The organism is Pseudomonas sp. NCIMB 10586 (assembly GCF_023127895.1).
Classification (GTDB): Bacteria; Pseudomonadota; Gammaproteobacteria; order Pseudomonadales; family Pseudomonadaceae; genus Aquipseudomonas; species Aquipseudomonas synxantha_A.
Genome location: NZ_SPKQ01000050.1, coordinates 1 through 57671, shown reverse-complemented (window position 1 = coordinate 57671; position 57671 = coordinate 1). Strand labels below are relative to the sequence as shown.

Here is a 57671-nt window from a genome sequence, read left to right as displayed (position 1 = left end):
TCGATCACGCTGCGTCCCAGTTTGCGGCGCAGATGGTTGACATGGACCTCCAGTACATTGGAGTCACGCTCGGTCTCGCCGTCATATAAATGCTCGGCCAGATGGCTTTTGGACAGAATCTGTTCGGGGTGCAGCATGAAATAGCGCAGCAAGCGAAACTCAGCGGCCGTCAGTTGGATCTCGGCGCCATCGCGCAGTACACACTGGCGACCTTCATCCAGATGCAGGCCGGCGGCTTGCAGCGTTGGCTGGTTGGCTTGGCCGTGGGAGCGGCGTAACAGCGCCTGGATGCGCAAGTACAGTTCTTCGGGGTGAAAGGGTTTGCTCAGGTAATCATCGGCTCCGGCCTTGAGCCCTTCGATACGCTCGGCCCAGGAATCGCGGGCGGTGAGGATCAGTACCGGGATGGCCAGCGCGGCGGCGCGCCATTGCGCCAGCACCTCAAGCCCGGGCAAGCCAGGCAGGCCAAGGTCGAGGATGATCAGGTCATACGGCTCGCTGCGCCCTTGATACACCGCGTCGCGGCCATCGGCCAGCCAGTCGACCGCATAGCCCTGGCGCTGCAGGCCGGCCAGCAGTTCGTCGGCCAGGGGTACGTTGTCTTCCACCAGTAGCAGGCGCATCAGTCTTCCTCATCTTTGATCAACACACCATTGGTCGCGTCCAGCTTGATCTCGCGTACCACGCCTTCGGTAGTCACCAATTCCACTTCATAGGCGTATTGCCCGTGTTTCTTTTCCAGCTCGGCCTCCAGCAGCCGCGAGCCGGGATAACGCGCCATGGCTTGGTGCAGCAGCTGTTCCAGCGGCAGAATCACGCCCTGCTGGCGCAGGGCCAGGGCTTCATCCTGGTTGAGGTCGCGGGCCGCCAGGCTGGAGCAAAAAATCATGAGCACCAGCGCCACTCGACTGCCGACGCGTAAATTTACCTTCATTACGTATCCTGATGATTCTTGAGAACCTGCCCGGTGAGCGCGTTCAATTCAACGTCCCATTCAATGCCGTCGGCATCTTGCAGCTCCACTTCGTAGACGTACTTGCCGTATTCCTCATCCAGGTCGGTGTCCAGTAGCGTCGAACCGGGGTGAAGGGCCAGGGCCGTGGCTTCCAATTGATCGAAAGCGACAATAGTAACAGTGGCGGGCACGATCAGTGGCTTGTCAGGGTCCGCCGCGGCGGCCTGGGTCGCCGTAACGATGATGATAGCGGCGGCGCCCAGAACAGTGAGGCGCTTCATGATAAGTCTCCGTTACATGATGTTTTCCTACGCCGGTCACGGTACCTGTCGCAACTTAACTGAAACTGAATTGCCACCATGGCAATTTCCAAGCGGACCGTTTTCCCCACTGCCAGCGAGATTTTCTATAATGCCCCGCTTGCCTCAACAGAGACCGGTATGACTGCCATCCATATCAAGTTCCCTGCCTTGACCCTCAAGGCAGGCAAACGCGCGCTCAGCCGTATTCGCGAGCAGGGACTTGCGCCTGCCGACGTGGGCATCCTCCCCGGTGCGGCCGGTGGCCCCAAGGCCCTGGGTATCCAAGGGCTGGACTTGGCGCTGTTCGGTGACTGGTTGCCGCGCGCACCAAGGGAACGCGCGCTGATCGGCGCCTCCATTGGTTCGTGGCGGTTTGCCAGCGCCTGCCTGCCCGACCCGGTGCAGGGCTTGCTGGACCTGGGCCGCTTGTATAACGAGCAGCGCTTCGCCAAGGGCGTGACCATGGCCGAAGTCAGTCAGAGCTGCCAACGGATGCTCGATGACCTGCTGGCCGGCCGTGATGCGCGGGTGCTGGACAACCCCGACTACCGGCTGAACATCATGGTGGTCAAGAGCCACGGGCTGCTTGCCGATGACCACCGTGGGCGGCTGGGGCTGGGCTTGTCGTCGGTAATTGCCGATAACCTGCGGGGCCGCGCCCGGCTGTCGCGGCATTTCGAGCGGCTGATCATCCACGACCCGCGCCAGGCGCCGCCGGTACATCCGCTCAAGGACTTTGCCTCGCGCTTCATCGACCTGGAACTGGGCAACCTGCGCCAGGCGCTACTGGCATCCGGCTCAATCCCCATGGTCATGCAAGGCGTGCGCGACCTGCCCGGCGCCGGGGCCGGCACCTACCGCGACGGCGGCCTGCTGGACTACCACCTCGACCTGCCCTATCACGGCGATGACATCGTGCTGTACCCGCACTTCACCGACCGAGTCATCCCCGGCTGGTTTGACAAGGGCCTGCCGTGGCGACGCAGCAACCCGCAAGGCTTGCAGGATGTATTGTTGCTGGCGCCATCCAGGGACTACCTGGCCCGCCTGCCCCACGGCAAACTGCCAGACCGCAGTGACTTCAAGCGCTTTATGGGCGACGACCCGAGCCGCAACAAATATTGGCAAACCGCGATGAGCGAGAGCCAGCGGCTGGGGGATGAGTTCCTGGCATTGGCAGATAACGGTAAATTGGGCGAACACTTGCAAGCCCTTTGACCCCATGGGGCCTGCTGGCGAGGGGCGGTATGCGCAAGGGTTGATCAAACTGTTAAACTCGCCGCCTGCCAGACACCTGACCGAGCTGAAAACACTGTGGAAATCTTCAAGGAATTTACATTCGAATCCGCCCACCGCCTGCCCCACGTACCGGAAGGCCATAAATGCGGGCGCCTGCATGGGCATTCGTTCAAGGTGGCCATCCACCTGAGCGGCGACCTGGATCCCCATACCGGCTGGATTCGCGACTTCTCGGAGATCAAGGCGATTTTCAAGCCGCTCTATGAGCGCCTCGACCACAACTACCTCAATGACATCCCCGGCCTGGAAAACCCCACCAGCGAAGTGCTGGCCAAGTGGATCTGGAATGAATTGAAACCCCTGCTCCCGGAACTCAGTGCAATCCGCATCCATGAGACTTGCACCAGCGGCTGCATCTATCGCGGCGAGTAAGCGGTAGCGTGTTGGAAAAACCACCTGCGGGTGGTTTTTTTTGGAAATGCCTACAGGAGAACGTGATGGAAAACACCTGGCTGGCCCACGCCAAGCGCTTGCAGGCACTGGCCTCCACGGGGCTGCATTTCTGCACCGATGATTTCGAACGCGAACGTCTGGAAGAAATTGCCCTGATCGCCCACACCATGCTGGCGCAATTGGGCAACGTGCCGCTGGAGCGTATCAACGGCCTGGTCTCGGATTTTGCCCAGAGATATTCGACGCCAATGATCGATGTACGCGGTGCAGTGATCGAAGGTGAGCGGATTTTGCTGGTACGGGAGTCGACGGATGGCTGCTGGGCATTACCGGGTGGTTATGCCGACATCGGTTTGTCGGCGGCCGAGAACATTGTCAAGGAAATCCGCGAAGAAGCCGGGCTGACGGTCACCGCAAGGACGTTATACAGCGTGACGCACAAAGCCAAGGGCTTGTACCGGCCGGATGTGAGGGATTTCTACAAGTTGTACTTCCTGTGTGACCGGGTGGACCAACTCGCGCCCATGGCAGGTTTTGAAACCACCGAAGTCGGTTTTTTCACACTGGATGATCTGCCGCCCCTGTCTCGCGGGCGCACGATTGAAAGTGATCTTGAGGCGGCCTTTGCGTTTCATCGGGGTGAGACCACGCAGACGCTGTTCGACTGAGCCAGTTTGGCTCACCGCTGCACTGCTTCTGCACCGGATTGGGCTGGGGTAACTTGAAGGGGCTTGCTTGCGCTAGCTGATATCTACCCGCCTCTGCGTTGGCACGCACGATGCAAACGAGCTGCGTCACTACTCAGGGAGCAGCCCCCATGACGCAGCAACCACCTGGCAACGATTACCCCCTCAGCGAAGTCCCCCTGCATGCGCGCAAAGGCCTTGCGTCCACGGCCATGGTGTTGCTGGGTTTTACCTTTTTTACCGCAACCATGTTTGCCGGCGGCAAGCTGGGGGTGGCGTTCAGTTTCATCGACATGCTCGGCGTCGTGGCCCTGGGTAACCTGTTGTTGGGTATCTATGCCGCAGGCCTGGGTTACATCGCGTTCAAGAGCGGCCTGAATTCGGTGTTGATGGGGCGTTTCTGTTTTGGCGAAGTGGGCAGCAAGCTCAGCGACTTGATCCTCGGTTTTACCCAGATCGGCTGGTATGCCTGGGGCACTGCCACGGCGGCCGTAGTATTGGGCAAGTATTTCCAACTGAGCCCAGGCAGTGTGCTGGGGCTGATGATGGTGTTTGGCTTATTGTTCTGCGCCACTGCCTATGTGGGGTATCGCGGGCTGGAAATCCTGTCCTGGATCGCAGTGCCTGCAATGGGGTTATTGTTGATCCTGTCGATGTGGGTCGCCACGGTGAAGGTCGGCGGGCTACCGGGGCTGCTGGCGGTGGTGCCAACCGCAGAGTTGGACTTGTCCACGGCGATTACCCTGGTGTTCGGCACCTTCGTCAGCGGTGCGACCCAGGCCACCAACTGGACGCGGTTTTCGCGCTCGGCCAAGGTCGCGGTGCTGGCCAGCCTGATCGGCTTTTTTATCGGCAATGGCCTGATGGTGCTGATCGGCGCCTATGGCGCCATCGTCTATCAGCAACCGGATGTGGTAGAGGTTTTACTGTTGCAAGGTTTCGCCATGGCCGCGATGGCGATGTTGCTGCTCAATATCTGGAGCACCCAGGACAACACCATCTACAACTTCGCCGTCGCCGGTTGCAACCTGCTGCGCACCCAGCGCCGCAAAACGGTGACCCTGGCCGGTGCAGTAATCGGCACCCTGCTCGCCTTGCTTGGCATGTACGACCTGCTGGTGCCCTACCTGATCCTGCTGGGCACCGTGATCCCGCCCATTGGCGGGGTGATCATGGCGGACTTCTTCTATCGTTATGGGGGCCAATACCCGCGCCTGGCGGATGCTCGCCTGCCGGCATTCAACTGGCCGGGTCTGGTAGCGTATGGGGTGGGTACCGTACTGGCGTTCAATTCGCCATGGGTCGCGCCGCTGGTGGGAATTGTTGCCGCATCGCTGACCTACGTGTTGCTCAGCGCCATACTACGCATCATGACCGCCGGGGCATCGATATCGCCTTGAGGATCCGGCGGCTGCCTGCCTGATTGTTTTTAGCCAAGAGGAACTTGACCATGCACATCATCAATGCCCGCCTGCGCAACCGTGAAGGCTTGCATGATCTGCACCTGGAACACGGCCGGATCGCCAGTATTACTGCGCAAACCAGCGTTCCCACGCTCGCGGCCGGCGATCTGGACGCCGCCGGCAACCTGGTGATACCGCCTTTCGTCGAACCCCACATCCACCTTGATGCCACGCTCACTGCCGGCGAACCGCGCTGGAACATGAGCGGTACGCTGTTCGAGGGGATCGAGTGCTGGGGGGAACGCAAGGCCACCATTACCCAGGAAGACACCAAGGCCCGGGCCAAAAAAACCATCCAGGCCCTCGCCGCCCACGGTATCCAGCATGTGCGCACGCATGTCGACGTCACCGACCCGGACCTCACCGCGCTCAAAGCCATGCTGCAAGTGCGTGAAGAAAGCACGCACCTGATCGACCTGCAAATTGTTGCCTTCCCCCAGGAGGGCATCGAGTCGTTCCGCAATGGCCGCGAGTTGATGGAGGAAGCCATTCGCCTGGGCGCCGACGTAATCGGCGGCATCCCCCACTTCGAATACACCCGCGATCAAGGGGTCAGTTCGGTGAAGTTCCTCATGGACCTGGCCGAACGCACCGGTTGCCTGGTGGACGTGCATTGTGACGAAACCGATGACCCTCACTCACGCTTTCTCGAAGTACTTGCCGAAGAAGCCCGCAGCCGCGACATGGGCACCCGCGTCACCGCCAGCCACACCACGGCCATGGGCTCCTACGACAACGCGTACTGCGCCAAACTGTTTCGCCTGCTGGGGCATTCCGGCATCAGCTTTGTGTCTTGCCCCACCGAAAGCATCCACCTGCAAGGCCGCTTCGACAGCTTCCCGAAACGCCGCGGCGTCACCCGTGTCAACGAGTTGCTCGAAGCCGGCATGAACGTGTGTTTCGGCCAGGACTCCATCGTCGACCCCTGGTACCCGTTGGGTAATGGCAACATCCTGCGCGTGCTGGAAGCCGGCCTGCACATCTGCCATATGCTCGGCTACCGCAACCTGCAAAGCGCGCTGGACCTGGTCACCGACAACAGTGCCAAGGCCATGGCCCTGGGTGACCGCTACGGTCTGGAAGCCGGCCGCCCTGCCAACCTGCTGATCCTGTCGGCCGACAGCGACTACGAAGTCATTCGTAGCCAGGGCCTGCCGCTGTACTCGATCCGCAATGGCAAGGTGCTGATGAAGCGGCAACCGGCACAGGTGGAGTTTATGTAACCCGGTGGCTAGACGATGGAGTCGATATCCAGTGTTTGCGCCCTTGCCAGATCATCGTGGGAAGGCGGTGGGATGCTGGCAAATTGAGCAGGCTCGCGATTCTCACGGTGGCTGAACCAGCGTTTGAGGCTGGCGTGCAGGTGCGTAGCCTCCGCATGACTGCCGTAGACATCGCGGGCTTGAAGGCGACGCCAGCGCAGGCTGGCCAGACGCTCACGGCTGGTGTGCAAACGGTCGATCTCGGCGTTCAAGGCATCGTTGGTTTCATGGCTGCGATCATTGGCAGGGCGTAGACGGGCGAGGTCACGCCGTTTGGCCCGCAGTTGCGCGCGCATGTCCTCAAGAGCCTGGTCGAGCAGCTCAAACTCCCTTGGAGTCACCAAGGGGCCTTGGCTATCCAGGGTTTGTTGCCAGCGCCGCAATGTAGCCCAGGCCGCAGGGATGTAGCTGGTGGTCATGAAGTGTTGACCGGCCTGAAAAAGCTGCCTCAATAGATTGTCGCGGTCGGGCATGTCGCCCTGCAGTTGCAATGCGCGATTACAACCCGCCTCTTCGATGGACTCACAGCCCGGCTTCCATAACACCGAAGAATGGGTGCCATCCGGGAGCGTGATCGGCATGAAGTGATGTTGTTCACCATGATGTTGATAGGGGTTGCCCCCCATGCGCACCAACCCGGCGGCGAACAACAGGCCACCGGGTACAGGAGTACTGAATAAGGTGATGGCACCGGGTATCCAGAGTTTGGCGGTGGTGTTCATCCACGGGGCGGGGACACTAGGCACGGGGTCGTTGTGATTGACGATGCGGTGGTGGACCAGTGATGAAGCGCCGGCAGTGAATTCGGAGTCAGCGGCACGGGGCGCCCCATAGGTGTAAAGGAGGATGTTGTAGTGGGCGTCCGGCGTTCGGCGCAGTCCTTCGGCCAACAGCAATGCAATGGCGCCGCCGAGGCTGTGGCCGCAAATTACAATGCGTTGGCCGGTGTGAAACTGATCAAGGTATCGCAATACGAAATCACGCATAGCCCGGTAGGCTTGATAAAATCCGTCATGCACTTTTCCAACGCCTTCGGCAAACGCTACCTGATGGGCGTCTGCGTCACGTAGCACATCGGCACGGCTGACGGTTCCTCGCACAGCTATCAGGATTACCTCATCGTGGTGAGTGATGAAAGCCTGGGTGTCGGTGCCGAATTTTTCGTCATCGAAAAAGTGCAAGCGCGGAGGGTGCTCCTGTTCTTCCTTCAGTTCCGGTCGGTTTTGGGGATACAACTCAGGATCGAATGGCAGGATTTCGAAACGGCTGGAATAAGGGACCTCTTCATAGAGCGGATAAAAACGCTGCACTTGCTTCGGGTCAATTCGCCAGGCTTCGTGATACAACGAAAGCTGTTCAGCGAATAAATTTCCAACGCTTGGATCCAGCGGAAACCGGACTTCATGCAAAGGCCTTTCTGAGGGTTCCTGCCCAAAATCGCAATAACTCAACGCGGCAAACAATGCGAGCTGGTACAGGTTCAGGGCACTGAATCTGTCTTCAATACATAGCATTGGGCGCAACGCCCGTAGTGGTCGTACTTCGAGGACAGTGTGGTTGTTGGGGAACAGTACGATACCTGACAACGTTGGCTCGGGTGGGCCGAATCCAAGGTCGGCCATCATTTTCAGTACATGACGTTTGGGACTATGGGCACGAGGCGTTATCGCAGGTAAGTGGGCAACATGGCGTACTAGATCCCTGACTTCGACTTGGTAGAATTGGTTGGCTTGTTGTTGTGCAGGATTAGCCTCAACGCGACGCCCATCGGCCATAGCAAATCCAGTCTGCTCAGCACGAACTTGAAGCTCGGTAACTGGAAGCTGATAGGTCGGTCGCATCATTAACCGACGATATGGCTGCCCTGCTCCTGAATACAGGTCATCAAAAACAAGGATGACGGGGCCGCTATTAATATTTTCCAGCTTGGCAAAGCCTTCTACATTCAATCTACCCTTGTACTGCTGTCCTACACTGTCGCGGACGGTATATGGCAGGCCGCCATACGTCGCGCCAACCCCGAGCTCATCGACCAGGCAAAAGCTGACCCAGTGCCCTCGCAATGAACAAGCTGGCGCACTGTCGCTGAAAAAGGATCGCTTCCTTGCGTCCAAATACATGGCTTAACTCCTTATCACTCACACGTTGGATAAATATTGCAGATGCGGCCATCCGGCATTTTTATTGGCTTGAAATCGGTGTTATTGCCATTGCAGTAAGCATCCAGATCGGCAAAATCTATACCCTTGCAGCGTTTCCACCCTCCTGGAACAGCGACCCAGTTATCGCCAAAAGCGGGGCGTTCCTCATCAGTCATCTTTAGCATCACCCTGAGGGTTCTCCCCCGCAGTTGATCGCGCTGTGCAGTTCCACCAACGCGTGTTGTCTGCAACTGTCCTAGCGAATTAACCGAACGGCACTGGAGGATTTTCCTGATTGCATGAAAGGGACCTACTGTCCGAAACAACCATTGACACTGACCTGATAGCTCCTTCACTCCTTTCTCCTGCATCCCAGGTATATCCAGATGATCGCTAATAGAGATATAGGCATCATCCCCCCCCACATCTGTATCCCGCGCGCCCCACTTCGCATAAAAACCAAACTCCACACTGCGCAGTACCAACGGGCAACCCTCTACCGTTTCAGCCAGCGGCAGTTCATAGCTAATCCTGCTCGCTACCGGTTTGTATTCCGTGAAAAAGACTTTTCGCTCTGGTCTCTTACCTCGACGCCTGGGTAAAACGCAGCGTTCACCCGTCGCAGGTCGGTAATTGGCAGCAGTTTTAAGTTCAAACTGGGCCGGCAAATCCACCTCCAATGTAAAACTATCCACCACCCGCCCCGCGCACCCCGGAATCCCCGCGCCCCCAAGAACAAGCAACACCGCTGCCATCCACCTACTCACCGTTTCCCACCTCCCTGTGCCACTGCTCCACGACCCGGTCAAAATGCACTTCAGGTGTTTCCCCAGCCCGAGGCGGCCAATGAATAACGCTGCTTCGGATCGTCTCTTCCAACCGGCGCACCACCAGGAACGCCAACTGCTCGGGGCTGCGCCATTGCCAGGTCCGCGCCTGTTCCAGTATTTGGCTGAGCCAGACCTTGGGGTCCTGGAATTCGACCAATGCCGCCAGGTCCTCACTGTGCTCCGCGAGCAGATAACGCAGGATATTGGCGTGCAGGATGGCTTCGGCCTGTGGGTTTGGCGTATCCAGCCAGGGCGCTGGATCCGGTGCCGAATAATCGCCCGGAGCAGGGTTTTCGCTTTGGTGCCAGCGCCCTTCATGCCAATAGCACACGCTGACCAGCGGCCCGAGATAGACCGGCCAGTGCTCCTTTGATAGATGGAGCAAGGCGCGGGCCAGGGTGCGGTTGTCGTGAATACGATAGAGCGCCCGCTGCCCCGTCGGCCCCACCAGCAGCCTGTCGCGCCAATGTCGCGTTGCACCCGCCAAGTCGGCAGCGGATAGGCTAAAGAGCCATCCCCAGTTCGACTCGGGATGTTGCAGCAGGTCGATCAGTGCAGGCTCATTCATTTGTTCCAGCAATAGGATCAGCGGGCCAGAACTCGCCAACTGCGCCGCATCGGTCTCGCTGTAGAGCTTGCAATAACGCGACAGGTCGCGCCCTGCCAGCAGCGGTTGGCTAGCCTCATGACTCCCCTCAAGCATCAGGCATAGGTGGTAGCCTTGTTGCTGTTGTCGGGCCATCCATCGAGTGACCAGGCTGTCCATCAAGCTGCCCTCCCCGCAATATCGCACTGACCTTCGCGGCAGCATTCGCACAGGGGGCAAAAGTCCGCACCCAGTTTTTTAGCCAAATCCATGATGACGCCTTGCGCTGCAGAAACTTGCGCGCCGGCAACTGGCGGGGGCGTTACCGAGCGCGTTGCGGACGGTGAACCGCCCAGGATGATGGGCCGGCTGCTGAAAATACCTCCGGCCTGAATCAGCAGGTGCTCTCCGCCAGCCTTCAGGCTCAGTTGCGCACCCGCATCAATCACCAGGTTGGCACCAGCCTTGAGATGAACCTGTTGCCCGGCTTCGATCACCAGGGTCTGAGCAACACGGGTCAGGCTATCGCCCTGTACGTCGAGGTGGTCATGCGCCTCGAGCACGACCTTGCGAGCACCGAGAATATGGCGACGCTCCTCACTCTCCAACCGAACCGTACTGGTTCCCCGAATGACTTCATGCCGTTCCCCTGCCACTTCCAGGCGGCTGTCATGCCCCACCCGTTGTTCCAGGTCACGCTGGGCGCGCAGGTAGATGAGCTCTTCGCCACTGCGGTCTTCCAGATGCAGCTCATTGCCACCGCTACCGCCTGGGGAGCTGCGGCTGCGCAGTACCGTGCGTGTCTTGTGCTGTGGCAAGGGGTAAGCCGGCAAGTGCGACGCATTGGGCAGGCAGCCGTTGACCAAAGGTTGGTCCGGGTCGCCTTCCAGGAAGCTCACCAGCACTTCCATGCCTACCCGGGGAATGACCAGCGCGCCAAATCCGTCACCGGCCCAGCCCGACGCCACCCGCAGCCAACAGCTGCTCGTATCGTCGTTTTTGTCCAGGCGATCCCAATGAAAGCGCACCTTCACCCGGCCATAGGCATCGCAATGCACGTCCTCTCCAACGGGCCCGGTTACCGTTGCGGTCTGGCTGCTACTGATCGTCGGCTTGGGGTGCTTGAGGGCCGGGCGATGCACTGCGCGCCAGGGGGTTGCAGTGAATCGGTTGCGATAGCCCTGAAACCCGCCGGCCTCGAATGCCGACTCTTCCAACACCTGCGGCTGGTAGCCCTCATGACGCACCGACGTCAGCAACCATAAGTCATTGCACGCTGGATCCGGGTGACCGCACAGTTCAAGAAAGTGACCACTGCGTAACGCGGGTTGATCGCTTTTGCCCAACACCCGATGGCGATCACGCTGATGGCGCTCCAGGCCACGCCGCGCCAGTTGCGCCCCCCGGGCACGGCCGGTGAAACCACCGGGGCATTCATAGTCTTCCCATGGTTCTGCCGTTTTGGCACCGGCCTGTTCTTGCAGGCAAAACGAAGGATGCTCAAAGTCATAGTCTCGACGCACGGTTCGCTGACTGCGTGTCTGCAAACGCCGGTCGAAGCGCTGGACCACCCGGGTCTCGAGCGCCGGATCACCCGACGAGCAATAACGCTGCACCGCCAGCCGTCGAAATACCGTCTGGTCGTCACCGAATACCAGCAGATGGTTATCCACGCTGTGGCGAAAATGGTAGTGAATACCCTCCTCTTCACACAGCCGCTGGATAAAGTGCAGGTCGGATTCCCTGTACTGCACGCAAAACACCCGCGGTGGATACACCACCGGTCCAAGCTCGAAGGCATAGGCGTCGGCAAGGATCCCGTGGTGTTCAAGGACCGTTGCAATGATCTGCGGCACGCTGCGTTGCTGGAATATCCGCTGGTCGCGACGATGGGCAAGGCAGGCCAGGCGCGGGGCGAGGGTCAGGTGATAACGGGTGAGCCGCACGCCAGGGTCACCTCGACCGATGGCGTAGACCTGCCCATGCAGCCCCTGCTCCGCTTCGCCAAAGTCCAGATAGGCGGGTTGATGAAGCAGCGCCTCCAAATCGAAGGAAGGGTCTTCGCTGACCAGTTGCACATGTATGAAGTAAGGCTGATCGAGGGCTTCAGTGCCTTTGAATGCCACTACCTGAAAGTCTGTAGTTATGCCTGAAAGAACTAATTTGAAACGTGACGAAACAAACGCGTTAACCATCCTTTGTTACCCGCCATCAACTTTTCAACTGAACGACTCTCCCTCGCCAATACCGGATGGATTGCGAAAAAAAGCACCTGAACAGACTAAAGCTTAGCGATTTCCCGCGCTTTTCGGCGCTTACCCAATAAAAAAGAAGTTTCGTACACCGAGGATGGAAATGTCGCTTATAAAGCAAGACATACAGCCAATAAGACATCTAAGAACAACAAGAAAATTCTTACGCGATTTTATATCTGAATAACCAAGTTCCGAAGAAACAGCTGACATCTGTCCAAGCCGACAGCAGCCTTCCAAATTCAGGGGATGAGTCGCGCCGCCCCAAAAAGACTGACACCCTGCAGCTGTCCAGACTCGGTTTGCAAACGCACTGGCGCCGTGCCACCCGGCATCACTACGGCGATGTCTCCCCCCTCAACCCAACCCGCGCGCCATGCCGCGCACGCCACGGCGCTGGCGCTGGTACCCGAGGACGCCGTGGGCCCCTCCCCTCGCTCAAATACCCGCGCTATCACACGATTGCCAACGTCCCGAGCCGCCCATTGAAGGTTGATTCCACCGGCACAGGGTTGGCCGGTACCTGCGGGCGGTGCAAAAGCGATAGTTTTCAACCGATTGAACAGCACCGATTGATGCATCGTGTCGTTGTCTGGCAATGCCGACACTTGCTCGACCAGCGTCACACAATGAGGATTACCCACCCGGACGAACTGGCTAATTCCCCAATGCGAATCAATCGATGTCAGTGCCGCCAGGCAGCTGAATAGGTGACTGCCCACGACCACGGAGCTTATGCCAGCGGCACTTACCGCCAAGGGGCCAAAATCAGGTCGGCCCAAGGTCAACCAGAAACCTTGCTCACGTTCATGCATCGCCGGCTCGACATAAGTGGCCACGGGCGATACCGCGTCAGGCTTGTCGTGATATACCCGCAATTCACTGCCCTGGGCCATCAAGCCCTGGTCGCTCAACGCCTGAGCAAAAATAGTCAGGCCATTGCCACTGCGTTCGGCCAGCGACCCGTCGGTATTGATGATCAGCAGATCAAACGGCGACTGGTCCTGAAAAGGCCCTACCAACAAACCATCGCAGCGGTGCGCCTTTGTATTAGCCGGACGAGGCAATAAGCCCCAGCCACATTCAGAGGCAATAGCCGACGCCGCCCACGCCTTGCGCGTGATCGCCGCCGTGCGGGCATTGTTGGGCACATCAATACCCAGTTCACGTAAATAGGTGGGGCTGACCACCCCATAGATATTGCCGCGCGCATCGTAGAATCGGGTCATTACCACACCCGCCTGAAATTTTTCATCGGCCCGTCCGTTCAGTTACCTGCTTACCAGAACGACAGCGTATTACAGAACCGCCACCTGTGGGAGGTGGTCTGGAAGGTGGTAATCCGTCGCAAGAAACCTGGGGTTCAGCCACCCTCACGAGGATTACACACCTTCCAGACCACCGCCTACAGGCTCGATCACTCCTGTGTGGTTATCAGCCACCAAAGAGTTCCGGCTTTGTAAAAATAATTTTCTCGATCCGTATTTTTGATTCCGAACGCGAAGGGAACCCGGCTCGCTCCAGAGGGCCTGATGTGCAAGGATGTGACACTGAACATCGCTCGATGAACGCAAAACCAAGGACTTTTCATGACTGCCATCCCCACCCCTGCGCCCGTAATTCCCGGGCGGCTGGAGCAGATGTCGACGCGCATCGCTTTCTTTATCGCCGGCTTCGGTATCGCCGCCTGGGCGCCCTTGGTGCCGTATGCCAAAGCGCGCGCAGATCTGAATGAAGGCACGCTTGGCCTGCTGCTGTTGTGCCTGGGAGTTGGCTCGATCATCGCGATGCCGGCAGCAGGCGCCTTGGCATCGCGCTACGGCTGCCGTCGCGTACTGACCGCAGGGACGCTCATGATCTGCCTGGCCCTGCCGATGCTGGCCACTGTCAGTTCGATCCCCTTGTTGATCGCAGGGTTGTTCCTGTTCGGCGCGGGCCTGGGCACCGTGGATTCCACCGTCAATCTGCAAGCGGTGATTGTCGAGCGCGCCAGTGGTAAAACCATGATGTCGGGCTTCCATGGTTTATTCAGCCTGGGGGGCATCGTCGGCGCAGCGGGGGTTGCCGGGTTGCTGGGCCTGGGCCTGTCGCCACTGCAGGCGACGCTGGTAGTGGTGGCTATCATGGTTGTGGCGCTGCTCAAGGCCGCACCGCACCTCCTGCCTTATGGCAGTGAAAGCTCCGGCCCGGCGTTTGCGGTGCCCCATGGTGTGGTGTTGTTCATCGGTTGCCTGTGTTTCATCGTGTTCCTGGCCGAAGGTGCCGTGCTGGATTGGAGTGCGGTATTCCTCAGTGCCGAGCGCGGCCTGGATGAAGCTTACGCCGGCCTTGGCTACGCGGCATTTGCCTTGACCATGACCGCTGGGCGTTTGACCGGTGATGCCATTGTCCGACGCCTGGGGGCAACGCGAGTAATCGTGATCGGGGGCACCTTGGCGTGTGTCGGCCTGCTCATCGCGACGCTATTACCAGCCTGGGAAACTGCATTGCTTGGATACGCATTGGTGGGTGCCGGGTGTTCGAATATCGTGCCGGTGCTGTACACCGCCGTCGGCAAACAAAAGGTCATGCCGGAGCATATTGCGGTGCCGGCCATCACCACGCTCGGTTATGCCGGCATTCTCGCCGGCCCTGCGGTAATCGGCTTTATCGCCCATGGCAGCAGCCTGAGCACCGCCTTTGTATTGATTGCGGTGTTGCTGGCGGCCGTGGCCATCAGCGGCAAAATCCTCAAGGTATAGGCCCGGCAGTCAGCGCGCTTTGCGAGCATCGTCCTGCTCCCGCCAGCGCTCGAGGCTTTTGTTGCTCAGCCAACCCTCTTTGTGGGGTGGGCCAAACAGTCGTGTGCCGTTGGCACGTTCCAATGAAGGCAGCAAACCTGGGCGTTCGATAATGTTCTTCGCCGTGTAGACACACAACTCACTGTATTGGGGCCTGGGCATGCCGGTAGACGTGTCCAGTACAGGGCTGCCCTTCTGATCAACTTCGTAAGGGTCCTGCATGACCGCCTTGAGCTTGGCAATCTCAACGTACTGGTGTTGTTCGAACAGGAAGGTGCGATCCATTGTCTTGTCTCTCAACTGTTCAAACTGGCTTTGCAGCGCTTGCACCACTTGCGCGTTGCCATGGGTATGAAACGGATCCTGGCTGAACGCACTCGCCGAGCTGTTGCCATGCAAAGCCTGGGCTGCCGCACTGAGGCTGTCACGCGTGATATCGCCGTCGCGGCTGAAGATGGTGTCGCTTAACCGCGCACGCTTGAGAATTTCCCTGACGACCTGAATGGCGCCGTCCAGTGCCTCGTTTTCACCCATGGGTTGAGCGGCGATCCGCTGCAATGACATCCAGGTCAAGCGCCCCTCATTAAGGAAGGGGTGCAACAGGCCAAAGGCTTTTTCAAGGGCCTTTGCCAACTGCTTGTCCGTTGAAGTTTCACCCGGCAGGGAACTGCTCGCCCGTTCAGCGGGGAAGTTCTGTAGGTCTCGATGACTTAGAGCGGATAACGTTCCGCGCAAAAGAGTGGGCTGGCGAGAGATCCCTCGCTCCGGCACGGAAGAAGCTTCCTGCCAAGTGACCGGTGATAGCGTCGTTGCTCGCGCAGCTGACCCGCCAGGGGCGAGAGGCCGACCGGGAGGTAGTACACCCTCGATTTTCATGGGTTTTCTCCAACTCTATTCAGATGCATATCCGCTTGGTGACCTGTGTCGGAATGACAAGATCAACGAATGGATTCCACTCGGACAAGCACCTCATGTGTGGTTGGAGGGAGACGGCAGTTCCGGATGAGCAGCGAATACCAATGACAATATGTAAAAGCCCAGGCAAGGCAGCATCAACCTGACTTTCGACTACGCCACCACGTCGCCAGGCTATTGATCAGCCCGGTGCTTTTCAGTGAATCAGCGCGGGCCACTGGGACCTGGCGGTCAGCCAACATGCCCCGGGAAAAATCATCCGCAACGGGCGCCTGAAATTTTCGCTCGCCGGCAAACGCTTTCATGCGGCGGGCTTGGGCCACATATTCCTGCGCGGCAGTGGGCATACCTTCTGATACTCCGCCCTTCTCGGACAGCGCAGGGTTTACTTGCTGGGTGTTTTGCAGAAGTTCAAGGCGGCAGGATTGGGAGGAATTAAACGAAGTTGAAGTCATGTGTTTTCCCTCAGGCGAAATCTGAAAAGCAGTGGGCCAATGCACCACCGCAGTTACCACCTATGTGGCAAATAAGCGTAAGCCGTTCCTTAAATGATTGAATCAGGCGCCGTTTTCGCAGCACAGCGCCTGAAGGCGGGTTATTGCGACAGTAAGGCCAATGCTTTGCGACGGATCTTTCCATCACCGTCGGCACTGACGAGGTTATCCAACAGTTTGAGCAGGTCGCCCCGTTTCATGACTGCCTGGGCCAATTGGATCAGGTGATCCTTGGCTGCATCGCCTGTGAGCTCCTGACTTGCGAGTTTCCTCAAGTCTTTGAATTTCAGGTGTGGCCCGCCGCTCCCATCCTTGAGTTCATCGAAATGCTCGAGCATTTCAGCGGCCAATTCCTTGTCAGTCTTGTACTTGAAGTAGTTATCTCCCTGGATAACCGCGTTCAGGCTTTTCCAATCAATAAGATCATTCAACGCACCGGTGCGACCGTCCCGGTCAAGCGCCGCCATCAGCTCCGGACGTCGCAGCAGCTCATTGGCCAAGCGGGCGTTTTCCCTCATGACCGGGTTAGGTGACCATCCTCGTTTCGCCATCGCAAGAATGCTGTCAACGCTGATAGACCCAGGGTTATTTGGATCTCTAAACGCGTTGAAGCTGTCGCGCAATTGCTGCGCCAACTCTTCGTTACTCTTTAATGAGTATTGCGGATCCGGCCTGCCGGGGGCGACCGGATAAGGCCTACCCCCTGCAGTAGGGTCGGGGCGCGGCGGTGGATTGCTTGCCCCGGGGTTGGGCCTTGGCGGCGGGTTGCTGCAGCCCGGATGCATGGGCGGCCGATGCCCCAGGAACCAATGACTGAGCCAGCGCTTGAGTTGGCTCAGTAAGTGATGCAGCCCGGGAGGGTTGTGTTGATGGCCAAGCACATCAGCCGCGGTTGTTGCCGGCTGATGGTGATCGAACACCGGCCCGGCCTTGTTTTGCGTGGTCGGGAAGTTGACATGGGCAGCACGCTGATCATTGAAAGAAGGCGCAGCAGGTGCCTCGCGAGTGTGTTTGACGACAGCCTTGCCAGTGACTTGTGAACGGTCTGGCGTTGTTGAAGCAGAGACGGATGTATCCATCGATACAGACATAGGTTTCTCCATTGCAGTAGGCGCGATTTCAGCTTGTCGCTCCAACGCAGTGTCGAAGCCCATCAGCTTTCCCATGTGTGGTTTTGTGTCGGAAACAGTTCCTGACGCAGCAACAATACGTGCTTTGACGGTGTAGGAAACAGATCAGGCAGGCTTGCATTACGCCGGGCGCGGGCAAAAAAAATCGCAACCCTTGGGCTGCGATTATTGCCATCAACCGAAGATCAGAATCCAACGCTTGCCTGTACGAAGAACGTGCGCGGCTCGCCCAGGTATATCCCGGCGTTATTGTCGCTGGAGCGTGTGTAATGTTGCTGGTCGAAGAGGTTTTTCACCCCCACGCCAAGTTTCAGGTTCGACAGTTGCGCACCGAAGTCATAACCGCTGCGCACGTTGACCGAAACATAACCCGGAATATCACCGTACTGGCCGTCAGCGGTGCCTTGGGTGATATAGGTGGTGCCGGTGCCTGGCGCACGCTGGCCAGACTGAGCATAGACGTCCAGGTTGTGCGTCCAGTGATTGACATCGTAACGCAGGCCCAGGGTCGCCACTTCACGGGAATACAGCGGCAGATCGCGGCCCTTGAACGGTACGTCGCCCTCGGAGGTGGCCTTGGTGTAGGTAAAGCCGGCGTTGGCGGTCAGACCGTCGAGGCGCGGGTCAAGATTGGACAGGTCGTAGTGGGCCGACGCTTCGATACCGGCGTGCTTGGTGGCGCCGAGGTTGGTCCAGCCTACGTCATTGCTGACGTATTGCAGTTCATCCGAGAAGTCGATGTAGAACAGCGTCACTTCGCCGCCCCAGATGCTGTCGTTGTAGCGCGTCCCGATCTCGTAGGTCTTGGCTTTTTCCGGGTTCAGACCGTTGGCGGTCTGGTTGCCGGTACCACCCTGCCCCAACTGGAAATACTGCAAGCTGCCGAAGGAGGTTTCGTAGTTGGCGAACAGTTTCCATGCGTCGCTGACGTGGTACATCACGCTCAGGGCCGGTAGCGGTTCATTGTTGTGAATCTCGCGGCGTTTTTCCTCGGTACGCTTGCCGTTCAAGGCCACTACCGGGCGGTCATGCCATTCGGTGCGGATGTCTTCAAAGCGGATGCCCGGCGTGATGGTCCACTGGCCGATGTCGATTTTGTTGTCGATGTAGAAAGCGCTGGCTTCGGTGCCGCCGGTGCGGTCTTGATAAACGTGGCCGTCGCTCTGCCCACCTGGCGTGGGTACGTTGTTGACCAGGTTAAGGCTGGTGGCCTGCTCGTGCATGCCTTCCTTCAAGTAGCGGTAGCCAACGCTGACTTCCTGCGTGCTGGGGCCCACATCGAACACATGGGACACCCGTGGCTCGATGCCGAAGGTGTAGTAGGTGCGTGGGTAGGAACTGAGGGTTTTCAGATCGCGGTTGGCGATGTTGCTGCCTCGGAAGCTGTCGGAATAGTAGGTCAGCACTTCAGCCTGGGTACGGTCGTCAATCTGGCGGATGTACTTGAAGGACACGTCCTTGCGGCGGCCGCTGAAGTTGTCCCAGTCGCGCACCGACTGGTACGGGTTGGCGTCAAACTGCTCCTGGGTCAGGCCGCCGGGCATGTCGGCGCTGGCATCGTAATAGTGGAAGTTCAGCGAGAAGTCGTCTTGATCGGTCGGCGCCCAGTGGGTCTTGAAGATTACATCGTCAATGTCGTTGGAATTGTTGCTGTTGCGATAGCCGTTGCCATTGACCCCGGAGTACAGCAGCGCGGCGCCGATGCCGTTGTCGGCGGTGCCGCCGATAAACGCATTTTCGACGTGCTTCCAGCCACCGTGGGCGGACGTTTGCAGGGTAGTGCCGACTTCCCCGGAGAATTTTTCCGGGATGGCGCGGGTCACGAAATTGATCACGCCGCCGACGTTCTGCGGGCCATAGCGCACGGACCCGGCACCACGCACGACGTCGATGCTGTCAAGGTTACCGGCGGAAATGGGCGCCATCGACAGTTGCGGCTGGCCGTACGGGGCGAAGGCTGCCGGTACGCCGTCAATCAGCACGGTGGAGCGTGGCGACAGGCGTGAGGTCAAGCCGCGTACGCCGACGTTGAGAGAAATATCGCTGCCCCCGGTGCCATTGGATTCCTGTACCTGCACGCCAGGCACGCGGCGCAATACGTCGCCGACGTTCATCGCGCCCTGCTCCATCATGGCTTCGCGGCGCACCACCGTGCGTGCACCCGCATGGTTTTGCACCACGGCGGCATCGGCATCGCCGAGCCAGTCGCCCACCACCTTGATGTCGGTGACGCCCAGTTCCAGCGGCGAGCCAGCTTCGCCAGTGCCGGAGCTCAGCGTGCGCAAGGTTACGGAGCCTGCGTCGATCTGGTAATCCAGCCCACTGCCTTGCAGCAATTGGCGCAGGGCTTGTTCAGGCGAGAGGTTGCCATCCACTGCTGGGGCTTGCTTGCCGGCGACCATGTCGGGGCTGAAGAACACTTGCAGGGAGGTCTGCTGGCCCAGTTGGCTCAAGGCTGCACCCAGGGGCTGGGCGCGAATATGAACGCCTTCGCCAGCCTGTGCGGCAGGCAGCGCGATGCTGACTGCGATAGCCAGGGCGAGAGGCGCCCAGCGGGAGATTTTATTGTTGTGGAGGGCGAGTTTTTTCACGTCGAACCTAGTCCTGTGATCGCAAAAGTGTGCGGCTGTTAATGCAAACCAGTTGCAGTTGCAGTAGAAGACGAACAATGCGAAAAAAACCTGAATGTCAGCGTGAAATAATTTCCTGGCTGCCGTCCGGCAAGGTGCGCAAGGCAACCGGCAGAATATGTGGCAAGGCTTTGAGCAAGGCGTCGGTGTCACTGGCGTTGAACACGCTGGTCAGACGCAGGTTGCCCACCGCTGCCGTGGTGATGCGCAACGGTTGCTCGCGATAGCGCGACACTTCCCGCGCCACTTCGGCCAGGCTAGCGTTGTTGAACACCAGTTTGCCGGTGCGCCATGCGGTCAGCTCTTCAGGGTTTACGGCATAGGCCGCAGCCACTTCGCCCTGAGTATCGACATGAGTGCCCCGGCCGGCGGTGAGCGTCACGACTTGAGCCGACGCTCGTCCCTGCACCTTGACGGTGCCGGTCTCGACCACCACGCGGGTGCGGTCGTCATCGCGACGCACATCGAAGCGTGTGCCGGTGACCGTTACCTGCCCTGCCCCGGCGGCCACCACGAACGGGCGACTGGCGTCGTGCTCGACACTGAACATCGCCTCACCCTGCTTGAGCTCAATGCCCCGCCGACCTTTTTCGTAGTGAACCGCAACCACACTGCGGCTGTTGAGGTCCATCACAGAGCCGTCTGGCAAGGCCACCTGGCGCTGCTCGCCCACCCGGGTAGTGAACTCGGCGCTGTAGAGCTTGGACTGGCCCAGCCCGCTGAACAAACCCAGGCCCACGGCAATGGCAACCACACCGGCCGCTACCGCATAGCGCAACACCGCCCCACCCCTGGGGCGCTCGGCCGGCGCATCGCACAAAGCCTGCAAACGGGGTTGGGGCAGCAGATCCGTGGCGCTCCACAGCCCTTGCAGCACATCGAACTCATATTGGTGTTCGGGCTGCTCGGCACGCCAGGCCTCGAAACGTTGCCGTTCTTCGGCGTTCAACGGGCCGTCTTGCAGGCGCACAAACCATTGCGCCGCTTCGTCACGGACACGCTTATCCATCGTGGAAGATCCTGTTTCAAAGCGGGTCATGGCGCCATTGCATCCAGGTGGTCACGCAGATGCCGCAGGGTGCGGATCATATACTTCTCCACCATGTTTTTAGACAGCCCCAGGCGCACGGCGATTTCCTGTTGGGTGAGCCCCTCGATTTTCTGCCAGATAAAAATCTTGCGACAGTTGAGCGGCAACTCGACCAGGGCCCGCTCGATGGAGTCGGCCAACTGAATCGCGTGCATGTAATGCTCCGGATCACCGCTGTGGGGGGCGTGATCAACGGCCTGCAACGTCAACGCCGCGCGGCGTTCTGCGCGCCGGTAGGCGTCCACCGCGATATTGCGCGCGGTTTGATGCAGGTAGGCGCGCGGTTGTGCAACCTCGCTGGCGTCGGACTCAAGCACTCGCACAAAAGTGTCGTGGGTCAGGTCCTCGGCTTGCTGACGGTTCCTCAAGCGGCGCGTCCAGGTGCCGATCAACTCTTCGTAGTGCTCGAAAAAGCCTGTTCTGCGGGGCGGCTGAGGATTCATCGCGAAGGCACTGAGGAGGCGGGGCGTGAATAGTAATGCTTCCTATTAAGTGGGGCAATTGCTGTCCATCGCCGGTACGCCCGCCGCACTCAAACCCCTCAACTTTTTGAAATCACGCTACTCATGTATTGATGCAGATCGCGGAAGTCCTGAACGCTCCACGCGTGCGGCGCTATCTTCACACCGTTGTCCTTCAACGTCTTTGGAATCAGGTTGCCATTTGGGCGAAGTATTATCGACGAGACGATCACGCCCGGATAATCATGCAGCCGCTGTTTGAACGCGGCGGTTGTAAGGTCAGGCGTGGGGGGATTGCTTTTTTTAGCCAATGGCCCGGTGGCCTTTATATCGGGTCCATGGCACACGCCGCATCGCTGTAGATAGAGCGTTTTTCCATTGCTGTTTTCCGCAACAGCCAATGATGTCTGAGCCAGTGATAAAACGGCTGATAAGCCAATGAGTAAACTTTTCATCCTTGGGGTGCGTGTCGACATACACATTCCTTTGCTCCATCCCTTACCTTTTGTTTTCAGCATATTACGATAAACCTTTGCCTTGCGCCCCGGCGCTACACCTGCGGCCCGCGGTCTAGGCGTACAAGCCGTGCGGTGAACTTCCGCTCCCCGCCGCCAGTCAGCTGAAAGGACTCGGATAAACACAGTGGGTGGGCGATGCAGATTTCCTTGCAGCAACAAGTGGCTCTGGTCACCGGCGCCAGTTCCGGCATCGGTGCTGGCGCAGCCAAAGCCCTGGCCGACGCGGGCGCGGCAGTGGTGCTTAACTACAATTCCCAGGCGGCCCCCGCCGAGGCTCTTGCCGCACAGATCAATGCCAACGGCGGTCGGGCGCTTGCCATCGGTGGCGATGTGTCCAAGGAGGCTGATGTCGAGCGCCTGTTCGCACAGACCCTCGATGCTTTCTGCCACCTGGATATTCTGGTGGCCAACTCAGGCCTGCAAAAAGACGCCAACCTGGTCGACATGAGCCTCGAGGACTGGAACACCGTGATCGGTGTCAACCTCACCGGGCAGTTCCTCTGTGCCCGAGCGGCGGTGCGTATCTTCAATCGTCAGGGCGTTCGTGAGGGCGTGTCACGAGCGGCCGGCAAAATCATCCATATGAGTTCGGTGCATCAAGTCATTCCGTGGGCCGGGCATGTGAATTATGCAGCGTCCAAGGGCGGCGTGGAGATGCTGATGCGCACCCTCGCCCAGGAAGTCAGCGAGCAACGCATCCGCATCAACGGCGTTGCGCCGGGGGCCATTCGTACGGCGATCAACCGTGCAGCCACTGAAGGCGCTGCGGAGAAAGAGTTGCTCAAATTGATTCCTTATGGCCGCATCGGCGATGTAGAAGATGTGGCCAATGCAGTGGTGTGGCTGGCCAGTGATGCTTCTGATTACGTGGTCGGCAGTACGTTGTTCATCGATGGCGGCATGAGCCTTTATCCGGAGTTTCGCGGCAATGGTTGATCTGAAAAAAGAACCCCAAAGCGCCATCGATGCCCACGGCATCATCGGCGACATGCGCAGTGCCGCACTGGTAAACGACCGTGGCAGCATCGATTTTTTCTGCTGGCCGGAATTCGACAGCCCGTCGATCTTCTGCGCACTGCTCGACACGCCCGACGCCGGTACCTTCCAGCTTACCCCGGACCTGCCCAACGCCCGCCGCGAGCAGATCTACCTGCCTGACACCAACGTGCTGCAAACACGCTGGCTGAGTGACGAGGCGGTGGTGGAAATCACCGATCTGCTGGCCGTCAGCGAAGACGTTGACGATTTGCCGCTGCTGATTCGCCGCGTACGGGTAGTCAGTGGCCAGGCAACTCTGCACCTGCGTTGCGCCGTGCGCCACGACTACGCCCGTGCCAAGACCCACACCACAGCCGATGACAGCGGCGTGCTGTTCAGCGCCGACGGTCAGCCCGGCCTGCGCCTGGTAGGCAGCCACCCGCTGACCCTCGAAGAAAATGCAGTCGTATCCCGCTTCACCCTGGCCCAGGACGAGGGCGCCGAATTTGTGCTCGGCGGCCAGGATGATCCGCGGGTGGTCAACGACTGCACGGACCTGTACCTGGAACGCACCCTCAAGTTCTGGCGCGGCTGGATCTCCCAGTCCAATTACCGTGGGCGCTGGCGCGAAATGGTCAACCGCTCGGCCTTGGCGTTGAAGCTTTTGACCTCGCGCAAGCACGGCGCAATCATCGCCGCCGCCACCTTCGGCCTGCCGGAAAGCCCCGGCGGCGAGCGCAACTGGGATTACCGCTATACCTGGATACGCGATGCGTCGTTTACCGTCTACGCGTTCATGCGCCTGGGGTTTGTCGAGGAAGCCAACGCCTATATGCGCTGGCTCAAAGGCAGAGTCAGCGACTGCTGCGGCCAGCCGACCAAAATCAATATTCTCTACGGCATCGACGGTCGCCAGGAGTTGCCGGAAACCACACTCGATCATTTGCGCGGCCACGGCGGCGCCCAGCCGGTGCGCGTGGGCAACGAAGCGTTCGACCAGATCCAGCTGGATATCTACGGCGAACTGATGGACGCGGTGTATCTGGTCAACAAGTACGGCGAAGCCATTTCCCACGAAGGCTGGAAACATACGGTGGAAGTGGTCGACCAAGTGTGTGAGATCTGGAACCGCAAAGACGTAGGCATCTGGGAAATGCGCGGCGAGCAACACCACTTTCTGCACTCGCGCCTGATGTGCTGGGTGGCCTTGGACCGAGCTATTCGCCTCGCCTCCAAACGCTCGCTGCCCGCCCCATTCGCGCGCTGGGACCAGACACGCCAGGCTATCTACGCCGACATCTGGAGCAACTTCTGGAACGAAGAGCGCGGGCATTTCGTCCAGCATATCGGCAGCACGGCGCTGGACGGCTCGATGCTGTTGATGCCGCTGGTGCGCTTCGTTGCGGCCACCGACCCGCGCTGGCTGGCGACGCTGGAAGCGATCCAGAAAAGCCTGGTGCGCGACGGCATGGTCTACCGCTACCGCAATGACGACAGCCAGATCGATGGCCTGCAAGGCACCGAAGGCGCATTTGCCGCCTGCTCGTTCTGGTACGTGGAATGCCTGGCCCGCGCCGGGCAAGTGGAAAAGGCCCACCTGGAGTTCGAACAGCTGCTGCGCTACGCCAACCCGCTGGGACTGTACGCCGAAGAATTCGACAGCCAGGCTCGGCACTTGGGCAACACACCTCAGGCGTTGAGCCACCTGGCATTGATCAGTGCGGCAACCTTCCTGGACCGCAAACTCAGTGGGGAGAAGACTGTATGGCAACCCTGACGTCCCCTGCCCCGCTGTTGTATGTGCGCACGTCCATGCTAGACGTGGCTTATGAAACCCACGGCCCCATCGCAGGCGAGCCGGTGATCCTGCTGCATGGTTTCCCTTATGACCCTCGCGGTTATGACGAAATCGCGCCGGTGCTGGCCGAGCGTGGTTATCGGGTGTTGGTCCCCTATTTGCGCGGTTATGGCCCGACGCGGTTTATCAACGACCAGGTCATGCGCTCCGGCCAACAGGCGGCGTTGGCCAAGGACCTGCTGGATTTCATGGATGCGCTGTCCATTAAGCAGGCCACGCTCGCCGGGTATGACTGGGGTGGGCGCGCGGCGTGTATTGTCGCGGCGCTATGGCCCGAGCGGGTACGCGGCTTGGTGACGGGGGACGGTTACAACATCCAGGACATCGCCCAGTCCCTCGAGCCTCGGGCACCGGAAACCGAGCATCGATTATGGTACCAGTATTACTTCCACACCCAGCGTGGAGTCGACGGTTTGACCGCCAATCGACAAGAGCTGTGTGAGTTGTTATGGCGGCTTTGGTCGCCGACCTGGCGTGAAGGGCCAAGTCTGTATGGCAAGACTGCGCCGTCATTTGATAACCCGGACTTTGTCGCGGTGGTGATTCACTCTTACCGCCATCGTTTCATGTATGCGCCGGGTGATCCCGCGCTGGAATCCATTGAGCAGGCATTGGTGCAGCAACCGGCGATAACGGTGCCCAGCATTTCGTTATGCGGGGCCGACGACGGTGTGGGCCCGCCGTCGCTTGAGGATGACGATGTGGAGCACTTCAGTGGTTTTTATCGCCGGCAGGTTTTGCCAGGCATTGGTCATAATGTTTTCCAGGAAGCGCCCCGGGTCACGCTTGAAGCATTGCTGGAACTACTGGAGCGCTGAAAAACGCTCCCGGTAAGCTTGAGGCGTCACTGACAAGGCCCGCACAAAGCTGCGGCGCAAAGTCTCTTCACAGCCAAAACCGCACTGCATGGCGATACGTTTGATGGAGGTCGTGCTGTCTGCCAATTGCCGGCGCGCAGTTTCGACACGGATCAGTTCCACGGCCCGGGCCGGGGTCTGGCCGGTCTCGGCGCGGTAATGGCGCACAAAGCTACGCTCGCTCATGCCAGCCTGGGCCGCCAGCGTGGCGATGTTCAGATCCAGCGTCAGATGGTCGGCGATCCAAGCGTGCAGGTCGGCAAAGCGGCTGTCGCTCCTTTGCAGGGATAACGTCACGCTAAATTGCGACTGACCGCCAGGGCGCTTGAGGAACACCACCAAGTGGCGCGCCACTTCCAAGGCAATGGCGCGACCCAGGTCATCCTCTACCAGGGCCAGGCACAGGTCGATCCCGGCGGTCACACCAGCAGACGTCCACACGGCGCCCTGCTGGATGAAAATCGGATTGGCCTCCACCGTGAGTGCGGGAAACTTGCGCGCCAGTTCTTCACACCGCGTCCAGTGCGTGGCCACTCGGCAACCATCGAGCAAACCGCTGGCGGCCAGCAGAAAGGCCCCGGTGCACACCGAAGCCATGCGCCGGGTGTGCCGGGATTTATCGCGCACCCATTGCACCAGTGTCGGGTCTTCGGCGGCAGCGTACACGCCCCAGCCACCGGCGATCACCAGGGTATCGCAAGGCGCGTCGATGGCGGGCAGCGGTTCAGCCAGCAGCGCCAGGCCGGCAGAAGTCCTCACCGGTTCAGGCTGAGCGGCGATCACGTTCACCGCGTAGGGCAACGGTAAACCACGTTGGCGCAACAGGTCATTAGCCGACGCAAACACTTGCATAGGCCCGGTGACATCGAGCACCTGGGCATTTTCAAAAGCGAGTACATGAATAATCTTGGGCATGATTGGCGTGATTAGTGGGCTCAATGGCGTACCCGCCAAAGCCTAGGCTTCTACAGTGCGGTCGTCCATTTCTTTCGGAGCTTGCACCATGACCTTGCAGATCGGCTTTCTGTTGTTCCCCGGCATCCAGCAACTGGACCTGACCGGCCCCTATGATGTCCTCGGTTCGCTGCCAGACGTGAAGCTTCACCTTGTATGGAAAGACCTCGCGCCGATCACCTCCAGCACTGGCCTGGTGTTCACGCCGACCATTACTTACGCCGACTGCCCGAACCTGGATGTGCTCTGCGTACCCGGTGGCGCCGGTGTGGGCCCGTTGATGGAAGACCCGCAAACCCTGGATTTTCTCAAGGCCCAGGCACAGACAGTGCGCTACATGACCTCGGTGTGCACCGGCTCATTGGTATTGGGCGCGGCAGGGTTGCTGCGCGGTCGCAAGGCCACCACCCACTGGGCCTACCACCACCTGCTCGCCCCGCTCGGTGCTGTTCCCGTGCAGGAGCGCGTGGTGCGTGACGGCAACCTGTTTACCGGCGGCGGGATCACCGCCGGCATCGACTTTGCCCTGACCCTGGCCGCAGAGTTGTACAGCGAAGCGGCGGCGCAACTGGTGCAACTGCAGATCGAATATGCGCCGGCCCCACCGTTTGACTCCGGCCGCCCGGAGACTGCGCCCCGGCATGTGCTGGAGGAAGCCAACAAGCGCACGGTGGAGTCACGCAGAGTGCGTGGGGAGATTGTGGCGCGGGCGGCTGCACGGTTGGGTTGAATGTTCATCCGTGGCGAGGGAGCAAGCTCCCTCGCCACAGTACAGCGCTGCTTCTTAACTGACAGGCATCGCCGTTACTGCGCTCGCGTCTCGCCGCCTCCCTCTACTACCCGATCAACCAGCAACTGAACGCCCTCTACCATCCGGCAAATCCCCAACACCACACTGCGTTGCGAACCTTCAACCTGTACGGACCGGACACGCTGTTCAAAAGTGAGCCGCCGTCAGGGCGGAACCCTGAGTGGCCGTTACCGCAGGAATGGATATGTACTCGGTATGACTGTGTCGGCTGTCAGGCCGCCTTCGCGAGCAAGCCCGCTCCACATTTGGATCGCGGGGTGTCAGGTAGAGAAGCATCGCCTGTCAGGCCGCCATCGCAGGCAAGCCAGCTCCCACAATTGGATTGTGAGGTGTCAGGTAAATGAGCATCGACTGGCAGGCCGTTACGGGAGCAAGCTCCCTCGCCACACAGAAACCTGCTTGGCTTCCCGCGTGTCGTCAGGCAGGACGCGACATCACCGCCAAGCGCACGGCCAACGCCATCAGCACCGCCGCCAAACCCCACTTCTGCAGCCAGGCGCTTTTGGTGCGTTTGGCGAAGAAGCGGCTGAGCGCCCCGCCAAACATGCCCAGCAGTACATGAAACACACTCGCGATCAGCGTCAGCACGGCGCTCGCAGGCTCTACAAAAATTGTGCTGGATACATTACTGACGCAGCAAACCAGTGATTGCTGAATGCCACAACCAACGTCTAGAATGCGAAACATTATCAATTAAGCCTGCTGCGCCAGGATGACCATGTCGAGCGATCACCCACTGGACCATGCCGCCATCGGCCAGCTATACCAAGCCCACCATTCCTGGCTGCGCGGCTGGTTGAGCCGACGCACCGGCTGCCGTGAACACGCCGCTGACCTGGCGCAGGAAACCTTTGTGCGCCTGCTCAACGCGCGCAAGCAACAAACCCTGCAGCAGCCGCGTGCTTACTTGAGCAGCATCGCGCGCAGTTTGATGATCGACCAATACCGACGCCGCGAACTGGAACGTGCCTACCTGGAAAGCCTGGCGCACTTTCCTCAAGTCGAGGTGCCGAGCGAAGAAACCCGCCTGCTGATCCTCGACAGCCTGGCGCGCATCGACCGCTTGCTCGACCAGCTCAAGCCACGGGTGCGCGAGGCGTTTCTGTTGGCCCAACTGGACGGCCTGACCTGCGCGCAAATCGCCCTGCGCCTGGGCGTGTCCAAGGCCACGGTGGAGCGTGACCTGTCCAAGGCACTGCACGCCTGCTATCGGTTACGTTATGCCGAATGCTGATCCGCGTCTGGTGGACCAGGCCATCCAGTGGATGATCAAGCTGCGCTTCAACACCGCTGACGACGCCAGCACGGCGGCCTTTGAGCAGTGGCTGCACACCAGCGCCGCGCATCAACTGGCGTGGCAGCGCGTGGCGACCATGAATGACGACTTCACCCAACTGCCGGCGCATGTCAGTCGCCATGCCCTCGATGGCGCGCGCCAACGTATCAGTCGGCGTGAAGGCTTGAAGCTGCTGGGCTTGTTTGCCGGCGCCGCCGGGTTGGCCTGGCTGGGTCGCGACTACACGCCCCTGCCCGCCCTGATGGCCGACTACCGCACGGCCACCGGCGAGCGGCGCTGGGTGGCGTTGAACGATGGCAGCAAGGTCCAGCTCAACAGCGCCAGTGCCATCGATATCACCCTGAATGCCGAGCGGCGTCTGGTGAACCTGCGTCAGGGTGAAGTGTTGGTCAATACCGGCGCTGACAACCGTCCGTTCTGGGTGCACACCCGCGATGGTTACCTGCGCACCCTCGGCACGCGCTTTGTGGTACGTGAAGAAGCCCAAGGCACGCTGCTGGCTGTGCAGCAGGGTGCGGTCTCGGTGTATGCCGACAGCCATGACGCCAGCGCACGCCAAATGATCAAGCCGGGCGAACAGGTGCTGTTCAACCGTAGCGGCATTCGCCCTTCTCCCACCAATGGCCTGGATCCCTGGGCCTGGAGCGACGGCGTCATCAGCGCCCACAATATGCGCCTTGACGACTTCCTGGCCGAACTGGGCCGCTACCGCAACGGCTTGCTCCGTTGCAGCGAAGCCGTCGCGGGGCTGCGGGTTTCGGGCACCTATCAACTGGAAGACACCGATCAGGTACTCAAGCTGGTGGCGCAATCGTTGTCGATCAATGTGACCTACCGCAGCCCCTATTGGGTGACCGTCTCCGCTCGGGTTTGAGCGGCCGAAAATAAATGAGGTGAATTCTCATTGCCATTCGACCTGTAAGGAAAGGCCGATCAACAGGCCGGTGTTGTCCACTTCCTTCAGGAGCATCCCGCGGTCATGCAAGCGTTCCCCTCCAAGCGTTCCCCCCTCAGACACGCCCTCAATGCCACTCTTCTTGGCGCGTGCGTGGCAGCCAGCGCTTTGCCGTATACCGCAACAGCCCAGGAACCCGGCAGCGAGCGCCAGGCCCGCGCCTGGAATATTGCGCCCGGGCCTCTGGCCGGCGCCCTTGATCAGTTTGCGCGGCAGGCCGGTATCAGCCTGTCGTATGACGCGGGCAGCGTGGCCGGCAAAAGCAGCCCGGGGCTGAGCGGCACCCTGGCCCCACAACAGGCCCTGAGCCAGTTGCTCCAGGGCCAGGGTTTGCAGGCGCAAAGCCAGGGCCAGAACGCCTGGTTACTGCTACCTCAGCAGCAAGCCGGCTCGGCGCTGAGCCTGGGCGCCACCACCATCACTGGTGATCGTCTAGGCGCCACCACCGAAGGCAGCGGTTCCTACACCACCGGTGCGGTGACCATCGGCAAGGGTGAACACAGCCTGCGACGCACGCCGCAATCGGTGAGCGTGATGACCCGCAAGCTGATGGATGACCAGAACATCACCACCATCGACCAATTGCTGGAGCGCACGCCAGGGATCACCAGCTACGAGTCGCCCATGGGCGGCAAGTATTTTTACTCCCGGGGCTTCAAGATGCTCGGTCAGTACCAGTTCGATGGTGTGCCGCTGGACATCGGCAAGGACTACATACAGGCCGACAGTTTCAGCGCGAACATGGCGATTTATGACCGGGTAGAGGTGCTAAAAGGCGCCGCCGGTATGCTCAAGGGCGCCGGCACCGCCAGCGGTGCAGTGAACTTCGTGCGTAAGCGGCCCCAAGCCACCCCGACCACCAGCCTCGGGCTGTCGGCGGGCACCTGGGATAACTACCACGCCGAACTCGACACCGGCGGCCCGTTGAACGACAGCGGCACGGTGCGCGGCCGTGCGTCGGTCAGCCAGCAGAATCGTGGCTCCTACATGGACCTTGCCAAGCGCCAGGACCAGGCGTTTTACGCGGCGCTGGACATGGATGTCAGCCCTGACACCACCCTAGGCTTCGGCGCCAGCTATGAGGATGTCGACGCCACACCGTGCTGGAGCGGCCTGCCGCGCTACCGCGACGGCAAAAGCCTCGGCCTGAGCCGCTCCACCTGCCTGGGCCAGGCCTGGAACGATTGGCAAAGCCAGCGCACCACGCTGTTCGCCGATCTGACCCATCACTTCAACGACGACTGGAAGCTCAAAGTCAGCGCCGTGCATAGCCGCAACCTGCAAGACATCAAATACGCCGCCAGCGAAAGCACCGTGGACTATGGTAACCCGGCCCCTACGCTCACCAGCTACGCCGCGCTGCTGGATTACGATCACAAGGACTACGGCCTGGATGCCTACATTGATGGTCAATTTGAAGCGTTTGGCCTGCAACATGAGTTGATCCTCGGCGCCAATGGCAGTCGTGGCACCCAGGACGATGTCTACGCGATCCGCAACCTGCCCCAGCGCCAAAGCGTTTTCAACCCCAACCACCACTTCCCGGAACCTGCCGACGATACCTTCTGGCCCAACATGTACCGTGGCGGCACGGTCAAGGAAACCGCCACCCAATACGGCGCCTACGCCACCTTGCGCCTGCGCCTGGCCGAACCGTTGATGCTGGTTCTCGGCAGTCGCGTCAGTTGGTATGAAAACCGCCGTGAGTCCTTGAACCTGGCCTGGGGCGAGTGGGCCGACCAGGATGCACGCACCAAGGAAACCGGCGTGGTCACGCCGTTTGCCGCGCTGATCTACGACCTCAATGACAACCTTTCGGTGTACGCCAGCTACGCCGATATCTTCCAGCCACAAAGCTCCTACGCCACGGTCAGCGGTTCGGCGCTCAAGCCGAAAATGGGTGAGAACTACGAGCTGGGTATCAAGGGCGAATGGTTTGACGGGCGCCTCAACAGCTCCCTGGCGCTGTTTCGCGCGATCGAAAAAAACGCCGCCCAAACCGATTTCGAGACCCGCTGCGGCAGCTCCTCCGACGGCTACTGCTACACCGACACGGGCAAAGTTCGCGCCCAAGGGGTCGAGGCCGAGCTGAGCGGCGAATTGCTTGAACGCCTGCAAGTGTTTGGCGGCTACACCTACACGCAAACCAAGAACCTGAAGAACATCGACAGCGCAGCCGAAGGCGCGGTGTCCAACACCTACGTACCAAGGCATATGCTGCGTTTGTGGGGCGACTACCAGTTGGACGGTGCACTGTCAAAATGGACAGTCGGCGCAGGGGTCAACGCCCAAAGCAGCAACTACCGGTTGCAAACCATCAAACTGGAACAGGCCGGGTATGCGTTGTGGAATGCGCGCATTGCGTATCAGGTGGACGACACCTGGACTGTGGCGCTCAACGGCAACAACCTGTTCGATAAAAACTACTACCAGACCGTGGGTACCTCAGGCTGGGGTAATCTTTATGGAGAGCCGCGCAACCTCACGCTGAGCCTCAAAGGCAACTTCTAAACATCAGCAGTCCTTGCACCAGAGCCGGCAAGCCGGCTCTGGTTCGACAACCCCCCTTCCCCCGCCCTGCTTCTGTCAAAAAAAAGCTTTTTTTCGCTGGCAGGCAAATCCCCACGTTTGTTCCTACACTCCAAAAAGCCATCATCGATTCTCGATTTTTCTGAAAGCACGGCCTCTCATGTCAATAAATCGTCATATCATGGGGGCCTCATGAGAGCCATTGAAGGCAACGGCAAAAAAAGCCAAATCATTGACACGGAACCTCAAGGAAGCCACTATTTAGCCATCACTCCGTAAATTCCTGCGTCTGAACAGGCATTACGTATTACCCAGCAACTGCAGTTGTTCGATTTGCACCACTTGTAAAGCAAACCTGCCTTATGGATGAGCAAAACGAATAGGAACGTTCTGGTGGTGTATTGAGGATCTGATCTATGCGCGGTAAATCGTCGGTCGATAGCCTGTTTTTGACTCGTCCCGGTTTCGTTGAGTTTTTTGTCGTCTTCGTAAAACTGATCCACGGCCTCACTGCTGTAGTGCCGGCAATTATCCTGTTGTTCTACCCGGAACCCGTCGCCGAGCACATGCGCAACCACTACCTTGGCCTGCTGGTATTCTTTGCGCTCTTGACCATCATTCTGTTCCAGGCCCTGGGGGTGTACTCCGAGGATCTGTTCAGCAATCGCCTGCGTTTTCGCGTGATGCTGGTGGCCTGGGTCTCAGCGTTTTGCATCCTGCTGTTCATGTACCAGATCCTGCTGCTGTTCCCACAGTTGAGCCCACGCAACCTGGCGGCCTGGTTCTCCATGAGCCTGGTGCTGTTTGGCGTGGAGCGGATATTGATGCTGCGCCTGTATCGCCATTTGATGAAGAACGGCAAATTCTTGCAGCGTACGGTGATCCTGGGTTTTACCGAGACGGCGGTGCATGTGGCTGAACACCTGTCGCGCAACAGCGATATCCGTTCCGGCCTGATCGGCTTTATCGACGACCGTACCGAGCGCATTCCCAAGGAATTGAGCCGCCTGCCCTTGCTGGGCAATACCCGCGACCTGGAAAAGCTGATCCGCTCCGAACAGGTCAACCAGGTCATGATCACCCTGCCCTGGGCTGCCGAGCAGCGTATCAACGGGCTGGTCAAACGCCTGCGGCAGATGTCGGTGAACGTCATGCTGGTGCCCGACATGGCTGCCTTGCGTTATGGGCATAACCGCATCACCGATGTGGGCGGCATCCTGATGTTCAACACCTCGCAGTTGCCGCTGCGCGGCTGGTCACCCTTTATCAAGCGTTGCGAAGACCTGCTGCTGGCCAGCCTCGGCCTGTTGTTGCTGTCACCGGTGATGCTGGCGACGGCCATCGCGATCAAACTCGATTCCAAGGGCCCGGTGCTGTTTCGCCAGAAGCGCTTTGGCTACAACGACAACCTGATCCGAGTGTTCAAGTTCCGCTCGATGTACGTGGAACAGACCGACCTCAACGCCGAGAACCAGACCACACGCCAGGACCCGCGCATCACCCGGGTAGGCAGGATCATTCGCAAGACCAGCATTGATGAGCTGCCACAACTGTTCAACGTGCTGCTGGGCAATATGTCGATGGTCGGCCCGCGCCCCCACGCCACGGCCACCAAGGCCGCCGGGGTTCCGTTCGAGCAAGCGGTCAGCGAATACAGCTCACGCCACCGGGTCAAGCCAGGCATCACCGGCTGGGCACAGATCAATGGCTACCGTGGCGAGACCGACACCCTGTTCAAAATCCAGAAGCGAGTCGAATACGACCTGGAATACATCGCCAAATGGTCGGTGTGGCTGGATCTGTACATCGTTTTCATGACGGTTCCGGCCGTCCTTTCCACCAAGGAAGTCTATTGATGAACCCTCTTAACGGATTGATCCCGTGCATCATCTCCGGTGGTTCGGGCACGCGGCTGTGGCCGGTTTCGCGGCAGAACATGCCCAAACCCTTCATGCGCATGCGCGACGACCAGAGCCTGCTGCAAAAGACCTTCCTGCGCGCCAGCCACTTGCCGGGGGTGGAAAGCATCCTGACAGTGACCAATCGTGACCTGCTGTTTCGCACCCTCGACGACTACCGCGCGGTGAACACCCAGCGATTGGCCCTGGAGCTGCTGCTGGAGCCGTTTGGCCGTAACACCGCCGCCGCCATCGCCGTGGCCGCCTTGCATGTGCAGGAGCATTTCGGCGCTGAAGCGCAGTTGCTGGTGATGCCCGCCGATCACCTGATCCTGGATGAAACGGCCTTCGCCCAAGCGGTGGAAAAAGCCCGTGCGCTGGCCGAGGCCGGTTACCTGGTGACCTTTGGCATTCAGCCTGACCGTGCCGAAACCGGCTTTGGCTATATAGAACAAGGCGCAGCGTTGGGGGCCGGGTTTCAGGTCCGGCGCTTTGTCGAGAAGCCCGATCTGGCCACCGCCCAAGGCTATCTGGACGGCGGCAAGCACCTGTGGAACGCCGGCATGTTCTGCTTCAAGGCGGCCAGCCTATTGGAAGAATTGGCCAGCCACGCCCCGGCAGTGCTGGACGCAGCCAAGGCCGCACTCGAGCACAGCCAGAGCCTGCAGAACAGCAGCAGTCGCCAGCGTGAGCTGAGCCCGGAAGGTTTCGGTACCGCGCCGGACATCTCCATCGACGTGGCCCTGATGGAAAAATCCGCAAAGGTCGCGGTCGTGCCCTGCAACATTGGCTGGAGCGATATCGGTTCCTGGGAAGCGCTGCGCCAACTCACCCCCAGTGATGACAATGGCAACCAGATCAATGGCGAGGCGATCCTGCACGACGTGCATAACTGCTACATCGACTCGCCCAAGCGGGTACTCGGTGCAGTGGGCGTGCGCGATCTGATCATCGTCGACACCCCGGACGCACTGTTGATCGCCGACGCGCACCGCAGCCAGGACGTGCGCTATATCGTCGCCGAACTCAAGCGCCAGAATCACCCGGCGTTCAGTCTGCATCGCACAGTCACCCGCCCGTGGGGCACCTACACGGTGCTGGAAGAAAGCACGCGCTTCAAAATCAAGCGCATTGTGGTCAAGCCAAAAGGCTCGCTGTCCCTGCAAATGCACCATCACCGCAGCGAGCATTGGGTGGTGGTCAGCGGCGCAGCGATGATCACCAATGGCGAGCGCGAAATCCTGCTCAATATGAACGAGTCCACCTATATTCCCGCCGGCCACAAACACCGCCTGACCAACCCCGGCATCATCGATCTGGTGATGATTGAGGTACAGAGCGGTGAGTACCTGGGCGAAGACGACATCGTGCGTTATGACGACATCTACGGCCGCGCGCCGGTGGAAGAGAAACCCTGATGCGCACGTCCCTGATCATCCCCACCCGCAACGCGGCCAGCCATCTGGACCGCTTACTGCCGGCGCTGCGCATGCAAACCCTGCAACCGGACGAGATGCTGGTGGTCGACAGCGCATCGAGCGATGACACCGTGGCGCGCTTTCGCGAGTTTGGCGCGCGCGTGGAGGTGATTGATGCCCGCGACTTCAACCACGGCGGCACTCGGCGCTGGGCCAGTGAACAGGTGGGCGGCGACGCTTTGATCGTCATGACTCAGGACGCAATCCCCGCCACGGCCGAGACGTTCGCCAACCTGATCGCCGAATTGCAACTGGAGCCGCTCAATGGCGTGGCCTATGGACGGCAGCTGCCGCACCCCGGTGCAGGGGTGCTGGGGGCACAGTCGCGGCACTTCAATTACCCGGCGGCCAGCCGCAGCAAAAGCCTGGCCGATGCACCGCAGCTAGGGATCAAGACCTGCTTCAGCTCCGACTCGTTTTCGGTGTACCGACGCAGCGCCCTGCAGGCGGTGGGTGGTTTTCCCCAGGATGTGATTGGCAGCGAAGACGCCTACGTCGCCGCACGCATGTTGCTGGCCGGCTACCAGGTGCGCTACGCCGCCAGTGCGCAGGTTTATCACTCCCACGATTACCGCTTGCTGGACGAGTTCAAGCGCTACTTCGATATCGGTGTGTTCTACGGCCGCGAGGCGTGGATTCGCCAGGCGTTCGGCGACGCCGGCGGCGAAGGTAAGCGTTATGTGCTGGCCGAACTGCGCGCATTGCGCGAGGCCAACGCGCTGCACCGTGCGCCGGAAGTGGTGGTGCGCAGCGCCTTTAAATTGCTGGGTTATCGCCTCGGCCACCTTGAACGCCACTTGCCCAACTCGCTTAAACGGCGCCTGGGCATGTTTTCCACTTACTGGACTTGAGCCGTCATGAAGACTACCAACCGACGTTCCCGTCTTACCCTGCTCAGCCTCTTGAGTGCCTCAATCTGGCTGGCGGGCTGTTCGACCCCTGCGCGGGTGCCGCTTCCTGACAACAATACGCTCAAGGCCGGCCATCAAGCGGCGCTGACCCTGGCCGACCTGCCACCACCCCAGGTGCTGATCCAGACCGGCGACTCGCTGCGGATCGTGCGCGACGCCCAGGAACCGGCGGCGGCCGATGACATGACCGTATTCGTCGTGCGCCCCGACGGCGTGATCTCGGTACCCAATATTGGCCGGGTCAAGGCCGCCCTGCGCACGCCCGAAGACCTGGGCAAGGAAATCACCGAGAAGTACAAGCGCATCTACCGCGAACCCGCGGTGACGGTGAACATCGCCAGCGCACCGAGCAACAAGGTGTTTATCGGCGGTGCGGTGTCTAACCCGGCGTTTTTCGACCTGGCCGGCAACGTCAGCGTCGAGCAGGCACTGCTCAGTTCCGGTGGTGTATTGCCCTCGGCGGATGCCTCCAACGTGGCCTTGCTGCGCACCGGGCCAGATGGCAAGTACAGGACGTACTTCATCAGCCTGGAGAGCATGTTGACCAACCCCAATCACCCGCGGGTGGCGTTGCAGCGCGGCGATTTGATCTTCGTGCCGCAGTCGGGCATCGGCGCGACGGTGGAGGCCGTGGATATGTACTTCACCAAGCTGTTTCCGATCAACAAGGGCATTGGCATTGGCTTGAATTACGACCTGAACAAGAGCGACGTGAAAAACAGCGGCAACACCATCTACAACAACCCAACCATCAACGCAGGCCAAGGATTATGAAGCGGGCGTCGTATCACTCGAACCAAGCGTTCCCGTCTTTCGTAAACCCCATATGCAATGGAGTGATCCTGTGATCGAAATCCGCTCTCTTCGCGACCTGCTGCGGCTGTTTTTCATCTACCGCCGCGAATTCAAACTGGCAGTGATCACCACGATCGTCGTCGCGGTGCTGGGTGCCTTCCTGTTGCCGGCTCGCTACGAGTCCGACGCACGCTTGCTGGTCAAGCCGGGGCGGGACAACACCACCTTGCCGATCGAAGCCGCCAACCGCCAGACGCTGATTGCCCCGAGCACCCAGCACGACCCGATTGTCGACGAAGAAAAAATGCTCACGGGCCGGCCCATCGTGCATATCGTTGCCGAGCGCTATATGGCGATGACCTCCGAGCCGCCGCAGGGCTTCTGGAAGGTCACCAAGTTCTACATCAAGAAGGGCCTTGGCGAAGTCATCAATGGCATACGCAGCGTGCTGCAGTTTGTGGGCCTTGCCGAGAAGCAAAGCCCGCTGGAGCGCCTGGCGACCTCGCTGGAGAAGAACTTCAAAGCCGGTCACGAGCCGGGTTCTTCAGTGATCGAGATTTCCTTCACCTGGGACGACCCGGCGGTGGCGCAAAAAATCGTCGAGGAATGGGTCAACGCCTACCTTGAGGAACGTGCGCGGATTCTCGGGCGCAAGAGCCTGCATACCTTCTACGAAACCGAACGCGCCAAGGTGGCGGAAAATATCCAAAGCCTGAAGGACCAACTGCAAGGCCGTTTGAAGCAGATCGATTCGATCAGTGTCGATGCGCGCCTGAAGAACCTCACCAGTCAGATCGACCGTGTCACCGACGCCAAGGTCAGCGCACAAAACCAGATCTCGGGCATTCGCAGCCTCCTGGCCAACGCCAGCCAGCAGATCAAGAGCCAGCCGGCAGACGTGGTGACGATGCGCGAAACCAGCCTCAATCCCACCCAACTGGACCTCAAGCGCCAGCTCAATGCGCTGCAAGTGGAACGCGCACGCCTGTTGCGCACCTACCTGCCGGGCACGCCGCAGGTCAATCAGATCGAGCAGAACATCCGCGACATCGAAGCCCTCAGCGCTCAGGAAGCTACGCGCCTGGAACGCTCGCAAAACACCGCACCTAACAGCCTGGTGATCAACGTCAAGCAGCAAGTGATCGACGCCCAATTGCAAGAGCGCAAACTGGCCGGGGAGATCGAGAACTACGACAAGACCCTCGCCGAACTGCGTGACCAGCGTGACAAGGCGATGACCGATGAGCCGGAACTCAACAAGCTGAGCCAACAACTGCGCGCCGCCGAAAAAAGCTACGCCTTGTACTCGGACAATCTTGAACAGGCGCGTATCGACCACGAACTGGACAACAGCCAGATCAGCAACATCGCGCTGATCGAACACGCCACCCTGAACCCGTCACGTGTGTTTCCCAAAAGCCTGCTGATTCTGTTGTTCGCCATTCCCGCCGGCGTAGCCGTGGGCTTTTTGACCATTTATGTGCTGTACCTGCTGGACCAACGCATCCACGATGGCACCCGCTTGCAGGAGATGTTCCAGGTGCCGCTGTGGAGCAGCATCCCCGACGTGCAAGACGCCACGCCGGCCGCCGTCACCGCCAGCCTCTATCGCCTGTACAGCCTGCTGCCCCTGGAGCGCATCGCCAGTGAAGGCTTTGCCCTGGGCCTGACCTCGGCGCGGCATGGCGAGGGCGTGACGTTTATCATCGAGCAGCTCAAGCGCCTGCTGGAAGAACGTGGCCACCGCGTCTCGGTCGACGGGGCGAACGCGCCCACGCCGGGTGAAGTGCTGTTGCTGGACGCCTCGGCCTTGTCGTCCAACCCGCAGGCCTTTTTGACGCTACGCCGTGCCGACCAGATCGTGCTGGTGATCGAAGCCCGCACCAGTACCGTACCGACCATCGAAAACGCGGTGTCGCTGCTGACCACCGCGTTCGGCAAAGTCGACGGCATGATCCTCAACCGCCGCCGCTTCGAAGTACCGGCCAAGGTCCTGGCGCGGATCAACAGCTGGCGCGGTGCGGCCTGATGCGTATTGCATTGCTGGCCCCTCTGCCACCGGAGCAGACCGGAATCGCCGATTACGCCGCGCATTTGCGCAACGCGTTGATCGAACTGGGCCTTGAAGTGGTGACCCCCCTCGTGGGTTGCCAGGACCTGGCTGAACAGTTGCGGCGCTTGCAAGCCTTTGACTGGCACGGTGTGGACCTGGTCCATGCCGAATTGGGAGGTGGGCGCTTCGGTGAGTTCCAGGCGCTTGACTACCTGCGTCGGGCACATCCACAACTGCCGTTGACCGCTACGGTGCATGATCCGGAGCGCTTGATCTGGCGCCGGGCCAAGCTGTTTTTCCCCTTGACCCTGCTCGAACGCCTGCCCCACCCGCTGCCCCAGGCGGCGGCGCTGCTGGCCGACCCGCTGACCTTGCACGAAGAACGACGCCTGGCCAAAGGTATGCGCCGGCTGATCACCCTCACCCGCCTGGGAGGCGACTGCCTGCGCCAACGCATGGGCCTGCGCCCGCAGCAAGTGGCGGTGATTGCTCACGGCAACCTGCCCATCGCGCCCCAGGACTTGCCGCCGCTTGCGCCGCTGCGTCTGTTGTATTTCGGCTTTATCTATCGCGGCAAGGGCATTGAAGATCTGCTCCAGGCCCTGGCCCAGTCACTGGCCGCTCACCCGCAATGCCGAGGCCAGGTGCGCCTGACCCTGGCCGGCGGCACCGCCCCGGAAATGACCTTCGACCCGGCCGGCAACTACCTCGACGGCCTGCGCCAACAGATCAGCGCGCTGCACCTGGAGGATGTGGTGGACTGGCAGCTGGACCTGCCATCGGCGCAGATCGCCGCTACGATCCAGGCGCACCATGTGATGGTGCTGCCCTACCGCGAATCGAAAAAACTCGGTTTCCTGGGACAGATGCGTGGCACCAGTGGCGCGCTGTCGTGGGCCAATGCCTGCGGGCGCGGGGTGATCACCTCCAATGCGCGAGCCTTTGCTGAGGAGGTGGCCAGCGGCAATGGCATCACCTATCAGCAGGGCGATATCGACTCCTTGAGCAACGCCTTGAACCGCTTGATCCTCGACCCGAAGCAGGCCCGGCAATGGGCTGCCCGGGCAGCGGAAATCGGCCACCAACGCCAGTGGGCCACCACGGCCCAACGTTTTGCCGAATTATTTCGGGATGCTTGTGAGGAGCCGTTGCGATGAATATTTCATCTGTTCGCCCGATGTGGCGCTATCTGCCGCTGGTGCTGGCAATCGCCGTGGGTGGCGCCCTGCTGTCGAGTGAAAAAGTCGATGCGCAGCCGGTGAATCTGGCCCCGGAGCGCACTGTGGTATGGAAGGACTTCCTTGGCGTGAACGCGCACTTTCTGTGGTTCACGCCCGAGCAGTACCGCCAGCAGATCAAGCAATACAAGAAACTTGGGTTGCAATGGGTGCGGGTCGACCTGCACTGGGATCGCCTGGAGCCCACAGAAGACGGTTATCAACTCAGCACCTTCGATGAACTGGACCGCACCCTGAGCGCTGAAAAAATCCGCTCGGTGTTTTACCTGGTGGGCTCGGCGCCCTTTATCACCACCGCCCCCAAGGGCGCGCAGTTCCAGGACCAGTATCGCCCGCGGGACCCCGAAATCTACGCGCTGCGCCTGGCACTCCTGGCCAAGCGCTACCCCAATATTGATGCCTGGCAGGTGTGGAACGAGCAGAACCTGCCGAACAACTGGCGCCCCAAAGTCAACGCCAAGGAGTACGGGCAATTGTTATTGGCCAGTCACCAGGCGTTGAATATTGCTGCGCCCGGCAAACTGCAGGTCATGGGCGGCATGGCGTACTACAGCCAAATGCCGCCGCGTGGCAAAACCCTGATGTTCGAAGCGCTCGGCGCGCTGGGCGTGCAAAACCTGGGCATGGTCGCGGCCTATCACCCTTATTCGATGACCCCGGAAACCGATGAACCGGGCAAGAACGAAGTGCTGCTGCGCGGCGATCAACTCAATACCATGCTGCACGGCGCCGGGATCAAGAACGTATGGGCTACCGAGTGGGGCTGGTCCAGCTATGCCGGCCCCAAGGAGATGCAGGACCTGATCGGTATCGACGGGCAGGCCGACTACACCTTGCGCCGCCTGGCGTTGATGGCGTCCCAGGACTATCAGAAGATTTTCCTGTTCGCGCTGTCCGACCTCGACCAACGCGCCTCGCCACGCGACCAGCATTACGGCCTGCTGAACCTGGACGGCGAACCCAAGCCGGTCTACACCGCCCTCGCCCGCTTCCTCGAGATCACCGGCCCCTCCCTTAAACCCGGCACCACGCCCAAGCTTGAGGATGTGCCGGACAGTTTCTACAGCGTGGCCTGGACTCGGCCTGACGGAAAACACTTGTTGATGTACTGGAGTGCCAAAGGCAGCAGCATCAGCCTGCCGGACATCAAACACGCAGAACTGCTGGACCCGCTGACCGGAGCCCGGCAGCCCCTGAACGACGACAACGGTATTCGCCCAGCGGTGAAGCCGAGTTTGCAGATACTGGTGTGGTAGCCCCGGGCATGGAGAGCTGTACATGAGAATCCTATGGATTGTGCCCTATCTGCCGTGGCCGACCACCAGCGGCGGCAAGACCCGGCAGTATCATTTGCTGCGCACCTTGAGTGAGCGCGGGCATCGCATCACGCTGCTGGCGCAATCGAAGACACCGGCCGATGACGCGGTGCACGCAGCCCTTGAACCGTTGCTCGAACGCCTGATCGTGGTGCCGCGCCGGCCGCTGAAACACCCGATGACCCTGCTCGCGGGCGTATTCGCACCGTGGCCGCTGTTGACCACGGTCAATGGCCTGTCGGCACCGTTGCAAGCCCAATTTGCGCAACTGTTGAACGAGCGCTGGGACGTGATTCAAGTGGAACACAGCTACAGCCTGCAACCGTTTCTGCGCACCTTGCAGCAGCGCCAGCGCGAGTTTGTGCTGACCGAGCACAACCTGGAATCAAGCCTGGGTGGCGCCACTTATGACCGTTTCCCCAAGTGGGCTGCGCCGTTCGTGCAGTACGACCAATGGCGCTGCCGGCAATGGGAACGCAAGGCGTTCGATGCCGCCGCCCATGTGATCGCGGTGACCGACGCGGACGCCCAGGCCATGCGGCCGTTGACTGCAACGCCGGTAAGCGTGGTAGTCAATGGCGTCGACAGCCGTGCCTTCGCCCAGGTCAGTGCCGATGCACAGAGCCAGCGTTTGTTGTTTGTCGGCAATTACGAATACGCACCGAACCTGGACGCTGTGCAGTGGTTGCTTGAGGAGATATTCCCCCGGGTCTGGCTGCAGTGTCCGAACGCGCGCCTGGCAGTGGCCGGTTACGGCTTGCCCGAACACTGGCGCGACCGTTGGCCGGATGAACGTGTCGAGTGGCTGGGGTTTGTTCCTGATCTGTGCGCCCTGCAACGGCGCTGCGCCGGTTTTGTCGCCGCGTTGCGCCATGGCGGCGGCTCCAAGCTCAAGGTGCTGGAGGCAATGGCCGCCGGCTTGCCGCTGGTCAGCACGGCCCAGGGTGTTTCCGGTTTGGCGGTGCAACCCCAGGCGCATTACCTCGCGGGCGAAAGCGCCGAGGCCCTGGCCGATGCCATCGTGCGTTTGCTGGATCAGCCGCTGCTGGCCCGGCAACTGGCCGATGCGGCACGCGATTATGCGCGGCATTACCACGACTGGGCGGTGGCCGGTGACGAACTGGAGCACATCTACCGCACCTTGATCGCCTCTAAGGAGTCTCAGCCATGCGCGTAGCCCTGGACTATCGCCCCGCCACGGTTGCGCCCTCGTCGGGCATCGCCCGCCAGGTCCTGGCGCTGGAAGATGCCCTGCGCGCGCGGGGCAACACCGAGGTGGTGCTGTTCACTGAGGCGCCCCTGGACCACCCGCAACGCCAGAACGCCATTTGCCCACCGTGGGCCAGCCCGCTGGATGGCCTGCAACGGCCGCAGGTACGCTTGCGGTTCGAGCGCAAATTTTTGCCCAGAGCCTTGCACGAGCAACAGATCGACCTGCACATCGCCACGGCCAATATGGGCTTGCCGCTGTGCCGCAAACCCGCCGGCACCCGTTATATCCTGGTGCTGCATGACCTGTTTCAGCTGACTCAGCGTAACTTCCATCGCTCCAGGCTCAAGGCCCTGGCCTATCGCTTGATCGACGGCGCCTCGATTGCCTGGTCGGTGTGGCAGGCTGACCGGGTGTGGTGCCCTTCGCAGTTTTCCTGCAACGAAGCCGCCCGCGTATTCCCCTGGGCTCGGGCCAAGTTCCGGGTGTTGAGCAACCTGGTGCCCGAATTGAATGCAGCGCCAGAACCGCTGCCAGACAACCTGCCGGCGCGTTACTGGCTGGTGGTGGGCACGCGGGAGCCGCGCAAGAACATGGCATTTTTCCTGCGCCAATGGCAGGCCTGCCGTGCGGCGAACCCTGAGGTGCCGGACCTGGTGCTGGTGGGCCATGCCAGCGATGTACCGTCCGCCCTTGGCGAACTGCCGGGCCTGCATTGGTGCAGCGGTTTATCCGACGGCCAACTGCAAGCCCTCTACCGTCATACCGACTGCCTATGGCAGCCGTCTTATGCCGAAGGCTTTGGCCTGCCGGTGGTGGAAGCCTTGAGTGTCGGCACGCCGGTGGCGGTGGCACGCGGTTCCGCCCTGGATGAAGTCGCGCCGCCCGGCGCCCCGCGCTTCGACCCACACGATGCCAGGCAATTGCAGAACGTCATGCAGCAACTGGCAACCGCGGGCGACAAGGCAGACGCCGAAACGCAGCGCGCCTGGGCCCGGCAATTTGCCGAACCGGCCTATCGCTCGCGCCTGGATACTTTGCTCAAGGAATTGGACCGCTAATGCTGCCAGGAAAACTCATCAGTCTGCTCCTGGGCCTGGTCTTCGGCATTTTGCTGTTGGCCCTGTCGCCGATCAAGGCCTTGCTGGTCGTGGCCGGCGCGGGTGTGGCCTTGACCCTGATCCGCTTTCCCCTGTGGGGCTTGCTGATTTTCGCGGTGTTGGCCACCAGCATTCCCTACACTACGTTGGAACTGGGGATCCGCACCACCATCAGCGAAGCCGTGTTGGGGCTGACCTGGGTCGGGGTGTTCTGGCAATCGTTTATCGGCAAGACCCGCGGCTTGATCCTGTGGCGTCCGACCGAGCGCGCGCTGATGTGGTTGATGCTGTTCAGCACTATTCCGTTTATCTGGGGCATGGTCATCATCCATGCCGAAGGCAACGGACCGGTGAACTGGGTACGCTGGCTGATGAACCTGTCGTTGCTGTTTATCGTGCCGTTGCTGCTGCGCACCGACGCCGACCGCGACAAGGTGGTGGTCGCCCTGCTGCTGGGCAACCTGGCGATGCTGTTGCTGTCGATTTTCATGTTTTTGAAAACGCGCAACGCCATGTCGATGATCGAGGTGCTTACCGACCTCAAGTACGCCCACCCTGAAGCGGTGAAGGATATTTTTTCCGCCAACTACACGCGCATGGCCTCGCCCTGGGTGCACCCAAACCTGACGGGTGGCGTGCTGGTGCTGTTTATCCCCCTGGCGCTGTTCTACGGCTGGACCCGCAGCGGCTGGCGCCGGGCGCTGGGCCTGGCGGTGGCGGTGCTGGGTTGCGCCGGCCTGCTGCTGAGTATTTCCCGTGGCGCCATCGTGGCCCTGGCGCTGGTGCTGATCTGGCTGACCTATAAGCGCGTACCTAACAGCGGGCGCATCATCGGTATCGGCGTGGCGTTTGGGGTTGCGCTGGTGATGTTCTATCCGCCGTTGCAGGAGCGCTTGCTGACTATCTTTTCGTCCACCAACGCCAGTACCGAAATCCGCTTCGACGAGTACGCAAGATTCCCCGAGGCCATGTCGACATACCCCCTGGGGATCGGCTTCAAGATCGACCCACCCGTACCCGGCACCAACCTGTTGGGCATCTCCAACCTGTGGCTGAACTTCATCTACAAGGTCGGCATTCCGGGGATGCTGTTGTTTATCACCGTCACGGTGTTGTGGTGGCGTGAAGTGCGGCCGCTGGGCCAGGTGCGCAAGGTCACCGCCGACAACGCCCTGTGGCTGGGGTGTATCTGCGGCGTGATGGCAGCGCTGTTGACGGGGATTTTCGACCACTATTTCAGCTTCACCTTTGTACTGATCGCGCTGTTCTGGCTGTTGATGGGCATGAGCCTGCAACAGGTGCGTCTGCGCCCCTCCATTACCGCCCCTGTTGCTGCTATTGCGCCAAAGGATAACCAACCATGAAACACCGGATGATTCACTCCACCGATTTGCGCGATCGCCTCCCCACACTGGCCGCTGAACTGGGCGTGAGCCTGCCGGACCTGGAAGAGGCGCTGGACTGGTGCCTGGCCAACGACGTGGTGTTTGAAGAGGGCGAAGGCGACAACAAGCGCTTCTGGATAAACTCCATCGACCTGGAACCCGCCCTTGAGCACCCGGTGGCCCGCCTTTTGTTCCGCCGTATGAAGCAGGACCTGCCGGGCAAGCTGTTGCCGCGCTATGGCAAAAACTGGGCAACGATCAAGGATCGCTGGCGCAACGCCTGGGACATGGCCTACAACATTTTGATCAACAAGATCCCCAGCCACCATGTGCGCATTGCCTGGCTGCGCCTGGGCGGCGCGAAGATCGGCAAGGGCACAAGCTTGTGGCGTAACACCGAAGTGTTGGGCATCCACAACTTGAGAGTCGGTGACGATACGGTGATCGGTTGGCATTGCCAGGTAGACGCCCGCGCCGGGCTGGTGATCGGCAACCACGTGGCGATTGCCTCCCACGTGCTGATCATCGCCGGCAGTCATGATTTGCAGGCACCGGAGTTCTGGTCGATTTCCGGGCCGATCTACATCGACGACTATGTGTGGATCGGCAGCCGGGCGTTGATCGGCTACGGCACGCACCTGGGTCATGGTTCGGTGATCAGCGCCAATACCGTGGTGGCCAAGGCTGTGGCCCCCTACAAAATCATTGGCGGTTCCGGGGCCAAAATCATGGGCGAACGTTGCCATGATCTGAACTATAAGGTGGGTGGCAAGGGCCTGTTCACCCTGTTCCACTGATGTTCGGCAGCACGCTCTGGCTGACCGTCGCGACCCTCGCCGGGCTGGTCGCCGGTTTTGCCCGCGAATGGCTGCTGGTGGCGGCCTGGGGCGCGGGCAGCCGCAGCGACGGGTTTCTGGTGGCGGTATTTTTGCCCGAAGCGTTGCGCATGACCCTGGCCGCCGGCTTGCTTGCGGCGGCTGCCCTGCCCCTCTATCAACAACGCGACCCACAACGCCAGCAAGCCTGGCTGGCCAGTCTTTCCCCACGCCTGCTGGGAGTAGGCCTGGCCCTGTTTGCCATATTGGCGCTGGGCGCGCCGCTGTGGGTGCGCCTGATCGGCCCCGGCCTGGACGCCGAGGCCCATGCCGAAGCCGCCGCTAACTTGCGCTGGCTGGCGGCCTGTGCGCCGGGCCTGGTGATGCATGGGTTGTTCAGTATTCCCTTGCAGGCACGCCAGCGTTTTGTGCTGCCGGGGCTGGGCTCTTTGCTGTTCAACCTGCCGCCGGTGCTGTACCTGTTTATCCGTGGCAGCGCAAGCGACAGCGGCGAACTGGCCATGAGCTTTTTTGCCGGCAGTGTATTGATGTGCCTGCCACTGCTGGCGCCGGTCTGGTCTTTCGGCTGGCGGCCGTGGCAAGTCACTGGCGACAAGCTGGCGGGCCGCGAACTGTTGGGGCGCATCGGGCCATTGTTGGCCAGCAATGTCGCCAGCCAGGGTTTGGCGCTGCTCGAACGCTTGATCGCCAGTTACCTGGGGGAAGGTGCCGTCACGTGGGTCAACCTTGCACGCAAACTGATCAATCTGCCCTTGATCGCCCTGATGAGCCTCAACCAGGTACTGCTGGGCATGATGAGCGGCGAACAAGGCCAGCAGCGCCTGGCCCTGCTGCGCCGAGGCCTGGATGCTGCGACCCTGCTCAGCCTGCCGGCCGCCCTCGGCCTGATCGGCGCCAGCCCGGTGCTGATTCATCTGCTGATGCCCGCCCAAAGCGCCGACAGCCCACTGCCCGCCCTGCTGGCCTGGTTCGCGACGCCATTGGTGTTCGGCGCCTGGAACGCTATGCTCGCCCGCTACGCCTATGCCAGCGGCGACACGCGCCTGCCCTTGCGCTGCGAATTGCTGGGCAGCGGGGTCAACGCTTTGCTGTTGGTGCTGCTGCCGTACTTTCTGGGTTTGCCGGGTATCGCCCTGGCGGCGTTGGGCGGGGTTATCGTCACCAACCTGCTGCTGATGCAACGCCAGCAATTGCTTGGGCAACTGCGCTGGCCGCTGCAATGGGGGCTGAGTGCGGTATTACTGGGTTCTGCAGCCGTCATCTTGCATCCACTGCAAAACGATGGCTGGCAACTGGGCTTGAGTACCGTGACGGCGGCCCTGGTATTGGGAGGGTTGGCTGGGTGGTTCAAGCCGTGGAAACAGTGAACTGGAGCCACCACCGCAACGGCCTGCGCAGGAGCTGGTAAGCCAGCTCCTGCACGGACTCAGTCATCCAGCTGTTGAGGCGCAGCCGGCTTGGTTGCCTTACCCGCTTTGGTAGCGTTCTTGCCAGGCGCAGGCGCAGGTTCTGGCACAACCGGAGCAGCCGCTTCTTTCTCGGCCATCGGCATCTGGTCAATGGCGCTGAAAAATTCCTTCAGGTCGAGGGTATCCGGCGGTACGGTCTTCTCCAGTTTCTTCTCGCCATCCTTGCCGATCAGGATCACCTTGGTGCCGCTGCCGACGCCGAGCTTGAGGGCACGGATCAGCGCGTTGGTTTCAGGCGGCGTGAGCTTTTTGCTGTCCTTTGGGTCCTTGGCGAACTTCTCCCCTTCGGCGCCAATGCTACCGAACTTGACGGTGTAGAACACCATGCTGCGCTCTTCGAAGGACTGCTTGGTGGCAGCCTCTTCCAGTTGTTTCTTCAGCGTTGCCAGTGTCGGGTTTCCAGCATCAAGCTCCACGACCACCAGCGGGCGCGTCTTGCCCAACTCCTGCTTGAGCGGATTATCATCAGCGGCCAACAACGGCCCCGTAAAAGCCATCAAGGTAGCCAGGGTCAGCGACCGGATGAGCATGCGCACCTCCTTTGAATTCCATGCAGGGTTCTTGAGTTTCATGTCTGCGACAGTCAAATTCAAGGATGATTCCTACATCACTTTGAGAAGAGTAGGTCAGGACACCCGCTACGCAAGGGCTTGGAGAGTGGCCAGGTCATTGTTTCTTCCGGTTACGAGACCTTCCACTGCGGCCAATGCCGGGCAAAAACCGGGGCCACGACAGGGTCGGCGTCTACCCGCTCCAGGCTCTGTGCAAAGCCCGGCGCCAGGTTGCCGAGCACCTCGCGCGCGTCATCCCAGCGCGACACCGCCGCCGCCATGATGCCCAGTGCATTTGGCACGTTGCCCGGGGTAAACAGCTGGTCGGCAAACTGATCGGCAAACACGATCCAGGCCTGGTGCAGGTAGCGCCGTGTGCCGCTGACCAGTTGCGCTTGCTGCGCCTCATCGGCATTACCCAACCAGCGTTGCGGGTAGTCGATGATGCCGATCGCCGAATAGCAATTGGCGGCGATGTACAGCAAGCCGCGCAGGATCTGCGCACGATCGCCGGCCAGCAACTCGGCCTTGGGGTACTCCAGGCCCAGGTGGATCAGGATAGCGGCGCTTTCGGTCAACACTTGGCCATTGGGGGTGACCAGGGTGGGGATCTGCTTGAGTGGATTGATACGTGCAAGAGCGTCACTGCCCTCGCCGTCCTGCCAGGAGCTGGCGTCCACGCGATGCCACGGCACGGCGCAGCGCTGCAGGGCGATTTCGATCATGCAGGAACCGGATTCGTCGGTGCCATAAAGTGTGTACATGGGCGTTGCCTCCTGAGCGATGGGCGATAGGGACAGTGTGGTCCATTGCCTAGAATAGCCCCATCTGCCCGCCCACCAGGGTACCGAAGTCATCATTCACAAACGGCAGGATCGCGTCGGCAACGGGCTGCAATTGCCGGGTCACATAGTGGTCGTAGTCGACGGGCGCTTGCCGCACTTCCAAGGGTTCGGGGCCGTTGACGCTGATCACGTAGCTGATCCAGCCACCGCGCTGGTACTGGCGCGGGCGCCCCAGGCGGTCGTTGTACTCGTCGGCCAAACGTGCCGCGCGCACATGGGGCGGGACATTGCGTTCGTAGTCGTGCAAGGGGCGGCGCAGGCGCTTGCGGTAGATCAGCAACTCGTCGAACTCGCCGCTCAGGGTACGGCGCACGTAATCGCGTATGTAATCCTGATGGGGCTGGCGATGGAAGATGCGCCGGTAGAGTTCCTGCTGAAATTGCCGGGCCAGAGGCGACCAATCGCTGCGCACGGTTTCCAGGCCTTTGTAGACCATCTCTTCGCTGCCATCGTCGCGCACCACCAAACCGGCGTAGCGCTTCTTGCTGCCCTCCTCCGCGCCACGGATGGTCGGCATCAGGAAGCGGCTGAAGTGGGTTTCGTATTGCAGCTCCAAAGCACTTTGCAGGCCGTACTCGGTGCTCAGGTGGGCGCGCCACCAATCATTGACGTGCTGCACCAGCGCCAGGCCGATGCGATTGGCATCCTGCGGAGAATGGGCGCTGCCGAGCCAGACGAAGGTGGAGTCGGTGTCGCCGTAGATCACTTCATAACCCTGGGCCTCCACCAGCTCGCGGGTCTGGCGCATGATCTGGTGCCCCCGCAGGGTGATCGACGACGCCAACCGCGTATCGAAAAACCGACAGCCACTGGAGCCGAGCACGCCGTAGAAGGCATTCATGATGATTTTCAAGGCTTGGGACAGCGGCGCGTTGTGCTCGCGCTTGGCCTCTTCACGACCTTCGGATACGCGAGTGACGATGGACGGCAGGCAGTGCCGGGTGCGGGAGAAACGTGCGCCGCGAAAGCCCTCTACCGAGTCGCTGTCGTCGGGATGCTTGAGGCCTTCGATCAAGCCCACCGGGTCGATCAGGAAGCTGCGGATGATCGATGGGTAAAGGCTTTTGTAGTCCAGCACCAGCACCGATTCGTAGAGGCCCGGGCGTGAGTCCATGACAAACCCGCCAGGGCTGGCCTGGGGCGGTTTGTCGCCCAGGTTCGGCGCGACGAAACCCTGGCGATGCATCAACGGCAGGTACAAGTGGGTGAAGGCGGCGACCGAACCGCCGTTACGATCGGCCGGCAAGCCAGTGACGCTGGCACGCTCCAGCAAGAACTTGAGTAACTCGGTCTTTTCAAAAATCCGTGTGACCAGCTCACAGTCCTTGAGGTTGTAGCGCGCCAAGGCGGGCTTGTCCTCGGCGAACATGCGGTTGATTTCGTCCATGCGCTGGTACGGGGTGGAAATGTCCTTGCCTTCGCCGAGCAGGGTTTGTGCGACGTTTTCCAGGCTGAAGGATTCAAAGCTCCAGGTCGCCGAGCGCAGCGCTTCGATCCCGTCGATGATCAAGCGCCCCGCCGCTGCCGCGAAGTAGTGATTGCGGCTGCCGTGCTCGCGCCAGGTCATGGCTTCACCGCCACGCCCCAGCAACAGCGGCACGTTCAGACGTTGGGCGTGCTCATGCAGGACGCGCAGGTCGAACTGCACCACATTCCAGCCGATGATCGCATCGGGATCAAAGGTGGCCAGCCATTGGTTGAGGCGTTCGAGCAGTTGCGCACGGGTGTCGCAGTAGTCGAGCTTGAAGTCCACGGCATCGGTTTTGTTTGGCGGGCCGAGCATATACACCTGGCGCTCGCCGCAGCCTTCCAGCGCGATGGAATACAGATCGCCCTGGGCGGTGGTTTCGATGTCCAGGGACACCAACTTCAAGCGCGGGCGGTAGTCGGGCGCGGGCTTCATCTGCGCGTCGAGCAAGGTGCCGTTCGCGTCGGGCGTGCCGCCGAACCATACGGGGGCAGTGATAAAACGCTCCATCATGTAACGCTCGGGCGGTCGCACGTCGCCTTCGTAGACATCGACCCCGGCGCTGCGCAGGCGCTTTTCGATGTCCATCAATTGGCGGTGCTGGCGGGCATAAAGGCCCAGGACCGGGCGATGGTGGAAGTCGCACAGTTGCAGCGCACGCAACTCCAGATCGCGCTCGCCCTTGAGCAGCCAATCGAGCGGCTTGCGATGGACTTCGGGGATGAACATCACCGAGGTTTGCACGGGTAGGCGAATACACCGAGGCCCGTGGTCGGTGGCCAGCCAGAAACTGACCTCCGTGCCTAACGGGGTATCGCGCCAATGCCGGGTCAGGACAAAACCCTGCTGTAAATCCACCGTACCGCACCTCAGGAATCGCTTTCAGGGCGTGATTCTACTCGGCATCTGTACAAACGCGGCAGGTTAACGCGCACGCAGAGCGCAATCGCATAAATTTGTTGCAGGACATTAATAACAATCACTATCATTTGCGTCGGAGTCGTATCCGCGCAGTGAGGAAGCGCAACGTCGCTGCCCCCTTCCTCATAAGTTAGCCGTCTGGATCGACCATGCCCCTCTGCAATCTTTTCGCTGCGCCATTTCGCCCGGCCCTGCTCGCCCTTTGTTGCTCCGTGAGCCTTGCTGCACAGGCGGCAACCCCAGCGGCCTCAGACAACGTATTGGAACTGGGCGCCACCAACATCAATGTCCAAGCCCTGGCGCCCACAGCGCTGCCCCCTGAGTTTGCAGGTGGCCAGGTTGCACGCGGCGGCCAATTGGGTGTGCTGGGCAACCAGGACATCATGGATGTGCCCTTCAGCATTTCCTCCTACACCGAAAAGCTGATTCGCGACCAGCAGGCGGAAACCGTCGGCGACGTGTTGCTCAATGACTCTTCTGTGCGCCAGGCCTCAGGGTATGCGAACCAGTCCCAGACGTTCATGATTCGTGGCTTGCCGTTGAATGGTGACGACATTTCCTATAACGGTTTGTACGGCGTCCTACCCCGCCAGATCATCTCCACCGATGCCCTGGAGCGAGTGGAAGTGTTCAAGGGCCCCAATGCTTTCATCAATGGCGTCACGCCCACCGGTTCGGGTATTGGTGGCGGTGTGAACCTGCAACCCAAGCGTGCCGATGATGTTCCGCTGCGCCGTTTCAGCACTGATATCAGCAGCGATGGTCGGATTGGCGAACACTTGGATATTGGCCAGCGCTTCGGCGAAGACAACCGGTTTGGCGCACGGGTCAACCTGTCCCAGCGCGAAGGCGATACCGGGATTGATGATGAAAACCAGCGTTCGAAGCTGTTTGCCGTCGGCCTTGATTACCGCGGCGATGCTTTGCGGCTGTCCGGTGATTTTGTGTATCAGAAGCAGCGTATCAACGGTGGGCGTAACTCGGTGTTCCTTGGCACCATCACCCAGGTGCCGGATGCGCCGTCGGCAGACACCAACTACGCGCCAAGCTGGAGCAGTACCAACCTTGAAGACACCTTGGGGATGCTGCGCGCCGAATATGACCTGAATGAAAACTGGACCGCCTACGCGGCAACCGGTGCCAAGCACAGCCGTGAAATGGGGCGCTACTCGTCGGTGACCTTGAGCGATAATCTCGGCAATGCCAGCGCCAGCGGCTCGACTATCGCCCACGAAGAAAACAATACCAGTGCCATGGGTGGCCTCAATGGCAAGTTCCACACCGGCCCGGTGAGCCATCGGCTCAACTTCGGCCTGGCAGGCATCTGGACCGAGGCGCGCAACGCCTATGTATTCGCCAGCGCAAAAACCCCGACCAATATCTACAACCCCGTGACCGGCGCGCCGCCGGCCCTCAACAGCCCACGCAATACCCCAGGTACCGACTTCAGCGATCCGACCATCACCGACAAGACATTCGTGCGTAGCGTCGCGGTATCCGACACCTTGGGGTTCTTCGATGACCGCCTGTTAGTGACCGTTGGTGCACGTCGCCAGCAGATGGTGGTGCAGAGTTACAACTACATGAGCGGTACCCGCACCGCCAACTATGACGAATCGATCACCACACCGGTCTACGGCATTGTGTTCAAACCGTGGGAGCACGTATCTCTGTATGCCAACCGCATTGAAGGCCTGGCTCAGGGCCCGACGTCGCCGCTCAAATCAGGCAACCTGACGGTCATCGGTGGCGGGCAAGCTTATGCGCCTGCCCGGTCCAAGCAGATCGAAGCGGGTGTCAAAGTGGACATGGGCACCTATGGCGCGACCCTGGGTGTATATCGTATCGAGCAGCCCGGCGCGGGTTATGCCGAGGCCATCGACGCCACCACCGCCCGCTACGTGCGGGAAGGTCAGCAGATCAACAAGGGCGTCGAGCTCAACGTATTCGGCGAACCGGTCAGCGGCCTGCGCTTGCTGGGCGGGGTGACCCTGATGAAAACCGAACTCAAGGGCACCCTCAACGGCGCCAACGACGGCAACCGTGCCATTGGCGTACCGTCATTCCAGCTCAACGCCGGGGTGGATTGGGATGTGCCCGGCCTGCAAGGCGTAAGCCTCAGCGGGCGTATGCTGCGCACCGGCGGGCAGTACGCCGACGCGGCCAACAACCTGAGCCTGCCGGCCTGGAACCGCTTCGACGTGGGTGCGCGCTACACCTTCGCCGTGGACAAGCGCGAGGTGACATTGGGTGCCACGGTAGAGAACGTCGCCAACGAGAAATACTGGGAGTCGGCCCAGGGCGGGTTCCTGAGCCAGGGGGATCCGCGAGTGGCGAAGTTGTCGGCGTCGATTGATTTCTAGAACGTGATTACGTTGGGGGGCTGATCTGCCCCCTTGCCCACCATCATACTGGTCGGGTTTCGCTCAGATAGGTTTCGATATTGCCCATCTGCTCATCCCAACCACGGGAGTTCATCTTGAACGCCTTCTGGCGCCGCGCCTCGGGAACCTGGTCGAAACCGGATTCGACAACCCGCAGCAGGATGCCGGGGGCGCGATCCTCGATGGTGAACTCCACCAGGGTCGGTGTTTCGTTGTCGTAGTCGACGCCCTCCTCTACCGCGAAGGGGTGCCACCAGAAAGAGAACAGGGTTTGCGGCAGGACGCGTTCGATCCTGGCCTTCCAGACTACATGTTCGTAGCCTGGGTAAGTAATTGGCGCTTCGATAGTTTGCCCGGCTACAAAGGTTTTGCCCTTGAGCGCGATACCGAACCAGCTGCCAAATTGCTCGGCATCCGTGAGAGCCTCCCAAACCTGTTTACGCGATGCATTGAGCAGGACTTTGCGTTCGATTCGATCTAATACGTGCATGAGTCACCTCCTTCTTTGAACAGTAGGCGACATCGACCAATGCGCAACCTTGCGTTGTGCGCGATGATGATGACCCCCTCCTTGACCTGGCCATAGGTTATGACTGACCCATTGAATGGAAGTTGCTTGTGCAAAAGTGTGCGCTATCAGGTGGACAGCCTGGACATGCCCATCAGCCACTGCCATTGCGACAGCTGTCGCAAAGCACACGCAGCTGCGTTTGTTGCCACTGCCGGGGTGATGCGCGAGCATTTTCGCTGGACGCACGGTGAAGAGCTTTTGGCATCCTTTGAATCCTCGCCGGGGAAACTCCGACGCTTCTGCTCGCGCTGCGGCTCACATCTGATTGCCGAACGGGGGCATCAGCCCCACGTGATCGTGCGGGTGGCGACGCTGGACGATGATCCCGGCGTCAGGCCCACCTCGCATATCTGGATGGCCCATGAGGTGCCATGGCTGGCCTATGAAGGCTTAGAGCGCTGGGACGAGTGGCGGGCCTGAGTCAGACGCGTGGGTCGCCTGGCGCTTTGGCTGGCGTCGCATACTGCGGCTTGAGATGACCTTCCTGGTCAAGCAACCAGGCATCCATGATCTGCCGCACAACCGGCCCAGCCACACGGCCTCCGGCCTCGCCGTTTTCAATCATGACGGAAATCACGATTTTCGGATGTTCGGCCGGCGCAAAACCGACGAACAAGGCGTTATCGCGATGACGCTCCAGCGTCTTGTTGCGGTTGTAGCGCTCACCCTGCTTGATCGCCACTACCTGGGCAGTGCCGCTCTTGCCGGCGATGCGGTATTGGGCGCCTTGCGCTGCCGCCCGGGCGATACCGCGTGGGTCGTGCATCACCAATTGCATACCATGGTTGACCTGCTCCCAATCACGCGGGTCTTTTAAGACCACGTTGGGCATCGGGTTCTCATCCACCGGAGGCACGCCGTTGATGGTCTTGGCCAGGTGCGGACGGTTCCAGATGCCTTTATTGGCGATCAATGCAGTGGCTTGGGCCAGTTGCAGTGGTGTCACTTGCATATAGCCCTGGCCGATGCCAAGGATCACGGTTTCGCCTGGGAACCAGGGCTGGCGACGGGTCGCACGCTTCCAGGCCTGAGAGGGCATCAGACCTGCGGACTCTTCGAACATGTCCAGGGACACCTTCTGACCAAGGCCGAACTCGGCGAGGTAGTCGTGCAGGCGATCGATGCCTAGCTTGTGGGCCAGGTCGTAGAAGTAAGTGTCGTTGGAACGCATGATGGCGGCGTCCATGTCTACCCAACCGTCGCCACTGTGGTTCCAATTGCGGTATTTGTGGTCAAAGTCCGGCAACTGGTAATAGCCGGGGTCAAACACCCGGGTTTGCGGGGTGACAACGCCACTGTCGAGACCCGCGATAGCAACTTCCGGCTTAATGGTTGAACCCGGCGCATAGAGCCCACGTAGCACGCGGTTGAACAGCGGCCGATCAATGGAATCGTGCAGCGCGGCGTATTCCTTGAAGCTGATGCCGGTGACGAACAGGTTCGGATCGAAACTCGGTTTGCTGACCATGGCCAGTACTTCACCGGTTTGCGGGTCCAGAGCCACGACCGAACCACGCCGGTCGCCCAGGGCTTCTTCGGCGGCTTCCTGAAGCTTGACGTCGAGGCTCAGGACGATGTTTTTGCCAGGGATCGGATCGGTGTGCTTGAGCACGCGTAGGACGCGCCCCTGGGCGTTGGTCTCGACCTCTTCATAACCGACATGGCCGTGCAGCTCGGCCTCGTAAAAACGCTCGATCCCGGTTTTACCGATGGATTGGGTACCGCGGTACTCCACGGAATCAAGGGTCTTGGATTCTTTCTCATTGATGCGGCCGACGTAGCCGATGGAGTGGGCAAAGTGCGCACCCAGCGGGTAGTGGCGGACGAATTGGGGCTCGACGTCTACCCCTGGAAGACGGAACTCGTTGACGGCCAAAACGGCGATCTGTTCTTCGTTCAACTCATAGAACAGCGTGACCGGAACAAACGGGTGACGAGCCTGCTTAAGCGCCTTATCGAACATGGCTCGGTCTTCGGCAGGCAGATGCAGCAGATTGACGAGCGCGTCCAGCTCACCCTTAAGGTCGGTGGTGCGTTCACGGGTGATGGTCAGGTTGTAACTCGGACGGTTGTCGGCCAGGACTACACCATTACGGTCATAGATCAAGCCGCGAGTTGGCGTGATCGGCAGTACGTGAACCCGATTGTTTTCCGAGATCGTGGAGTGGTAGTCGTACTGCACCACTTGCAGAAAATACATACGCCCCACCAGGGCACAGGTGATGCCTACCACCAGCAGTGCACAGGCCAGCAAGCGCTTGTTGACCAGGCGGTTTTCTTTTTCGTGATCTTTGATAGGTATCGGCTCAGGCATTTCTACAGCATCTCGTTGGAAATTAGCGACGCCGCCTCCTGCGGGTAACGATCAGTCCTTGTGAAAATGTGCTGCACCATACCAAAAATGCAGAAACACTTTGCATTGATTTCCCCAACGGCACGTTATTTAAGCGAGAGTCCCAGAGGCAGCCGGCTTTTCGACCGCCCAAAACAAAACCCCTGTTTGCGTTAGCAAACAGGGGTTCTGGAATTTAATCTTGACGATGACCTACTCTCACATGGGGAAACCCCACACTACCATCGGCGATGCATCGTTTCACTGCTGAGTTCGGGATGGGATCAGGTGGTTCCAATGCTCTATGGTCGTCAAGAAATTCGGGTACTGAGTCGTGACCAGTTGGTCTCGCTTCAGCAAATTGGGTATGTGACAGTTTTCGGTGTTTTGTGAGCGTCGAACTTTCGGTTCATTTTCGTCTTCACACACCGCAATCTGGTCTCTTTCGCTTTTCAGCTCAGAGCATGCAAATTGCTTGGGTGTT

At 60.3% G+C, this 57671-nt stretch carries 48 protein-coding genes, 1 rRNA gene and 1 pseudogene (1 of these 50 running past the window's edge); 27 read left to right on the top strand and 23 right to left on the bottom strand.

The window, feature by feature from the left end:
• The 3 genes in view from E4P01_RS23825 to E4P01_RS23815 are tightly spaced (each overlapping or abutting the next) and all read right to left on the bottom strand, a layout consistent with a single transcriptional unit that may run on beyond the window.
• Positions 1–623: the 5' portion of a response regulator transcription factor gene (locus E4P01_RS23825; RefSeq protein WP_005786867.1), read on the bottom strand. It extends 46 nt beyond the left edge of the window; 623 of the gene's 669 nt are visible here — the first part of the coding sequence; its start codon is at positions 621–623; its stop codon lies off the left edge, out of view.
• Positions 623–934: a PepSY domain-containing protein gene (locus tag E4P01_RS23820; protein WP_005786865.1), complete on the bottom strand. Its 312-nt coding sequence runs from the start codon at positions 932–934 to the stop codon at positions 623–625. The genes E4P01_RS23825 and E4P01_RS23820 overlap by 1 nt, the downstream gene beginning before the upstream one ends.
• Entirely contained in the window at positions 934–1236 is a 303-nt protein-coding gene (locus E4P01_RS23815) for a PepSY domain-containing protein (RefSeq protein WP_005786863.1), read from the bottom strand. The genes E4P01_RS23820 and E4P01_RS23815 overlap by 1 nt, the downstream gene beginning before the upstream one ends.
• A 159-nt stretch (positions 1237–1395) precedes the next feature.
• Here E4P01_RS23815 and E4P01_RS23810 point away from each other — a divergent pair, with 159 nt between their 5' ends.
• From E4P01_RS23810 to codA, 5 genes are all read left to right on the top strand, one after another.
• On the top strand, positions 1396–2475 hold the full coding sequence (locus tag E4P01_RS23810) for a patatin-like phospholipase family protein (protein ID WP_148854446.1): 1080 nt from the start codon (positions 1396–1398) through the stop codon (positions 2473–2475).
• A 96-nt stretch (positions 2476–2571) separates the two neighbouring features.
• On the top strand, positions 2572–2928 hold the full coding sequence (queD, locus tag E4P01_RS23805; protein WP_003190259.1) for a 6-carboxytetrahydropterin synthase QueD: 357 nt from the start codon (positions 2572–2574) through the stop codon (positions 2926–2928).
• A gap of 65 nt (positions 2929–2993) precedes the next feature.
• Positions 2994–3617: an NUDIX hydrolase gene (locus E4P01_RS23800; RefSeq protein ID WP_078820845.1), complete on the top strand. Its 624-nt coding sequence runs from the start codon at positions 2994–2996 to the stop codon at positions 3615–3617.
• Between the two features lie 149 nt (positions 3618–3766).
• Complete coding sequence (gene codB, locus E4P01_RS23795; protein ID WP_078820844.1) at positions 3767–5035, top strand: cytosine permease; 1269 nt, start codon at positions 3767–3769, stop codon at positions 5033–5035.
• Positions 5036–5085: 50 nt separating this feature from the next.
• A complete protein-coding gene (codA, locus tag E4P01_RS23790) occupies positions 5086–6321 on the top strand; it encodes a cytosine deaminase (RefSeq protein ID WP_032876831.1) in 1236 nt (411 codons plus the stop codon).
• A gap of 8 nt (positions 6322–6329) precedes the next feature.
• Here codA and E4P01_RS23785 read toward each other — a convergent pair whose 3' ends face one another.
• The 5 genes from E4P01_RS23785 to E4P01_RS23765 form a co-directional block, all read right to left on the bottom strand.
• The gene (locus E4P01_RS23785) at positions 6330–8480 is read right to left on the bottom strand and encodes a lipase family protein (RefSeq protein WP_216091017.1); all 2151 of its coding nucleotides are present in this window, start codon (positions 8478–8480) and stop codon (positions 6330–6332) included.
• Positions 8481–8494: 14 nt separating this feature from the next.
• The gene (locus E4P01_RS23780; RefSeq protein ID WP_248130148.1) at positions 8495–9256 is read right to left on the bottom strand and encodes a hypothetical protein; all 762 of its coding nucleotides are present in this window, start codon (positions 9254–9256) and stop codon (positions 8495–8497) included.
• 4 nt (positions 9257–9260) lie between these two features.
• Entirely contained in the window at positions 9261–10097 is an 837-nt protein-coding gene (locus tag E4P01_RS23775) for a DUF4123 domain-containing protein (protein WP_078820839.1), read from the bottom strand.
• Entirely contained in the window at positions 10097–12112 is a 2016-nt protein-coding gene (tssI, locus tag E4P01_RS23770) for a type VI secretion system tip protein TssI/VgrG (RefSeq protein WP_216091016.1), read from the bottom strand. The genes E4P01_RS23775 and tssI overlap by 1 nt, the downstream gene beginning before the upstream one ends.
• Before the next feature lie 299 nt (positions 12113–12411).
• On the bottom strand, positions 12412–13398 hold the full coding sequence (locus E4P01_RS23765) for a diaminopimelate epimerase (protein WP_078820837.1): 987 nt from the start codon (positions 13396–13398) through the stop codon (positions 12412–12414).
• Between the two features lie 360 nt (positions 13399–13758).
• Between E4P01_RS23765 and E4P01_RS23760 the strand changes: the two genes are divergently transcribed.
• The gene (locus tag E4P01_RS23760) at positions 13759–14910 is read left to right on the top strand and encodes an MFS transporter (protein WP_032876840.1); all 1152 of its coding nucleotides are present in this window, start codon (positions 13759–13761) and stop codon (positions 14908–14910) included.
• A gap of 9 nt (positions 14911–14919) precedes the next feature.
• Here E4P01_RS23760 and E4P01_RS23755 read toward each other — a convergent pair whose 3' ends face one another.
• From E4P01_RS23755 to E4P01_RS23725, 7 genes are all read right to left on the bottom strand, one after another.
• The gene (locus tag E4P01_RS23755; RefSeq protein WP_248130147.1) at positions 14920–15582 is read right to left on the bottom strand and encodes a type III secretion effector protein; all 663 of its coding nucleotides are present in this window, start codon (positions 15580–15582) and stop codon (positions 14920–14922) included.
• A gap of 419 nt (positions 15583–16001) precedes the next feature.
• Positions 16002–16319: a hypothetical protein gene (locus E4P01_RS23750; RefSeq protein WP_032876842.1), complete on the bottom strand. Its 318-nt coding sequence runs from the start codon at positions 16317–16319 to the stop codon at positions 16002–16004.
• Between the two features lie 140 nt (positions 16320–16459).
• A complete protein-coding gene (locus E4P01_RS23745; protein ID WP_248130146.1) occupies positions 16460–17512 on the bottom strand; it encodes a type III secretion effector protein in 1053 nt (350 codons plus the stop codon).
• Between the two features lie 161 nt (positions 17513–17673).
• Positions 17674–20079, bottom strand: coding sequence for a TonB-dependent receptor (locus tag E4P01_RS23740; RefSeq protein WP_216091015.1), 2406 nt, complete (start codon positions 20077–20079; stop codon positions 17674–17676).
• 97 nt (positions 20080–20176) lie between these two features.
• On the bottom strand, positions 20177–21127 hold the full coding sequence (locus tag E4P01_RS23735; RefSeq protein ID WP_148854458.1) for a FecR domain-containing protein: 951 nt from the start codon (positions 21125–21127) through the stop codon (positions 20177–20179).
• Between the two features lie 26 nt (positions 21128–21153).
• Positions 21154–21651 carry a sigma-70 family RNA polymerase sigma factor gene (locus E4P01_RS23730; protein WP_216091014.1) on the bottom strand — a complete coding sequence of 166 codons (498 nt, stop codon included), beginning with the start codon at positions 21649–21651 and terminating at the stop codon, positions 21154–21156.
• A gap of 98 nt (positions 21652–21749) precedes the next feature.
• Complete coding sequence (locus E4P01_RS23725; RefSeq protein WP_228309670.1) at positions 21750–22145, bottom strand: cytochrome c; 396 nt, start codon at positions 22143–22145, stop codon at positions 21750–21752.
• 177 nt (positions 22146–22322) lie between these two features.
• Between E4P01_RS23725 and E4P01_RS23720 the strand changes: the two genes are divergently transcribed.
• Genes E4P01_RS23720 through E4P01_RS23710 form a run of 3 tightly spaced genes read left to right on the top strand, consistent with a single transcriptional unit; the run spans position 22323 to position 25841 of the window.
• Entirely contained in the window at positions 22323–23123 is an 801-nt protein-coding gene (locus E4P01_RS23720; RefSeq protein WP_216091013.1) for an SDR family oxidoreductase, read from the top strand.
• Positions 23116–24942, top strand: a complete 1827-nt coding sequence (locus E4P01_RS23715) for a glycoside hydrolase family 15 protein (protein ID WP_216091012.1) — start codon at positions 23116–23118, stop codon at positions 24940–24942. Before E4P01_RS23720 ends, E4P01_RS23715 begins: the two co-directional genes overlap by 8 nt.
• Positions 24930–25841: an alpha/beta hydrolase gene (locus E4P01_RS23710; RefSeq protein WP_216091011.1), complete on the top strand. Its 912-nt coding sequence runs from the start codon at positions 24930–24932 to the stop codon at positions 25839–25841. The genes E4P01_RS23715 and E4P01_RS23710 overlap by 13 nt, the downstream gene beginning before the upstream one ends.
• Here E4P01_RS23710 and E4P01_RS23705 read toward each other — a convergent pair.
• Positions 25827–26795 (bottom strand): helix-turn-helix domain-containing protein, encoded by a 969-nt coding sequence (locus E4P01_RS23705; protein ID WP_078820829.1) that lies wholly within the window; start codon positions 26793–26795, stop codon positions 25827–25829. The genes E4P01_RS23710 and E4P01_RS23705 overlap by 15 nt on opposite strands.
• Positions 26796–26883: 88 nt before the next feature.
• Here E4P01_RS23705 and E4P01_RS23700 point away from each other — a divergent pair, with 88 nt between their 5' ends.
• Positions 26884–27564, top strand: coding sequence for a DJ-1/PfpI family protein (locus tag E4P01_RS23700; protein ID WP_216091010.1), 681 nt, complete (start codon positions 26884–26886; stop codon positions 27562–27564).
• 498 nt (positions 27565–28062) lie between these two features.
• On the opposite strand, the pseudogene E4P01_RS23695 reads toward E4P01_RS23700, so the two are convergent.
• Positions 28063–28233 (bottom strand): annotated as a pseudogene (locus tag E4P01_RS23695) (LysE family translocator); the annotation flags it as partial.
• Between the two features lie 130 nt (positions 28234–28363).
• Between E4P01_RS23695 and E4P01_RS23690 the strand changes: the two are divergent.
• From E4P01_RS23690 to E4P01_RS23620, 15 genes are all read left to right on the top strand, one after another.
• Positions 28364–28879 carry a sigma-70 family RNA polymerase sigma factor gene (locus E4P01_RS23690; RefSeq protein ID WP_032876877.1) on the top strand — a complete coding sequence of 172 codons (516 nt, stop codon included), beginning with the start codon at positions 28364–28366 and terminating at the stop codon, positions 28877–28879.
• Positions 28866–29816 (top strand): FecR domain-containing protein, encoded by a 951-nt coding sequence (locus tag E4P01_RS23685; protein ID WP_216091009.1) that lies wholly within the window; start codon positions 28866–28868, stop codon positions 29814–29816. The genes E4P01_RS23690 and E4P01_RS23685 overlap by 14 nt, the downstream gene beginning before the upstream one ends.
• Positions 29817–29921: 105 nt before the next feature.
• Positions 29922–32408: a TonB-dependent receptor gene (locus E4P01_RS23680; protein ID WP_103735422.1), complete on the top strand. Its 2487-nt coding sequence runs from the start codon at positions 29922–29924 to the stop codon at positions 32406–32408.
• A 434-nt stretch (positions 32409–32842) separates the two neighbouring features.
• Positions 32843–34282 carry an undecaprenyl-phosphate glucose phosphotransferase gene (locus tag E4P01_RS23675; RefSeq protein WP_078820826.1) on the top strand — a complete coding sequence of 480 codons (1440 nt, stop codon included), beginning with the start codon at positions 32843–32845 and terminating at the stop codon, positions 34280–34282.
• Positions 34282–35742, top strand: coding sequence for a mannose-1-phosphate guanylyltransferase/mannose-6-phosphate isomerase (locus tag E4P01_RS23670; RefSeq protein WP_005786806.1), 1461 nt, complete (start codon positions 34282–34284; stop codon positions 35740–35742). Before E4P01_RS23675 ends, E4P01_RS23670 begins: the two co-directional genes overlap by 1 nt.
• The gene (locus E4P01_RS23665) at positions 35742–36653 is read left to right on the top strand and encodes a glycosyltransferase (RefSeq protein WP_194440396.1); all 912 of its coding nucleotides are present in this window, start codon (positions 35742–35744) and stop codon (positions 36651–36653) included. Before E4P01_RS23670 ends, E4P01_RS23665 begins: the two co-directional genes overlap by 1 nt.
• 6 nt (positions 36654–36659) lie before the next feature.
• Positions 36660–37487 carry a polysaccharide biosynthesis/export family protein gene (locus tag E4P01_RS23660; protein WP_032876894.1) on the top strand — a complete coding sequence of 276 codons (828 nt, stop codon included), beginning with the start codon at positions 36660–36662 and terminating at the stop codon, positions 37485–37487.
• A 70-nt stretch (positions 37488–37557) separates the two neighbouring features.
• Positions 37558–39537, top strand: coding sequence for an exopolysaccharide transport family protein (locus tag E4P01_RS23655; RefSeq protein WP_216091008.1), 1980 nt, complete (start codon positions 37558–37560; stop codon positions 39535–39537).
• Positions 39537–40718 (top strand): glycosyltransferase, encoded by a 1182-nt coding sequence (locus E4P01_RS23650; protein WP_216091007.1) that lies wholly within the window; start codon positions 39537–39539, stop codon positions 40716–40718. Before E4P01_RS23655 ends, E4P01_RS23650 begins: the two co-directional genes overlap by 1 nt.
• Positions 40715–42055, top strand: coding sequence for a beta-xylosidase (locus E4P01_RS23645; protein ID WP_103735419.1), 1341 nt, complete (start codon positions 40715–40717; stop codon positions 42053–42055). The genes E4P01_RS23650 and E4P01_RS23645 overlap by 4 nt, the downstream gene beginning before the upstream one ends.
• A 22-nt stretch (positions 42056–42077) precedes the next feature.
• Positions 42078–43292, top strand: coding sequence for a glycosyltransferase family 4 protein (locus E4P01_RS23640; protein ID WP_216091006.1), 1215 nt, complete (start codon positions 42078–42080; stop codon positions 43290–43292).
• Positions 43283–44386: a glycosyltransferase family 1 protein gene (locus E4P01_RS23635; RefSeq protein ID WP_078820818.1), complete on the top strand. Its 1104-nt coding sequence runs from the start codon at positions 43283–43285 to the stop codon at positions 44384–44386. The genes E4P01_RS23640 and E4P01_RS23635 overlap by 10 nt, the downstream gene beginning before the upstream one ends.
• Positions 44386–45789, top strand: coding sequence for an O-antigen ligase family protein (locus E4P01_RS23630; RefSeq protein ID WP_005786790.1), 1404 nt, complete (start codon positions 44386–44388; stop codon positions 45787–45789). Before E4P01_RS23635 ends, E4P01_RS23630 begins: the two co-directional genes overlap by 1 nt.
• On the top strand, positions 45786–46607 hold the full coding sequence (locus tag E4P01_RS23625) for an acyltransferase (RefSeq protein ID WP_005786788.1): 822 nt from the start codon (positions 45786–45788) through the stop codon (positions 46605–46607). Before E4P01_RS23630 ends, E4P01_RS23625 begins: the two co-directional genes overlap by 4 nt.
• Entirely contained in the window at positions 46607–48013 is a 1407-nt protein-coding gene (locus tag E4P01_RS23620; protein ID WP_216091005.1) for a lipid II flippase MurJ, read from the top strand. Before E4P01_RS23625 ends, E4P01_RS23620 begins: the two co-directional genes overlap by 1 nt.
• A 59-nt stretch (positions 48014–48072) precedes the next feature.
• On the opposite strand, the gene E4P01_RS23615 is transcribed toward E4P01_RS23620, so the two are convergent.
• The 3 genes from E4P01_RS23615 to E4P01_RS23605 all read right to left on the bottom strand — a co-directional run bounded on the left by E4P01_RS23615 (position 48073) and on the right by E4P01_RS23605 (position 51837).
• Entirely contained in the window at positions 48073–48645 is a 573-nt protein-coding gene (locus tag E4P01_RS23615) for a DUF4174 domain-containing protein (protein WP_032876911.1), read from the bottom strand.
• A gap of 152 nt (positions 48646–48797) precedes the next feature.
• Positions 48798–49430, bottom strand: a complete 633-nt coding sequence (locus E4P01_RS23610; RefSeq protein ID WP_078820816.1) for a glutathione S-transferase — start codon at positions 49428–49430, stop codon at positions 48798–48800.
• Positions 49431–49479: 49 nt separating this feature from the next.
• On the bottom strand, positions 49480–51837 hold the full coding sequence (locus E4P01_RS23605) for a DNA polymerase II (protein ID WP_078820815.1): 2358 nt from the start codon (positions 51835–51837) through the stop codon (positions 49480–49482).
• A gap of 212 nt (positions 51838–52049) precedes the next feature.
• Here E4P01_RS23605 and E4P01_RS23600 point away from each other — a divergent pair, with 212 nt between their 5' ends.
• The gene (locus E4P01_RS23600) at positions 52050–54263 is read left to right on the top strand and encodes a TonB-dependent siderophore receptor (protein WP_216091004.1); all 2214 of its coding nucleotides are present in this window, start codon (positions 52050–52052) and stop codon (positions 54261–54263) included.
• Between the two features lie 43 nt (positions 54264–54306).
• On the opposite strand, the gene E4P01_RS23595 is transcribed toward E4P01_RS23600, so the two are convergent.
• The gene (locus E4P01_RS23595; protein ID WP_003190189.1) at positions 54307–54774 is read right to left on the bottom strand and encodes an SRPBCC family protein; all 468 of its coding nucleotides are present in this window, start codon (positions 54772–54774) and stop codon (positions 54307–54309) included.
• Positions 54775–54873: 99 nt separating this feature from the next.
• Here E4P01_RS23595 and E4P01_RS23590 point away from each other — a divergent pair, with 99 nt between their 5' ends.
• The gene (locus E4P01_RS23590) at positions 54874–55275 is read left to right on the top strand and encodes a GFA family protein (RefSeq protein ID WP_078820813.1); all 402 of its coding nucleotides are present in this window, start codon (positions 54874–54876) and stop codon (positions 55273–55275) included.
• A gap of 1 nt (position 55276) precedes the next feature.
• On the opposite strand, the gene mrdA is transcribed toward E4P01_RS23590, so the two are convergent.
• Together mrdA and rrf are read right to left on the bottom strand one after the other, a co-directional pair.
• Positions 55277–57169, bottom strand: a complete 1893-nt coding sequence (gene mrdA, locus E4P01_RS23585; protein WP_078820812.1) for a penicillin-binding protein 2 — start codon at positions 57167–57169, stop codon at positions 55277–55279.
• Positions 57170–57387: 218 nt separating this feature from the next.
• Positions 57388–57503: ribosomal RNA gene (gene rrf / locus E4P01_RS23580) — 5S ribosomal RNA — on the bottom strand.
• Positions 57504–57671 lie beyond the last annotated feature (168 nt).

Bases quoted from the DNA above. Each gene is read 5' to 3' on its own strand.
- E4P01_RS23820 (WP_005786865.1), bottom strand. From the start codon at position 934: ATGAAGGTAAATTTACGCGTCGGCAGTCGAGTGGCGCTGGTGCTCATG.
- E4P01_RS23815 (WP_005786863.1), bottom strand. From the start codon at position 1,236: ATGAAGCGCCTCACTGTTCTGGGCGCCGCCGCTATCATCATCGTTACG.
- E4P01_RS23810 (WP_148854446.1), top strand. From the start codon at position 1,396: ATGACTGCCATCCATATCAAGTTCCCTGCCTTGACCCTCAAGGCAGGC.
- E4P01_RS23800 (WP_078820845.1), top strand. From the start codon at position 2,994: ATGGAAAACACCTGGCTGGCCCACGCCAAGCGCTTGCAGGCACTGGCC.
- codB (WP_078820844.1), top strand. From the start codon at position 3,767: ATGACGCAGCAACCACCTGGCAACGATTACCCCCTCAGCGAAGTCCCC.
- codA (WP_032876831.1), top strand. From the start codon at position 5,086: ATGCACATCATCAATGCCCGCCTGCGCAACCGTGAAGGCTTGCATGAT.
- E4P01_RS23785 (WP_216091017.1), bottom strand. From the start codon at position 8,480: ATGTATTTGGACGCAAGGAAGCGATCCTTTTTCAGCGACAGTGCGCCA.
- E4P01_RS23780 (WP_248130148.1), bottom strand. From the start codon at position 9,256: ATGGCAGCGGTGTTGCTTGTTCTTGGGGGCGCGGGGATTCCGGGGTGC.
- E4P01_RS23775 (WP_078820839.1), bottom strand. From the start codon at position 10,097: ATGGACAGCCTGGTCACTCGATGGATGGCCCGACAACAGCAACAAGGC.
- tssI (WP_216091016.1), bottom strand. From the start codon at position 12,112: ATGGTTAACGCGTTTGTTTCGTCACGTTTCAAATTAGTTCTTTCAGGC.
- E4P01_RS23765 (WP_078820837.1), bottom strand. From the start codon at position 13,398: ATGACCCGATTCTACGATGCGCGCGGCAATATCTATGGGGTGGTCAGC.
- E4P01_RS23760 (WP_032876840.1), top strand. From the start codon at position 13,759: ATGACTGCCATCCCCACCCCTGCGCCCGTAATTCCCGGGCGGCTGGAG.
- E4P01_RS23750 (WP_032876842.1), bottom strand. From the start codon at position 16,319: ATGACTTCAACTTCGTTTAATTCCTCCCAATCCTGCCGCCTTGAACTT.
- E4P01_RS23745 (WP_248130146.1), bottom strand. From the start codon at position 17,512: ATGGGCTTCGACACTGCGTTGGAGCGACAAGCTGAAATCGCGCCTACT.
- E4P01_RS23735 (WP_148854458.1), bottom strand. From the start codon at position 21,127: ATGGATAAGCGTGTCCGTGACGAAGCGGCGCAATGGTTTGTGCGCCTG.
- E4P01_RS23730 (WP_216091014.1), bottom strand. From the start codon at position 21,651: ATGAATCCTCAGCCGCCCCGCAGAACAGGCTTTTTCGAGCACTACGAA.
- E4P01_RS23725 (WP_228309670.1), bottom strand. From the start codon at position 22,145: ATGTCGACACGCACCCCAAGGATGAAAAGTTTACTCATTGGCTTATCA.
- E4P01_RS23720 (WP_216091013.1), top strand. From the start codon at position 22,323: ATGCAGATTTCCTTGCAGCAACAAGTGGCTCTGGTCACCGGCGCCAGT.
- E4P01_RS23715 (WP_216091012.1), top strand. From the start codon at position 23,116: ATGGTTGATCTGAAAAAAGAACCCCAAAGCGCCATCGATGCCCACGGC.
- E4P01_RS23710 (WP_216091011.1), top strand. From the start codon at position 24,930: ATGGCAACCCTGACGTCCCCTGCCCCGCTGTTGTATGTGCGCACGTCC.
- E4P01_RS23705 (WP_078820829.1), bottom strand. From the start codon at position 26,795: ATGCCCAAGATTATTCATGTACTCGCTTTTGAAAATGCCCAGGTGCTC.
- E4P01_RS23700 (WP_216091010.1), top strand. From the start codon at position 26,884: ATGACCTTGCAGATCGGCTTTCTGTTGTTCCCCGGCATCCAGCAACTG.
- E4P01_RS23690 (WP_032876877.1), top strand. From the start codon at position 28,364: ATGTCGAGCGATCACCCACTGGACCATGCCGCCATCGGCCAGCTATAC.
- E4P01_RS23685 (WP_216091009.1), top strand. From the start codon at position 28,866: ATGCCGAATGCTGATCCGCGTCTGGTGGACCAGGCCATCCAGTGGATG.
- E4P01_RS23680 (WP_103735422.1), top strand. From the start codon at position 29,922: ATGCAAGCGTTCCCCTCCAAGCGTTCCCCCCTCAGACACGCCCTCAAT.
- E4P01_RS23675 (WP_078820826.1), top strand. From the start codon at position 32,843: ATGCGCGGTAAATCGTCGGTCGATAGCCTGTTTTTGACTCGTCCCGGT.
- E4P01_RS23670 (WP_005786806.1), top strand. From the start codon at position 34,282: ATGAACCCTCTTAACGGATTGATCCCGTGCATCATCTCCGGTGGTTCG.
- E4P01_RS23665 (WP_194440396.1), top strand. From the start codon at position 35,742: ATGCGCACGTCCCTGATCATCCCCACCCGCAACGCGGCCAGCCATCTG.
- E4P01_RS23660 (WP_032876894.1), top strand. From the start codon at position 36,660: ATGAAGACTACCAACCGACGTTCCCGTCTTACCCTGCTCAGCCTCTTG.
- E4P01_RS23650 (WP_216091007.1), top strand. From the start codon at position 39,537: ATGCGTATTGCATTGCTGGCCCCTCTGCCACCGGAGCAGACCGGAATC.
- E4P01_RS23645 (WP_103735419.1), top strand. From the start codon at position 40,715: ATGAATATTTCATCTGTTCGCCCGATGTGGCGCTATCTGCCGCTGGTG.
- E4P01_RS23640 (WP_216091006.1), top strand. From the start codon at position 42,078: ATGAGAATCCTATGGATTGTGCCCTATCTGCCGTGGCCGACCACCAGC.
- E4P01_RS23635 (WP_078820818.1), top strand. From the start codon at position 43,283: ATGCGCGTAGCCCTGGACTATCGCCCCGCCACGGTTGCGCCCTCGTCG.
- E4P01_RS23630 (WP_005786790.1), top strand. From the start codon at position 44,386: ATGCTGCCAGGAAAACTCATCAGTCTGCTCCTGGGCCTGGTCTTCGGC.
- E4P01_RS23625 (WP_005786788.1), top strand. From the start codon at position 45,786: ATGAAACACCGGATGATTCACTCCACCGATTTGCGCGATCGCCTCCCC.
- E4P01_RS23620 (WP_216091005.1), top strand. From the start codon at position 46,607: ATGTTCGGCAGCACGCTCTGGCTGACCGTCGCGACCCTCGCCGGGCTG.
- E4P01_RS23615 (WP_032876911.1), bottom strand. From the start codon at position 48,645: ATGCTCATCCGGTCGCTGACCCTGGCTACCTTGATGGCTTTTACGGGG.
- E4P01_RS23610 (WP_078820816.1), bottom strand. From the start codon at position 49,430: ATGTACACACTTTATGGCACCGACGAATCCGGTTCCTGCATGATCGAA.
- E4P01_RS23600 (WP_216091004.1), top strand. From the start codon at position 52,050: ATGCCCCTCTGCAATCTTTTCGCTGCGCCATTTCGCCCGGCCCTGCTC.
- E4P01_RS23595 (WP_003190189.1), bottom strand. From the start codon at position 54,774: ATGCACGTATTAGATCGAATCGAACGCAAAGTCCTGCTCAATGCATCG.
- E4P01_RS23590 (WP_078820813.1), top strand. From the start codon at position 54,874: ATGACTGACCCATTGAATGGAAGTTGCTTGTGCAAAAGTGTGCGCTAT.
- mrdA (WP_078820812.1), bottom strand. From the start codon at position 57,169: ATGCCTGAGCCGATACCTATCAAAGATCACGAAAAAGAAAACCGCCTG.